Here is a 56643-nt window from a genome sequence, read left to right as displayed (position 1 = left end):
TCCCTCAACCCCTTGCTTGATGGATAGAGATACACCTCATCCAGACCCGCAACCGGTTGAAGAAGCCGCTCCTATAGAAGTTGCACAGGCGCAACCAGCCGGTATTTCAGATCAGGCGGTAACGGCGACACCGCTTGCAGTGGCACCGGTAGGATCCAACAGCCTACCAGTGCAAACCGCAGCGTATAATGTTCCTTCAGAACAAAGACGATATGCGCGTTCCAGCCCGGCGCATGTTCTCGCGCTGCTTTCATCATCTTTGTCAGCAAGATCATCAGGAGCGGTACAGGTAGGGGCTTTTGCATCTTATGCCGAGGCACAGCATACGCTGGAATCTGTAAATCGTCTGCTAACAGCACATGCCTTATCTGTGCGTCCTACTGTTACGCAGGCTTCTGTAGCTGGTCGGTCTTATTATCGGGCGCAGTTTATTACGGCTCAGAATACTGGCCCGGCTGATGTTTGTCAGGTGCTGCGGGCACGCGCGCTCCCCTGTATTCAGGTGCGTGGAGGATAAGAGGAGAAAGTCTTTTCCCTTTTGAGCCAATTACCTGTAAAGCCTCTGCGTCTTCCAGAAAAACAAAGTGGAACAATAAATGGAAAACGCAGCAATGCCTGAGAAGGGAGCAGAAAGTACTGTCCCCATAAAGGTTGTGGTTGTTGGTGTTCTGGCTGCAACGGCTGGACTCATGTCCGGGTTGGATATTGGCGTTATTTCCGGGGCGCTGGATTTTCTGGCGCGGGATTTCAACGCATCTACTCTGGCGCAGGAATGGATTGTCAGCGCCATGATGGCAGGGGCGGCCGTTGGGGCTGTAGGTGCTGGGTGGATTACCCGGCATACCGGACGCAAATGGTCTTTGGTTTTTGGGGGCGGCGTTTTTATTGCCGGCTCCTTACTGTGTGCTCTAGCATGGTCTGTGTCTGTGCTTATAGCCGGGCGCGTGCTGATGGGGCTGGCCATTGGTGTGGCTGCTTTTGCCGCTCCCCTGTATCTTTCTGAGGTATCAGATCAATCCAGCCGCGGCGCCATGATTTCCACCTATCAGCTTATGATTACGATAGGTATTTTTCTAGCGTTTTTAAGCGATACGTTTTTTAGCTACCACGGGCAGTGGCGCTGGATGTTCGGCATTATTGCCGTTCCCGGGATTGTTTACGTTATTGGGGTTTTGTTTCTACCCTATAGCCCGCGCTGGCTCATGATGCGTGGCCGGAGGGCCGAGGCGCTGGAAGTGCTGACAAGCCTGCGTGCAACCCCGCAGGAAGCCCGGGCCGAAATAAAGGCTATTCATAACCAGTTACAGGCCCGGCAGAATGGCTGGAGCTTATTGCGCGCAAACGGCAATTTCCGCCGTTCGGTTGGCTTGGGCATGTTGTTGCAAGTTATGCAACAGTTCGCGGGCATTAATGTGGTGATGTATTACGCCCCGCGTATTTTCCAGCTGGCAGGTTTTGTAGGCACTGCACAGATGTGGTGCACTGCCATGATCGGGCTGGTAAATGTGATGGCAACATTCCTGGCCATCAGCTTGGTGGATAAATGGGGGCGCAGGCCGGTTCTGTATTGTGGCTTTGCCATTATGGTGCTGAGCATGGCGAGCCTATCCTTGCTGCTCCATGGCAGCATGGTGGATCAGGCATCCCGCATGGCATGCGTCTTTATGGTTATGGTTTTTATTGTAGCTCATGCCATGTCTGCCGGGCCGATTGTGTGGGTTCTGTGTTCGGAAATTCAGCCAATGCAGGGCAGGGATCTGGGCATTATGCTTTCCACCCTTACAAACTGGATTGCCAACATGATTGTTGGTGCTTCTTTTTTAAGTGTGCTGGCATGGTTAGGGGGTTCTGCTACCTTTGGAATGATTGCCGCATTGAATGCCTGCTTTTTAGGGCTGACATATTTGTTTGTGCCAGAAACCAAAGGCATCAGTTTGGAGCAGATTGAGCGGAATCTGATGTCTGGCAAAAAACTACGGGATATCGGAATTTCTTGAGCAAAGGCATAGGAACGGGCGCAGATTGACTGCGCCCATTCAGAATACAAAAAACACAAATTTATATGCAAAATCATGCATATAAAGTATTTTAAATTTTCTTGGGAAAATGTGGTGCACCCGAAGAGACTCGAACTCCTAACCCCCAGATTCGTAGTCTGGTGCTCTATCCAGTTGAGCTACGGGTGCGCCGTGAGCAGGTGTTTAGCCGAGCACGGTGGGGTCGGCAACCCCTAAAATGCAAAAAAGTGAAATTTTTTTGTCAGTCATTGCCCAGGAAGTTTTTCCAACTGCGGTTTTCTGGGCGATGGAGCGTAACATGCGCCCGACATTCGGGGGTTCCGTATACACCTTCAAACGTGTCACCTGCCGGATGGGCTTCAAATACCATGGGAAGCGGCTGGTTTTTGGCGTCCTTTAAAACGAGCTGAGCATGATAATGCTGCTTACTCTTATCAGGCGTGCCGCGCAGAATAAGCGTGCCCATTTCAGGCACAAAGATCATGCGTTTGGGTTCAATCTGCATGAGTGATGTGCCGTTAACGGGGCAATTTTCACCTTTGTCTTGCACAAGGGTGCCAATCCATTCGCCATACGGGTCATCTGCAGCAGATGCTGGTTGCGTGGCGGCGTGGGCGGATGTGCAAAAAAAGCCAAGGCCGCCTAACGCCAGTGCGCCATATTTCAGCCAACAGGAAAAACGTGTGTGCTTCATGCAAAAACTCCTGATTTCGTTGGCAATCTGTACCTTGTGTATGGCACAGGCAAGGCAGGTATCAGGCGGAATAGGTGTGCACCTTTCTGGTTTTTAGGGTGACGCCATGACAGCATGGCTTTATATCCGCCTGTAAGAGAGCCCGTGCAGTCTTATATGTGGCTGCACATCCTTAGGAAAAGCCAGTTCTGGCACTGAAATCAGAAAGACCTGCAGTTCATGTCTGTTGATGCCACCCCGCCTGTTTCGCCTTCCAAGCTGGATGAATCCTTGCACCATGACCGTATTCTGATTCTGGATTTCGGAAGTCAGGTTACGCAGCTTATTGCCCGCCGTGTGCGCGAAAGTGGTGTGTATTGTGAAATCTGGCCGTTTACGGCAGATTCTGAACGAATTCGTCAGTTTTCACCCCGTGGTATTATTCTTTCTGGTGGCCCTGCCAGCGTAAACAACCCGGATGCCCCGCGCGTGCCGGATGTGGTGTTTGAAATGGCCGTGCCTGTGCTGGGTATCTGCTATGGTCAGCAGGCCATGTGCAAGCAGTTGGGCGGGCAGGTTGAAAGCGGGGATCACCGTGAATTTGGCCGCGCTTTTGTTGATATTGTAGAAGATTGCGCGCTGTTCCGTGGTGCATGGGCACGTGGTGGCCGTGAACAGGTATGGATGAGCCACGGTGACCGCGTAGTGGAGCTTCCCCCCGGTTTCCGTACCGTTGCCGTGAGTGAAGGTGCACCGTTTGCTGTTATCGCAGATGAAGGCCGCCGCCTGTATGGTGTGCAGTTCCACCCGGAAGTGGTGCACACGCCGCATGGGGCCGCACTGCTTAAGAACTTTACCCATAATGTTGCAGGCTGCTCCGGCACATGGACGATGGCTGGTTTCCGTGAAATGGAAATTGCCCGGATTCGTGAACAGGTGGGTGATGGCAAGGTTATCTGCGGCCTGTCCGGTGGTGTAGATTCTTCCGTGGCTGCGGTTCTGATTCATGAAGCCATTGGCGATCAGCTTACCTGTATTTTTGTTGATCACGGTATGCTGCGTGCTGGTGAAGCCGATGATGTGATCAAAACATTCCGCGGCCAGTTTAACATCCAGCTCGTGCATCGCGATGCTTCAGACATCTTCCTGAAAGAATTGGAAGGGGTCACAGATCCGGAAATCAAGCGGAAAACTATTGGCCGTTTGTTTGTGGAAGTGTTTGAAGAAGAAGCCACAAAACTGGGTGGGGCGCAGTTCCTTGCGCAGGGCACGCTTTATCCAGATGTGATCGAGAGTGTCAGCTTTACGGGCGGCCCTTCCGTTACTATCAAGTCTCACCACAATGTGGGTGGCTTGCCGGACCGGATGAACATGAAGCTGGTCGAACCGCTGCGCGAGCTCTTTAAGGATGAAGTCCGCGATCTGGGGCGTGAGCTGGGGATTCCCGAAATTATTGTTGGGCGTCATCCGTTCCCGGGTCCGGGGCTGGCTATTCGTATCCCGGGCAACATCACGCGGGAAAAACTGGATCTGCTTCGTAAGGTGGATTCCGTGTTCCTGGAAGAAATTCGGGCTGCCGGGCTGTATGATGCCATCTGGCAGGCCTTTGCCGTGTTGCTGCCAGTGCGCACCGTTGGTGTGATGGGTGATGGCCGCACGTATGATCAGGCCTGCGCCCTGCGTGCTGTCACCAGCACAGATGGCATGACAGCCGATGTTTACCCGTTTGACATGGGCTTCCTGACCCGTGTTGCTGGGCGTATCGTGAACGAAGTGCGTGGGATTAACCGCGTAACGTATGACATCACGTCCAAGCCACCGGGCACGATTGAGTGGGAATAAGTTTCCCGTCATAAAAAAGGCCGGGTGGCTGTAAAGCCCCCGGCCTTTTTTATTGGCTTCTTGCCAAAGGTCTTACTTGTTCAGCCAAGGTGCGATTGGCAGATTTTTTGCCCGCAGGAATTCAGGGTTGAACAGTTTGGATTCATAACGGGCACCGCCATCGCAAAGAATGGTAACAATCCGATGCCCCGGGCCGAGTTTGCGCGCAGTACGGATTGCAGAAGCCACGTTGATGCCAGAAGATCCACCGACGGAAAGGCCTTCTTCACCTAGCAGGCTATAAATAATTTCTAGCGCTTCTGGGTCTGGAATCCGCTCAGCGTCATCAATAGGTGCGCCTTCCAGGTTGCCTGTTACGCGGGACTGGCCAATGCCTTCTGTAATGGAAGATCCAGAAACAGACAGATCATTGTTTTTTACCCAGCCATATAGTCCAGAGCCTTCTGGGTCTGCCAGCACAATACGTGGGGCTGTTACGCCATCGCGCTTGGCTGCATCATGCAGCCCCAAGGCTACGCCCGCTAACGTGCCGCCTGTGCCGCAGGCGCAGGTAAAGGCATCTACCTTACCGCCCATTTGCTGCCAGATTTCTGGTGCGGTGGTGGCACGGTGGCCTTCACGGTTGGCAACATTGTCAAACTGGTTGGCCCATACCCATCCGTTTTCTTCGGAAAGACGGCGTGAAACGTGCACGTAATTGCCCGGATCACGGTAAGGCTTGGCTGGCACAAGGCGAAGGTCTGCCCCAATCATGCGCAGGAAGCCGATTTTTTCCTGGCTCTGGGTTTCGGGCATGACAATAACGCATTTATACCCACGCGCATTGGCAACCAGTGTAAGCCCAATGCCGGTGTTGCCGGCCGTGCCTTCAACAATGGTGCCGCCGGGCTTAAGCACGCCACGGCGTTCTGCATCTTCAATAATAGCCAGTGCCGCACGATCCTTGACGGAACCGCCCGGATTCATAAACTCGGCCTTGCCGTAAATATCGCACCCTGTGGCTTCAGACGCTTTGCGCAGGCGTACCAGAGGGGTTCCGCCCACCGCGCCCGGCATGTCGGCAGAAAGCGTGGTCCAGCCGGGATGAGGGGTGGAAACGGCGTTTTCAGTCATTTGGTTACACCTTATGCTGTCACGTTATAATGCGTTGGTCAGACTACCATGCTCCATCCGAAAATTCTGCCCCAAGGGCAAACAGATAAAACATGGCAGCTTATGCGGCTTCTTTACTGGCCTGCTGTGGGTTCTTGTTCTGCATCGTACAGTACTTCCAGAATTGCCGCCCACGGATAGCGTGAATCATAGCTTTGGCCATCGGGCGAGGCGAGGCGCCCCTGCGTGTCTGTTGGCACGTGTGTCAGAGCAACGGCATCATCAATATTGCCGCCGATAATGCTGATTTGTCGGCCAAAAGGCTGTCCATTCTGGCCAACAGCAACAACAAAGCCACAATGCGCAGGAAACCCATAAGAGGTGGGTAGGCTGGAGAATCGGATCGTGTCTTTGCTACGGCCACGTGCAACACAGATCAGGTCACCCGGTTTGGGGGTGTAGTTTGCCGGATCCTGCGCCCGCAGAATGGGAGACTGCCCAGAAGCGGCAGCGTTGATGTAAGTGGAATGATTGGGAGAATAGGGGAAGCGGCTGTTAGCCCCAGCTACGCGCATAACGTAGGAAATAAAGGCAGCAGACCACGCATAAGATCCATCATGCACAAAGTCGGTTAGCCGCCCGTTGGCATCGTGTTTGCCGGTCCATGATGTTTCGGTCATGTCCGGGTCCATACCAATCCACCAGTATTCTCCTACACGTTCCCACAGGCCGGGGGCGCGTTCTGGCTTAACAGAGGCAACTTCTGGTTCGGGGCGCTGCTCCGGGTCATCATCATTCACCGGGCTTCCAAACAGGCGCCATTCACGCATGGCAATGCCCACAACATCCTGCCGGTTAAAAGGCTCAAAATTGCGGGTGGCAAAATCTGGCACATGGCCACCATAGCCGTAGCCACCACTGGCTGTGTTCCACGTATTCGTGCTGGAAGCACTAGGGGTGGGGCGCGCACCTGGCTGTGGTTGCTGTGTGGCGCACGCTGCCAGACACAAAGGGGCCAGCAGGGCAACGGTAAGCTTGCGTGACAATCTCGTCTCCATACCAGAACAACTCTCCGGCAGATCCGGAGCGCGAGACAACCATTGGTCGGAAGTCTGAATGCTATAGCAATAAGCGCCTGTTGTTCTGGGTGGAAGAGGGTTTGTGTTTTTGTGCTGCGTCTGTTTCTTTTTTGTGTCTGTATTATCAGGCGTCAGGAACGGTCACATCTGCCGTGCGGGCATTCACGCACTGGATGGCATCTGCCGGTTTAAGGGCCACCACCAAGCCTCTGCCGCCGCCGTTAATATAAAGTGTATCCAGTTTGAGAACGCTTTCGTCTAACACCACCGGCACTTGCGTGCGAGCGCCAAAGGGGCTGATACCTCCCACCTTAAAACCGGTCAGGGCTTCAGCTTTTTCTGCTCCCAGCATACGTGCATTGCGTCCACCAAACAGGGCTGCAACTTTTTTCAGGTCCATTTTTTTATGAACAGGAATGGCTACACAAACAATCTGCTTTTTATCAATTTCAACCATCAGGGTTTTGAAAACCTTATTTTGGTCGATACCAATACCAGCAGCAGCATGTAAGCCAATTTTGCCGGGATCAGACACATAGTCATAATCCTGCAGGGTAAAGGCAATACCATGGGCAGTCAGAAACTGCGTTGTTGGTGTTTCAATGGTTTCTGACATGGTAGCCCTTTCTGGAAAATCCATGAAGCATGGGGCCTTTTGCAAGGCGTGTACATGGTTTCGCTTATTCAATAGTTACTCTTAGCGTCAAGACATGAAGGCTGCATACCGCCATGCAGCATGGCGGTATGCAGAAAGGCCTTTATGTATGGTTGGGAAAAAGGCTGAGGAGGCCGCTTTCTGTGGCTGGGCAGCAGCCTTTTTCTGTAATCAACCCCGTTACGAGTCTGGACGGTGTCACATCAAAAGCTGGGTTAGCTGCTGGGCTATGATCCGGAGTAATTTGCACGGAGCCTATTTTTCCGTCTGACATACGCCCCTGAACATGTGTGACTTCGGATGCTGCGCGTTCTTCAATAGGAATATCACGGATACCATCTGCAATGCGCCAATCTATGGTTGTAGAAGGCAATGCAACCCAGAATGGTATTTTATTGTCCTGTGCAGCTAAAGCTTTCAGATAAGTGCCAATTTTGTTTGCCACGTCTCCGTTGCGTGTGACGCGATCTGTGCCAACAATAACAATATCAACTTGGCCATGCTGCATCATATGGCCACCTGCATTGTCTGTAATAACAGTATGAGGAACGCCGTGACTGCCCAGCTCCCATGCAGTAAGGGCGGCTCCTTGGTTGCGTGGGCGTGTTTCATCCACCCATACATGTACGTTCAGGCCCAGATCATGCGCCATGTAGATAGGGGCCAATGCTGTGCCCCAATCTACCGTGGCAATCCATCCGGCGTTGCAGTGGGTTAGAATATTCAGGCGCTGGCCTTGTTCTTTTTTGGCAGCGAGGTCCTGCAAAAGTTTAAGGCCATGCTTGCCAATAGCTTCATTTTGGGCGGCGTCTTCATCGCAGATATGCAGGGCTTCTGCATAAGCAGCGGATACCCGATTTTCTGGCGGAATGGGCCGGAGGGTATTTAGCATTCTTTCAAGCGCCCAACGCAAATTTATAGCGGTGGGGCGGGTTGCAGCAAGCATTGCTGCGTTTTGTTCAAGGCTGGTATCACTGTTGTCTGTGCGTAATGCTAGTGCCAGACCATAGGCAGCAACAGCCCCAATAAGCGGAGCGCCGCGTACCTGCATGCTGGTAATGGCATGAGCGACATCTTGAACAGTTGTAAGCCGCAGGATGTCCAATGAAAAAGGAAGGCGTGTCTGATCGAAAATATGAATAGACCATTGGTCTTTTTCATCAATCCATACACTGCGGAAAGAGGTACCATTGATTTTCATGAAGCATGTTCCGTGAGAAGGAGAGGTCTGCATTGAGGATATAAGGATGATTGCCTGTTTTGAGCAATATGCCACAAGCACATGAAATTTTTGAGAACGTATTTAGAACATTTTTAAGGTAAATAGATCAGAAGAATGAAATATATCTTTAAATGCGGAAGTATTTTTTTGCATTTTCTATAGCATTTGTTATGTAGAATGAAAATCTAAGGCTATACCTGTTCTTGTAGGTATATGCTTCAGTTGAAGAAGTTTTGAAGTTTAAAAATTTTGTTTCTATATCTCCTTATTTTTAAAGGGGGTTGAGAAGGAGTTAAAATGAGTGAGACAAGAACCCGCCGAAAACCTGCTGCGGGTAAAACGGTTTCTAAGCGCAAGGTTGCTGCTGTAGCCCCCAAAAAGCGTGCATCTCGCGCAAAAGTTGTCGAAGTAGAAGAGCTTTTTGATTTTGAAGCAGAGCCAGAGACCCCTAAGCCGCGTCGGGCTTATGTGCGTAAGGCAGCTCCTCGTAAACCGGCTGAAGAAAAAACCGTAGCACCTAAAACAACAGCACGTAAAAAAACAGTAGCCGCCAAGGCCGAGACCAAAGCTGCTCCCAAGGTAACGCGGCGTGCTAAAGCTAAAGCAGAAGATGTTGTAGAAAAGCCAGTGCGCGCAACCAAAGCAACACGTGCAGCCAAAGCCCCGGTTGTTGCAACAGCACGTAAAACTGCAAAACCAGCCAAAGTTGAAGCAGCAAAACCGGTACGTGCCACACGTGCAACAAAGGCAACCACTGCCAGCAAGGTTGCAAAGCCAGCAGCACCGGCAACCCGTAAGCGGACTGTGCGTGCCGTAGAACCAGCGGCTAAAAAGAAACTTTCAGCTGTGGAAAAGCTGCGTATTGTGCAGGAAGAGCGCCGCCGTAAGCGGTATGAACGTTTGGCAGCCGCTGCAGAAGCTGAAAAAACTGCTGCAAAGGCACCAGCAGCACGGAAAACAAAGGCTAAAACAACCCGCCGCACCCGCGCATCCTAAATATAACGGTATTTTATCTGGTTTAGATATTTATCAGTAAAATAATGCTGTTTTAAAACGAGCCCATTCCGGTAACACGGGATGGGCTTTTTTAATTAAATATCTTAGTTGCTATTGTGTTTTTCGGGATTTCTTGAATTTTCTGACAGATAAATTCTGTTAGCAGAGTATTCTTGATTTGTATGTAAAGAGATTCAGGTTGCCCATGCAGATAGTGTGCGAAAATAGAGCTGTCTTTTTAGGTCATCGTGCAATTAAAGTTGCCGCTTAACAGATAGCAGTTACTTGCAAATTCTGCCGTATGATCGGGGTCAGGCTCAAGTGCATCTTCTACCATTGCACGGCGTAACCGTAGGATAACGGCTTTTTCGGAAGCATTGCCCTGAATGTATTCTGATATTTTTGCTAGCCAGGCACTAATGCCATTCTGCTCTGTCAGCATAAGGGGATGATGTTTATTGAGGGGAAGCCCTTTTTGTAACAACGCAGAAGCCACGGGGGCATCGGTAATATGATACAAAAAATTGCCTTCCTTCCCAGTATGTGTGGCCGCCAAGGAAGGTATGCGTGTCAAACGGATTTCCTCTGGCAAAAAGTGTGTCCGTAACGGAGGAAGAAGCGGAAGCGAGAATAAGTCCGTTTGTATGTCTTCTGCACAGGTTGGGCGCTTCTGTGAGGCATGATGTTGTTTTAAATGGGGTGTGCATCGTCTTTTTTGCGCTAGGGGAAGTGACAATCCGGGAAGCGCATTTTGTAAAGAAGAAAGATGACGATTACCCATCATACACCTTGGTGCGGAAGCTCTTTTGTGGGGTGTTTGGATGCACAATCTGCACATAGCCCTTCTACCTCAACCGAAGTGCTCTGAATTACAAAATTCTCATTTTTGCAAATGTGTTTCAGGGTTTCCAGAACGGTTGTATCGGCTATTTCCGTTACGGTTTTGCAGTCACGGCAGATCAGAAACTGTGCAGTATGTAGGCATGCTTCTGAATGTTCATGCGTATGGGAGCAGTGGCGCAGATTGGTGCAGGGAATAAAAGCGGACAGACGTTCAATACGGTGGATCAGGCCATGTTCAAGCAGAAAATCCAGTGCCCGATATACTGTAGGGGGAGCAGGGCGCCGTTCTGCTGTTTTAAGTTCTTCCAGCAGATCATATGCTCCAACCGGACGTGCATGCATAAGAATAAGCCCAAGCACGTCACGGCGTTGGGCCGTCATTCGTGCGCCTTGTTGGGTGCATAGTGCAGTCGCCTTATCCAGCTGGTGCTCAATATGCGCGGGAAAGGTATGGGTCGGTGTTGCTGTGGAAGAAGACGTAGGGTAGGGCATGTTCATCATCCGTTCTCTGTATTTCTTAGCGTAACTGATCTGAGAGGTGAAGGCCAAATTTGCGCGTGTGAGATGGTGACGTGCAGCTGAGAAAATGTAATAGTATTACATTGCATTCAGGCATGGCAGGATAATGGGTATGGAATTGAGAAAAACAAAAGGCACTTCACGCCGGATGTTGTTTGGTATGGTGGCTGTGCTTGGTGTTGCAACCATGGACACGGGTTCTGCGGCTGCGCGCCCTTTGTCTGTTGTGGCGGCAGAAAACACATGGGGGGATCTGGCTGCGCAGATTGCTGAGCCAGACATGCACGTTACATCCATACTTGTATCACCAGCGGTGGATCCGCATTTATATGCTCCTACACCGGATGATGCGCGTCGTGTCGCAGATGCCACGTTGGTTGTGGGCAATGGTGCGGGATACGATGCATGGATGGACCATTTGGTGCAGGCTTCTGCTTTGCCACAGGCGCGGTATGTGCGTGCAGATACATGGTCAGGCTGGCACGAAGGCGGGAATGCCCATTTATGGTATGACCTCAACGCGGTAGCAGATTTTGCGCAAAGGTTTGAAAAAGCGTGTGAACAGGCAGATCCGGCACATGCATCAGCATATGCTGCACGGGGTCAGAAGTTGCAGGCTGATATTGCTAGAGTGCAGGCGCAGGCCGCAGCATTGCGCCCACATGTGCAAGGTATGGCTGTGGCAGCAACAGAACCATTGTTTACGCCTTTGGCCAACTATCTTGGTTTGGACATGAAGGAAAATGCTTTCCAGATTGCTATCATGAATGATGTTGAGCCACCACCTGTTGCGGTTGCCACGTTTGAACAGGATCTTAAGCAAAAAAAGTTGCGGCTACTTGCCTATAATGTGCAGGTAGAAGAACCAGCCAGCAAACACCTGCTTGATCTGGCACATAACGCAGGTATACCCATTCTGCCATTGGCGGAAATTATGCCGCAGAATACACATTGGCAGATATGGATCGGCTCAACTCTTACGCAAGTGGCGCACCTACTAGGTGTAGCGCAATAATGCCATCTTCTGCTGTGCAAGTGGCTGGCGTAACTCTGTTGCGCCAGAAAAAAGCAGTTCTGGATAATATCAGTTTTACAGTTCCCGCAGGCAGTTTTGTGGCTGTTCTGGGTGGAAACGGGGCTGGAAAAACAACCCTGTTTAGAACTCTTTTGGGGCTGGAAAAGCCCTCGGCTGGCCAGATATGGATAGAAGGCCAGCCAGTGCAAAAGGGCCGCATGCCCATAGGGTATATGCCGCAGGTACGCGCTATGGTGGCCGCACAAATTAGCGGTTGGAGCACCGTTGCCGCAGCACAGCAGGGCTGGAAATGGGGCCTGCCATTTTACGGCAAACAGGCTAGAGCGGATATTGATGCAGCTTTGGCCGCAGTAGATGCGCAGGCGCTGGCGCAGCGGCCGGTCGGCTCCCTTTCAGGGGGAGAAAGGCAGCGGCTGATGCTGGCGCAGGCATTGTTGGATAACCCGCATATTTTGCTGCTTGATGAGCCTTTGGTCAGCCTGGATCCCGCCCGTATGCGTGAAACAGCAGAGCGCATTCATACCTTGGCACGCGATAGGAATATGACGGTGCTGATGTCTACCCATGATATCAATCCGCTTATGGGGTTGATGGACCATGTTCTTTACATGGCACATGGCAAGGCGGTGCTGGGGCGCGTGGAAGATGTGATGACAACCCAAACGCTCAGCGCACTTTACGGGGCACCGGTTGAGGTGATTAAGGCGGGAAACAGATTGTTTGTTGTGGCAGAAGGCGGTGGGGCATCACTCCAGTCCTGTATGTGCATGGGACATGGTGCTTGATGCTTGAGTATGAATTTATGCGCACTGCCTTTCTGGCAGCGTTTTTAGCGGCTTTGGTGTGTGGGCCCGTGGGTTGGTTTCTTGTTCTGCGTGGTCAGAGCTTTGCGAGCCATGCGCTTTCACATGTGGGATTTGCAGGAGCCGCTGCAGCTCTTCTTTTGGGGCAGCCCGCTTTGCTTGGGCTTGGGCTTGGCGCTGTTGGCGGTGGTGTTGCCATAGGGCTGGCGGGAGACAGGCTTGTAGGCCGGGATGTAACAATCGGGTTGGTACTTTCTGTTGCCATGGGTTTTGGGGCATTGTGCCTGCATTTTTTAACCCACTCTGCCAGTTCGGCTACCGCGCTGCTTTTTGGGGATATTCTGGGTATTGGGTCTTCTATGCTGGGTTGGCTGGGTGCTCTTTCTGTAACCTGTTTGATGGCATTGGCGTTTGTGGCCAGACCGCTTCTTTTTGCATCATTGCAGCCAGAGCAGGCAGAGGCACGGGGCGTGAATATGCGTCTACTTGATATTCTTTTTCTCATGATTGTTGCTGTAGCCACAGCGCAATGCGCCCAGATTACGGGTGTCTTGCTGGTGTTTACGCTTATGATCGCGCCTGCGGCAGCAAGTTTGCGGATGGGCTTTTCGCCCTTGTTGGGAATGGGCGTTGCAACATTACTTGCGTTGCTGGAGGCTTGGCTGGGTTTGGTGTTGGCGTGGTACACCAATTGCCCTACAGCATTTTGGATTGCTGCCTTGGGGGGCAGTGTGTTTATAGCCGCGAGCCTGTTTTGCCGTGTGCGAGGAAGTTAAAAAATTGCGGTTCAGTCCTTTACTGAGGCAAGGACCAATCCAACCAAGACCATAAAGCTACGGCTATTAAAAGCGCAACGTGTATGATGATAAGCCCTCTCATCGTAAGAAAAGGGACGTAATCATCATCCCCTTTTACCGGGTAATCATCATGATGGTTCTGCGACATGATTCAGCGCCTTGGTGTTATGGTTAAAGCCCTTAGGGCTTTAACGGGGGTGTATGGGGCAGAGCGTGGTACATTCTGTTGAAATAAACAAGCCCATGTGCCGTTGCATGCGTGCGTAACGCCTGCACAATACCAAACATCACGCTGTGCGTGCCCACTTCTACAATCTGGCTGATCTTGCAGTCAAACGAGGCCACAGCCTCTTCCAGCACAGGTGCGCCAGTTGCCAAGGTTGTCCAGTGCCCGGTGGCAAACCGTTCCTGCATGGAGTTGGGGCTGGCAAAATGGTTAGAAAGATGCTGCTGGCTAGATGCCAGTACGTTTACGCATAATGCGCTACCTTCATGAAAAGCTTGTCGTGCACGGCTTCCACGGTTCAGGCAGACCAGCAGCGTAGGCGGGGTATCTGTTACGGAACACACAGCGGATGCGGTAAAACCAACGGGGTTTTCCAGCGTTCCTGTTGTAACAATGTTCACAGCTGCGCCAAGTCGGGCCATGGCATCGCGGTAGGCGCTGGTCTCCGGAGCCAACATCTGCTCTCCTTTAATCAATCAAAAATGGTCTGTGCGTGTTTGTGCATGAAATAAAGAGGAAAGCAATGACAGAGCAAACTCTTTCCACCGTATCTGGCGTAAGAATGCAGCAAGAAGGGCATTTGGGGCGTATTATTTTAGACCGTCCCAAACGGTTGAATGCTGTGGATATTAGTATGGCCAGTGGCATAAAGGCCGCTTTACAGACATGGCGGAATGATCCGTCTATTCACACTATTCTTCTGGAAAGCAGCAGCACTCGTGCCTTTTGCGCCGGGGGAGATCTACGCGCCATTCATGATTGCCTAAAAGCTCAAGGGGCATTGGCAGCATATGAACTTATGAAGCGCGTATATGATGTTATGCTGCTGTTGGCAGATTACAAAAAACCCATTGTTTCCTTTTTAGATGGCGTAGCTATGGGCGGCGGTATCGGCTTGGGTGGTCATGTACGATATCGAGTAGTTACGGAAACATCTGTGCTGGCTATGCCTGAAACTGCTATTGGTCTGGCCCCGGACGCTGGGGGAAGCTGGCTGTTAGCCCGCGCTCCTGGTTTTTCTGGCTTACGGCGTGCCGTTACTGGTGGGCGCATGAACGGGGCAGAGGCTGTGGCCATGGGGTTTGCAGATGTTTTGGTTCCATCGGCTTCTCTTGCAGATTTAAGAGAGACGTTGAGTATTGAAAGTGCAGAACATGTATTTGCACGCCTCCATTCCCAGCCCGAAAGCCTGGACGTGCAAAATCTGGATTCCTGTTACGATGCGCCAGATATCTTGCAGGTTATTGAAAAGCTGAAAGCGGAAGGATCAGAAGATGCGCAAGAGGATCTTGAAGCGTTATCACGTGCCTGTCCGTTTTCTGTGCAGGTAGCATGGTCTGGATGGCACCGGGCGCGTGCAGCTTCCTCCTTACATGAGGCTTTTACACTTGAGGAAAACATGGTGCGCCATATGGTAGCCCGGCCCGATTTTGCAGAAGGTATTCGAGCCCGTTTGATTGATAAAGATAATAGTCCTGCGTGGGTGCCTCCTGCTTTGGCGGAAGTGAATGAGCAGGAAGTTCAAAATTGTTTTGATAAGTAATTAAACATGTCGCCCCGGAGCATTTTGTGCTGCGGGGCATGATGTGCGTTGGGTAGTTAAGCGGCTGCGGTTCGGAAAGATACGGAGGTTGGAGCAGGTTTGCCAATTGGCAGCACTGCATATCCATAGGCTTCTTCCAGAATTTCAGCTGCAGCCAGATAGATGGCGGAAGAACCGCAGAACAACCCTTCATAGCCAGCGAACTGGGTAACAACCGGCATAGCCAGCATATCACCTGTAGCAAGCAGGCCGAAAAGAATAGTCAGGCTCAGGAAGATAACCTGATGTGCCCGCGTAGCACGTAGTGTGGCAATAAACATAATAAATGTGAACAATCCCCACGCAAGCAGGTAGCTTCCTACAAGGTTGGGGCTGCTAGCATCTACAATACCAGTATGCGGCAATCCAATAAGTGCCACGAATGAAAGCCAGAAAGCACCGTAAGCGGTAAAAGCTGTCATGCCAAAGGTGTTGCCATTACCATATTCCAGCATTCCTGCCAGAATTTGGGCTACACCTCCAAATGTTAGCCCCATGGCCAGAATGGCAGACCCCATAGGCACCAGGTCTGCATTATGTAAATTGAGAAGAACGGTTGTGAGCCCAAACCCCATTAAGCCTAACGGGGCTGGGTTGGCTCTGCGGTATGTCACCGGAGGCGATGTTTCGGAGTATGCCATGCCAGATACTTCTTTTTATGAGTGATGACTTAAACACTAAGCATCTGGATGGGGAGAAGTTCTCTATAAATAGAAAAATTCTGATAAAATTAAATTCATCATCGTGGCTTTTATTTTAGGAAACTTTCTTCTTTATTTTATCCTGCAGAACCCGCACTGACCAACGTAGAAACCGGCGCAGTTGCACCTACCTCATCTACAGAGCGATGGATGGGGCCGTATTTATCATAAAACCCTGGAATAGCCCGGATAATGCCCGCGGCTTGCATCAGGCAGGAGATGGTTCTGCCCCGCATAAGGTTGGCCCCTTCCTGATCTGTGGTGGTGGCATGAATAACTGCTGCAGCCTGTTCCAAAGCCTCCGCAGTAGATAACGGTGCATGACGCAACATAGAGAAGGCTTTTAAGGCACTTTCAAGAGCAGTGCGGGCCTGCGCATTGAGTTGAACGTGTTCTGCATTCCAGCGTAAGCGTAAGATAAGCCGTCCCAGAGAAAGTGTTGCAAAAGCTGCATCGGTATATCCCTGCCGGTCTATGCCGGAAGGAATAAAGGAAAGGCGCATCATCAACCGTGTGATCTTTTGAAGCTGGAGGCCTTCCCACGCAATCCATTGCACTGGCTTGCGGCTATGGGAAAGAGCCAGTTGTTGCAAACTGCGCGTAAGGGAAGAAACCAGCCGTGCAGCATCTAACCGATGATCTGGTGGTAAAATAACCCGGAAAACCAGTACTAACAGCACGCAGGCCGCCACCATAGTCAGCCAATTATTGGTGAGTGCCAGGTCATTATAAATAATGGGGTTGTTGATAGAGAGCAGCATGGTGAAAAACACCGCATACCCAAATGCGCCAATGCTGTAGCGTGGGTGAAACTGCAGCCATACACCGGGTAGCAGAAACAGGCAGAGAGTCAGCCATAAAAGCGGGTAGCCATCTATGCGGGGCAAGAAAAGGGAATGGCATAAAAACCCCATAGGCACTGCCAACATAGTGCCTGTTGCCATCATGGGGCTAGCTTTGCCGGCGGAGGGAGCTGTTGAAAGCAGGCTTGAAGCTGCCACCACATACAGGATCAGCATAGGGCCTGCGCTCCAATGGAACACATACCATAACATGCCAGCCAGAAGCGCAATAAACATGCCACGCACGCCATTGCGCAAGGCAACGGGCCATTCCAGATACTGGCGCGTGTAGGAGGATTCACGATCGCGGCGCAGGCTTGTCAGATCGTATAGGGCCAGATCTATTTGTACCAGAATATCACGCGTATTATCCAGCGTTGCCAGCAAGCTGGGTGCCGGGTTGTTGCGTGAAAGTTGCTCCAGGTTTTTCAGGCAGTCATGCAGGCAGGCAGATACTGGTGTGGGGTTTTCTAACCAGCCAGGTTGCTCTGTAAGATGCAGAATTTGCTCTAAGGCTTCGGCAACATATTGATGCACAGGGCGTGATTGTGCATCCACTAAAGAGAGATTTAACCAATAAGGATGATAACTGACAATTAGCCCGGTTAAACGATTAAGTGTCAGACGCAGGTTAGAAATACGGGCCTGCATATCGGGGTCATCTGCGGCGGCAAATTCTATGGCAGGAGTTAAGCCTGCCATGCCAGCCAGAAGGCGGCTGCGGCTATCATAAAGGGGCTGTGGCAAACTACGGAATGCTGTGCCCGTGGTTGTGGTATCTGTTATTTCGGAAGGGTTGTTTTCTTCTGCGGCATGTTCTTCCGGTGCAGAAGAAAGGCCTTCCTGCGCATGAAAGTTTTTTGCGTGGAGAATGGTATCACGAAAAGCATTCCCCAGTTTTTCCAAAACGGCGCTGGGCTTGCGTGGGCTTGTTACCATAAACACACAGGCCGTTACTACCACGCCTGTTACCACGGCAGACAGGCGCCCCATTGCAGACAGGAAAATATTGTCTGGGTCTGCAAAAGCGGGTGCAGCAATAATAACAATTGTATAACCGGTCAGCACAGCAGCATAGGCACGAAAGAAGCGCAGAAACGTGGCAACCATGCAGGCTATGCCTACAAAAACAGAAAGAGCCGCAAAATACAGAACGGGAGACTGCACAAATACAGCCATAATGCCAATGCTGATAACGGCCCCAATAACTGTGCCAATAACACGCCAGACACTTTTGGAAACCATGGCCCCTACAGTTGGGTTTGCCACAATAAGAACAGTTGTGGCTGCACTGAGGGGAGAGTGGAGCTGGAACATAAACGCCAGAAAAACGGCGATACCAATACATAAGAACACGCGGGCAGAATAGCCTGCGGTGGCCTTAAAGGTATTCCATTGGGCTTCATCAGAAAAAAAGCCCGGTAAGCAGCGAGACAGCACAGCGCTAAAGGAAAAGAGCGTATGACTGCTTTGCTCAGATCTAGCGCTCATGATGTGTTTCCAGCATGCAGGAAAGATCATGAATTAAGCTACGCACCTGATCTTCATTAAGGTTCTGGCGAACGTTCTGTTCAAGTTGTGCTGCAATGGTATGGAACAGCGCACATCTTTCCTGCCCAGCAGAAGTGAGCACAAGTTTTTTGGCACGTCGGTCCCGCGTATCCTGCAGGCGTGTGATCAGCTTTTGTTTTTCTAATAAATCAAGAATACGCACCAGTGCAGAGCAATCCACATTCATGGCGGCGGCAAGGTCACTTTGTGTGGCCCCGTCGGGCATCATCATCAAATAAGCCATGGGGCGCATGCTGGCCAATGTCATGCCATGCGGGCGTAAGGCCCGGTCCAGTTGCGTGCGCCAGACTGTGGCTAACCGCATGATGCGGAAAGTAAGTGCCATGTCTGAAAAACGCGTTTCATCCAGCGTGGGCAGAACGCGTGGGGAGATCATGGAATCCTCATTAGTTAGCGAAAGAATATTTGACATATAAAGTATATTCATACGAATATAACATAGCTGTTTTGCGCGTCAATAATGGAAATAGGGCTGCAAAGCACAGGAACATTAGTGTGAAGCCTCAATCCTGTTTCAGATCAGCAGGCTTTAAAGTTGCAGGACTAAAACTGCGGGTTGAAAGCAAAGGCAGCTTATGCGCATTGTGCGCGGGCTAATGGTGTCCTTTACGGGATGAAAAGGGAAGAACGGTGCAAGGCCGTCGCTGCCCCCGCAACTGTAAGTTACCCATGGTGTTCCGTATGGGCTTTAGGGCCCAATATGCCACTGGCCTTCGTGCAGGCTGGGAAGGTAGGGAGCGCTGATTTATGTTCTGGCCTGTAAGGTGGAGCATATACGGGTACAAGCCAGGAAACCTGCCATTGGTGCCTGTATGCGTAAGCGCGCAGGTAGGCCTTATTTATTAAGTTCTGGCGTTGCTGCTGGCGGGGTGCCCGGCAGGCATAGATGTGCCGTTAAGGTATATTTCCTCTGCTATCTCTGAGGTAGGGGCGCCGGGTTACTGCACCCCTTCAAGTAGCTGTTCTTTTAGAATGGCAGTTCTTTCAGGGATACAGCATGGCCGAAGCATCCGATTCTTCTCAAAAATCACCTCAGAATCGTCCTGTTTTGCATGTGTGCGTTACGTGTCGGCGTGGTGGACCTGCTATGGATCAGCCGCCGGGTGCTCAGTTGTATGCACGCTTGCAGGCTTTGGTGCAGGAAGCAGAAGTTAATGGGCAGGAAGCTCCGGTTCTGTTGCGTCAGGTTCAGTGTCTGGCCGCCTGTGATCGCGGATGCACGGCAGCCATTGCCATGCCAGAGCGTTGGACATGGTTATTAGGGCATCTGGGTGCCGAAAAAGCAGAAGATCTTCTGGCGTATGCCCAGCTCTATGCAAAGTCCGCGCGGGGAACAGTTATGCCTTCGCGCCGTCCGGCATCTCTTTCCAATATGGTGCTGGGGCGTGTTCCCGCACAACTTTATGATGAACAGGAGCCTTCATGACAATCGCATCTCGCGTGCCTGTAACCATTATCACTGGTTTTTTAGGGGCAGGTAAAACAACCCTTTTGCGCAATCTTCTTCAACGTGCAGCAGGGCACCGCATTGCCGTAGTGGTGAACGAATTTGGTTCTCTCGGCATTGATGGAGAAATCCTGCGCGGGTGTGGCGTGGAAGGCTGCAAGGAAGATGATATTGTCGAACTGACCAATGGCTGCCTGTGCTGCACGGTAGCAGATGATTTTCTGCCAACTATGGAAGCCCTGTTAGATCGGGCCGACCCGCCTGAGCATGTGGTTATTGAAACATCCGGTTTGGCGTTACCCAAGCCATTGCTCAAGGCTTTTGGCTGGCCAACGGTGCGTAACCGCATGACTGTGGATGGCGTGATAACCGTAGTGGATGCACCTGCAGTATCCACTGGCCGTTTTGCAGATGACCCGGAAGCTATTGCCCAGCAACGTGCGGCAGATCCTTCTCTGGATCATGACAATCCATTGGCGGAGGTTTTTGAAGATCAGATCAACGCCGCAGATCTTGTGGTGTTGAACAAGACAGATCTGCTGGATGCAGATGCACTCGCACGCGTTGAAGATGAAATCCGCCGTACAGCACCGCGGCCTGTGCAGATTGTACGTGCCACGGAAGGCAAGGTGGACCCCGCCATATTGCTTGGTATTGGCGCTGCGGCAGAAGCAGACCTGGCTGCTCGTCCTTCTCATCATGATGCAGAAGATGGCGAACACGAACATGATGACTTCGAAAGCTTTGTGGTGCGTGTGCCCGAGCAGCAGAGTGTGGAACAGTTTTTAACGCTCTTGCAGGATACAGCACGCCGTTATGATGTGCTGCGCATGAAAGGTTTTGCCGCAGTGGCAGGTAAGGCCATGCGTTTGGCTGTGCAGGGTGTAGGAACGCGTTTTCGGCACGAATTTGACCGTCCTCTTTCTGCCAACGATGGGCGGGAAGGCCGCATTGTCGTGATCGGGCAAAAAGGACTGGAGGCTTCGGCCATAGCCAAGGCTCTTGGCGGCACATTGGTAACGGCCTGATTAGGGGCGGAGTAAGCTTATGCATCTTTTGGTGCGGGAAAACCGGACGCTTGATGAACAGGAAGTAGCAGAGGATCTCAATCTTCCATCTGCCGATCTTGTTGTTCTTTCTTTTACGGAAAGCGATCTTCTGGCCCTGCGCCATGCAGAAGCCTTGCTGCGCGCTCAAACTGAAGGAAGCGTATTGCTTCCTACCTTGCAGGTTATAAACCTTGCACGGTTACGCCACCCTATGTCGATTGATCTGTATATTGAGACCACATTGCAAAAAGCACGCTGCGTTGTAGTGCGGCTATTGGGTGGTTTGGATTACTGGCGTTATGGAGCAGAAGAACTAGCGGCATGGAGCCGTGAAACAGGCGTGCCGCTGGTTTTGTTGCCTGGCGATACGTTACAAAGCCATAGCTCTGATGTGCAGCAACAAGCAGCACATACTGGGGATGATGTGCGGCTAGCAGAACTTTCCACTGTTTCCGCAGAACATTATGCCCGGTTAAACGGTTTTTTTCAGCAAGGTGGGCCGGATAACATTTGCGCTGCATTGGCGCTCATGTCTGTACTTGCGGGCATGCAGGAAGATAAGGGAACGCGCCCTAAAGCATTGCCAGCATGGGGTGTATATCGTTCTTATTCTCCTGCTGCCGCCTTAGCCCAAATACAGATAAAGGCAGTGATACTCCTTTATCGTGCGCATTTGCTGGTAGGAGATGTGGCTGGGCCAGAATGTTTGGCACAAGAATTGGTGCAACGTGGCTGTGCCGTAGATATTGTGTACGTTACATCTTTAAAAGATCCATCTGTTTCTAAAGATATAAGCCTTTATCTGCAATCTGCAAAACCTGATGTGGTTCTAGATGCTACGTGCTTTTCTGCACGAAGCCAGAATGGTTTTTCACCATTGGATGTGGCTAATGCACCCATTCTGCAACTTTTGCAGCCGGGATGCACACAGGCTTTGTGGGCAGAAAGCCCACGCGGTCTGGCGCGGGCAGATATGGCCATGCAAGTGGTGTTGCCAGAACTTGATGGCACAATTGCAACTTTTCCAATTTCTTTCAGAAAGGATGCTCAGCCCGGACAGCCTGCGTTTAGAGAACCCTATAAACCGGGCATAAAACTGGTGGCGGGCCGTGCAATCGCATGGGCCAAATTGCGGAAAATTCCGCAAGAAAACAAAAAAATATCTATTGTTCTGTCTGATTATCCGGGAGCAGGACTAGAAAAATCTGGAGCGCATATAGCGCATGCTGTGGGGTTGGATGGTTTTGCATCCACATCTTCCATTCTCACCCTCTTGCAGAATGCAGGCTATAATACAGGTGCAGAAGATATTCCTGATGCCAAGGCTCTTGCTGCAACACTTGTTGGGGGCAGTTTAAAGCCTGTTCTTGATATAAAGCTATATCATCAGCTTTTAACAAATTTAGATCCGGTTTTTGTACAATCTGTTTTTGCAGCGTGGGGTGAACCCGAACAAGATGCCACTGTAAAAGATGGCATTTTTTGTCTGCGTTACATCCAGTTGGGCAATATTTCTCTGGCTGTACAACCAGACAGAGGGGCCGTGGCTGACCGTAAAGCCTTGTATCATGATCCGGATACACCGCCATGCCATGCGTATGTTGCGTTTTACCTGTGGTTGCAGCATGTGAAAAAGCTGGATGCCATGGTGCATTTAGGCACGCATGGCACGTTGGAATGGCTGCCCGGTAAGACTGTGGCGTTATCTCCATCTTGCGGGCCAGCTGTGCTGATGGGTGATTTACCAGTTATTTACCCGTTTATTGTCAATAATCCGGGCGAAGCCGCGGCAGCACGGCGGCGTTTGGGTGCTGTTATTATCGGCCATATGACACCACCTGTTATGCAGGCTGAACTTTCGGCAGAGGCGCAGGAACTCGAACGCCTGATTGATGAATATGCTGAAGCAGATGGTCTGGACCCTCGCCGGGGTGCTTTGCTACGTGCTGATATTCTGGATAAAGCCGTAAGCACAGGGATGTTGGCCGAAAGTGGCGTGCGTCCCGGAGAACTGGATGAGGCAGAAGCACTCGCACGGCTTGATGCATATTTGTGCGATGTAAAAGATCTGCAAATTCGTGATGGTCTACATGTTTTTGGTAAACCAGCCACACATTCCAAAAAACTGGTGCAGATTATTGCGCAGGCATGTGGGCGTCAGGAAGATGCAGCATTTGTTGCTGATATAGCCCGTAAAATCATGCAAAGCGGGCAAGCGGAGGCTCAGGCGCTCCTAGCTGCATTGAACGGGCGTTTTGTAACACCTGGTCCAGCAGGTGCACCAACCCGCGGGCGAGTGGATGTACTGCCAACTGGGCGCAATCTGTTTACGGTGGACCCACGTGCATTGCCCACACCTTCTGCCATGGTGCTGGCTGAGAAGATGGAAAAACTGTTGCTGACAAGGCATCTGCAGGAACAGGGTGAACATCTGACACATATCGTCATGGATATGTGGGGTTCTGCCAGTTTACGTACGGGCGGCGAGGATATGGCGCTTGCCTTGCGCCTTATGGGGGTAGAAGTGCAGCGCACAGCAGGCACTGGGCATGTTTGTGGGTTTGAGATTATTCCCTTGCCATTGCTAGACAGGCCAAGAGTGGATGTAACTCTGCGCGTATCTGGTCTGTTTCGTGATGCTTTTGTAGACCAGATTGCCCTGTTTGATCAAGCCGTAACTGCTGTAGCGGAACGGAACGAACCGATTGAATGGAACCCTCTAGCAGCTTCTGTCAAAGGGCTGGAAGGAGAAGCCCGAAAGCGTGCAACAGCTCGTATTTTTGGGGCTGCGGCTGGTAATTACGGCACAGGTGTTGAGGAACGCCTGAATACAGGGGCTTGGGATAACAAGCAGGAGCTCGGAACAGCTTGGCTGGAAGGTTCATCCTGGACATATGGTGGCGGGAGAGATGGCCAGCAGGATATGCAGGCACTTTCCAATTTGGTTGGTCAGGCAGAAGCTGTGCTGCATGTGCAGGACAATGCAGAAACCGATATTTTAGAAAGTTCGGATATCGCTGCGCATGAAGGTGGCCTTTCCGCTGCTGCGGCTACGCTAGGTGCAACGCCAACTGTATTGCATGGTGATACATCTCGGCCTGATATGCCACGCTTGCGTACAGCAGAGCAGGAAGTGGCGCGTATTGTGCGCGGACGGTTGGCTAATCCACAATGGATCAAAGGGATGCAGCAGCATGGATACGCGGGGGCCGCAGAAATGGCGCGCGGGCTGGATGCGTTGCACGGATTTGCGGCCACGTTACCCCAACGCTTTGATAGACAATTTGATCTGGTTTTTGACCAAACCTTGGGTAATGCCGTGTGTGATGAATTCTTGAAACAGGAAAACCCGGCAGCACGGGAAGCAATGCGCATGCGTTTTGCCGATGCATGGCGGAGAGGCTTGTGGCATCCACGGGGAAATAGCGTAGCCTGTGTTTTGGATGAGGAAAACAAGGCATGAAAGCGCCTCGTGTTATTATGGTTGCGGCCCCTCGCTCTGGGGGGGGCAAAACAACGGTTACACTCGCATTGCTGGCTGCGTTCCAGCGCCGTGGGTTACGGGTTGGGGCCGTTAAAACTGGCCCCGATTATATAGATCCCGCTTTTCATGCAGCTATCACCCATCGGCCACCTCTTAACTTAGATAGCTGGTGCATGCCCGCAGATTTGCTGGCTGGGATTATGGATGCCGCTGCCAAAGATGTAGATGTGGTTGTGGTGGAATCTGCAATGGGGTTGTTTGATGGATTAATGGCCCCAGAGGGTGCACGCGGTGCGCCTTCTGATATTGCAGCTTTATTTGGTATTCCGGTTTTGCTGGTGCTGGATGTTTCTGGGCAGGGGCAATCTGTCGGGCCAATTGCACAGGGTTTTGCTCGGTGGTCGGATGCTGTGCAGGTGCATGGTGTTGTACTAAACCGCGTTGCATCTGAACGGCATGAGCGCTTGGCACGTTCTGCTGTGGATATGGCAGACCTGCCTGTTTGTGGTGCCCTCATGCGCCAAAAGGGTGAGGTATTGCCAGAACGGCACTTGGGGCTGGTGCAGGCACGTGAACACGGTAATCTGGCTGGGTGGTTATCTGACCTTGTAGATAAGGCAGAACGTGAACTGGATTTGGATGCCATTTTAGAAGCGGCAGCGCCTTTGGCTGAGCGGAAAGTGGATCCGGTATCTATGGCAAAGGCGTGTATTCCTCCTCCGGGTCAACGTATTGCCGTGGCGGATGATGCCGCTTTTTCGTTTTTATATGGGCATCTTTCTTTATTCTGGCGGCAAGCGGGGGCGGAATTGGTTCCATTTTCTCCCTTGGCCAATCAGGCGCCAGATGCTTCTTGCGATGCCTGTTGGTTACCCGGCGGGTATCCGGAACTTTACGCAGGCCAGATTGCGCAAGCAGACCGTTTTAAAAAAGGCCTGCAGGATTTCGCGCTAAACCACCCAGTGCATGGAGAATGCGGGGGCTACATGGTTTTGGGGCGTGCGTTAGAAGATGCGCAGGGGCAGACACATTCCATGGCAGGCTTGTTGGGGCACGTTACGTCCTTCGCGCGTCGAAAGCTGCATCTGGGCTACCGTGAAGCCACATTACTGGCAGACAATGTGCTGGGCTGTGCAGGTACGCGCTTGCGCGGGCACGAATTTCATTATGCCACAGTCACGGGAACTGGTGATGATGCACCACTGGCTGATCTGGCAGCGGGGGATGGTGCACCGCTTGGGACATGTGGTGGCCAGCGTGGGTTGGTATCTGGTTCATTTTTTCATGTTCTGGCACGGTGTTCCAATCAGAATATTTTGAACTCTTCCTCTTTATGAAAAGAGCATATGCAAAAACGAACGCGGAAACTTGTGTGATAACAAGGTATGCACAAAGTGTTCTGCCGTCCTGATAAAGCCGGGGCAGGCGGTGAGAAGGAGATATTGAAATGCGATCTTTTCCCGTGTTGCTGGTAAGGCATGCTCCTGTTCAGGTTGCGCAGGGCATTTGTTACGGCAGGCAGGATGTTGCCCTTAGCCCAGGGTGGGAGAGTATTGTTTCTGGGCTTTCCGTCCTTGCAAAAGGGGCAGTCTGCCAAGTGTTATATAGCTCTCCCGCGCAAAGATGCTGGCAGATGGCGCAACGTTTGGCGCAAAGCGCGGGTATGGAACTGCGTGTGGATCACCGGTTGGCAGAATTGAATTTTGGTAAGTGGGAAGGGGTGCGCTGGCAGGATATAGACCGCACATTGCTGGATGAATGGGCCCAAAATCCAGCAGGTTTTGCTCCGCCAGAAGGTGAAAGTGGGCAAGATCTGTATCAGAGAATTCAGAGCTTCTGGCATGAAGTGCGGCAGCGCGAAGAAAATGTGTGTGTCTTGTCGCATGGCGGACCACTAAGGCTGCTGAGCGCTTTTGCCGGTGGGTACCAACCACAGCTTCTTGCGCCTTCCATGCCACAGGGTTTTGCACGCCTGTTTATGGTGGGAGAAAAGAACGAATGCGTTTCAACAGAAACAGATTTTTCAAAGCATCATAAAAAGGAAGAACCGTGTCAGGTATGATAGATTCGCAAAAGCCAGCATCAGCACAGGATGCAGAGCATCATCGTACCAAAATGCAAAAACGCAAAGCTGTGCAAGATAAAGAAGTTGCCAGCAAAACAGTGGAAAAGGGCCTGTTGATTGTAAATACAGGTGCCGGAAAAGGAAAATCTACCGCAGCGTTTGGTCTGGCTTTGCGAATGCTCGGGTATGGGCGGCGTGTTGTTGTAATCCAGTTTATCAAGGGGGCTTGGCATACGGGGGAGCGCAGGGCGCTAGAGCGCTTTGAAGATCTGGTGGAATGGCACGCTCTGGGTGAAGGTTTTACGTGGGAAACGCAGGATAAAGCGCGAGATATTGCTGCGTGCCAGCGTGCATGGCGCGTTGCACAGCAAGCACTGGCAAACCCGGATATTGGGCTGGTTATTCTGGATGAGCTAAACATTGCACTAAGGTATGATTACCTGCCTATGGAACAGGTTCTGGCCGATATTGCTGCTCGCCCAGAAAGCCAGCATGTTGCGGTAACAGGGCGCAATGCCAAGGAAGCCATGCTGGAAGCAGCAGATTTGGTAACAGAAATGACATTGGTGAAACATCATTTCAAAGCAGGTGTCAAAGCGCAGGAAGGTATAGAGTTTTGAGTGCCCGCGTTCTGATGGTGCAGGGTACAGGGTCCAGCGTAGGAAAATCAACACTTGTTGCAGGTCTTGCGCGGGCTTTTACGCGGCGTGGGTTACGGGTTTTGCCATTTAAGCCTCAGAATATGTCCAATAATGCTGCCGTAACATGGGATGGTGGTGAAATTGGCCGTGCTCAGGCTTTGCAGGCGCGTGCCTGTGGTGTGCCTGCTAGCGTGGATATGAACCCTGTCTTGCTCAAACCACAAGGAGAAACAGGTGCACAGCTTGTTGTGCAAGGTCGCATTGAAGAAACAGTGCAAGCGCGAGATTATCAGGGCCGAAAAGCACTTTTAATGCCGTCTGTTTTGCAAAGCTTTTCCAAACTTGCCGCACAGGCAGACTTGGTTTTGGTAGAAGGTGCGGGATCTGCTTCGGAAGTCAATTTACGAGCACATGATATTGCCAATATGGGGTTTGCAGAAGCTGTAAACGCTCCGGTTGTGCTTGTGGGAGATATAGATAGAGGTGGAGTTATTGCCAGCCTTGTGGGCACACAGGTTGTTGTAAGCGAGAAAGATGCCCAGCGTATTAAAGGTTTTATTGTAAACCGTATGCGGGGTGATCCAACGCTGTTTACTGATGGCATGCAGTTTGTTGCAGAACGTACAGGTTGGCAACCGTTAGGGCTTGTGCCGGATTTGCCAGAGGTGAGAAGCCTGCCAGCAGAAGATACAGCTGATCTGGATGAAAAACTTACGTATGCAGTAAAGCATTCAAAAGCAAAATTAGATCAGAATACTCCGTTGCGTATTGTGGTGCCTCTTTTGCCGATGATCGCGAATTTTGATGATCTGGACCCCCTTTATGCAGAACCCGGTGTGCATCTTATGCTGGTTAAGCGTGGTCAGCCTTTGCCAGAATGTGATCTGATTATATTGCCCGGATCAAAAGCAACGTTATCTGATCTTGCTTGTTTGAAAGAGCAGGAATGGGACAAACAGATTGCAGAACATGTTGCCAATGGTGGCTATGTGATGGGTATTTGTGGTGGCTACCAGATGCTGGGGGCTACTGTGGCAGATCCTTATGGAACAGAAGGTGCAGCAGGACAGACCGTAGGGTTAGGGCTGTTAAAAATTGATACAGTTTTAAGCCGGAATAAAAGCCTGGAGCACAAAGAAGGAAAACTGGCGGCAGAAGGCAGTAAGGTCGCTGGATACGAAATGCATGTGGGGCAGACCATAGGATCAGATTGTCAAAACCCATTGATTTATCTGGATAATACCCCTGAAGGTGCCGTTTCTGCAAATGGGCGTGTATGGGGCACCTATTTGCACGGAATTTTTAACCACCGGGCTGCGCGCATGGCGTTGCTTGCACGTGTAGGTGGAACTGCATTTCAGCCAGATGGCGTATGGGATACAGCCGGAGCAGAGTTACCTGTGTGCCATGATCAGAGCGTAGAATACGCACTGGATACGCTGGCTAACCATCTGGAACAGCATATTGATTTAGATGCTTTGTTGCAGTTGGCTGCTGTGCCAGCGGGTATTTAAAGCAGCGTATACTTTAACGTTGAATCCAGCGCCTTCTGGCAGGATTACGCTTTTCCCACCCACGGCGTTCAAGCTCTGGCGTGTTGGCTTGCTGTTCAGGAAAGCCAACACATAAATAGGCCAGAAACTGCCAGTTGGGTTCTACACTTAAAGCGGCGTGTGCTTCCTGTGGGTTAAGGATGGAAACCCATCCCACCCCAACGCCCCGTGCCGTGGCTGCCAGCCAAAAAGTGTGAATGGCCATAACAGCAGACCATGTTGTGGTTTGTGGCATGGTAGCTCGGCCAAGCCCGCGCCCCTGTTGGGGGTTGGTTTCACAAAATACGGCAATATGGTGGGGGGCATCATCCAGCCCGGCAAGTTTTAGGCGTGCATAACGCTGCGCGTCTTTTCCTTCTCGTCCTTCTAGTTCCTGCGTATTGCTGCGCATAAAGTTCTGGCGGATGGCATCACGGCGGTTCGCATCATTTACCAGCACAAAGCGCCAAGGTTCGCTCAATCCGACTGAAGGGGCCAAGCAAGCCGTTTCCAGCAGTTCATCCAACACAGATGTTGGCACCGGTGTTGTACGAAAATGTCGCACATCCCGCCGCCATATCAACAGTTGCTCTAATTGGTTCTGAAAAGAAGGTGAGAAAAAAGGTGCTGTCATGCCTTTATCATGCAGCCAATAGCGGCCAGCAGCAACCCACCTATCAGAATACCACAGGCCCTGCGGTAAAGGGTTAGGCCGCGATCCAGATCATGCAGGGTGGCAGTTGTGGTGCCTTCTCCAATCCACCCATCATCAACCACAGTTCCTGCATAATTACGGGGGCCACCAAACTTTACGCCAAGAGCGGTGGCCAGAGCTGTTTCTGGCCACCCCGCATTGGGGGAACGGTGACGTTTGGCATCTCGCCAGATGGTAGACCAAATCATGCGCCACAGTGAGGGAGGGGTAGATAGCAGAATACACACAGCGGCCAGGCGGGAAGCCGGCAGGTTAATCAGGTCATCCATTTTAGCAGCCGCCATGCCGAATGCTGCATAACGCGGGTTAAGATGACCGATCATGCTGTCTGCCGTGTTGACGGCTTTATAAAAGACAGTTCCGGGCAAACCGAGTAATGCCGTCCAGAATAAAGGGGCAACAATGCCATCGGAGAAGTTTTCTGCCAGACTTTCCAAGGCTGCACGTACAATGCCGGTTTCATCCAGCACAGATGTATCTCGCCCCACAATTTGGCTTACAGCTTTGCGTCCACCTTCTAATCCAGACTGTTGAAGCGCTGTGGCTACGGCTTTGACATGCACCCATAAGGACTTCTGCGCCACCAACGTACAGGCGGCTACAGCCTGCATACAAAGCATGATGGCCGGAGGCAGAAACACAGAACCAATATGGAGTATAAATACCGTAAGCCCGACCGGAATACCGATAAGCAGCAACAGCGTGAAAAAACCGGATATCCGGCGTGCGGTATCTGACCATTCAGGCCGGTTGAACGTCTGCTCCAGCCTGTTTATCAAGAAGCCAATCCACACAACAGGGTGGCTTATTGCAGCAAACAGCGGTGCAGGATATCCGCATAAGGCTTCCAGCCCCGCAGCCATAGCGGCAACGGGTAGGGTTATAGAAAAAGGATAAAGCAGCATGGCAGATGCAGGCGTGCGGGAAAAGCGGCAAGAAGGCAAGGGGTATCCGCTGCAACAGGCACCTGCAGTTTCTGTGTTGCCTTCAAAAACCTCATCAACACCACACTACATTCCGGCACATGGCGGACAGGTGCAAAAAATTATGCAGATGTTTGCAGATGCACCGCAACCGTTTGTAGACCTTTCTACAGGTATCAGTCCCTTTGCTTATCCAGCAAAATTGCCTGATTTATCTGCTTTGCACACATTGCCCGAAGAAGCAGAAGAAGCGGCGTTACAGCATGCCGCTGCTGTGGCATATGGAATTTCTGATGCCAGCATGGTGGTTGCAGGCGGAGGAAGCCAGAGCCTGATTGCTTTGTTGCCAAGGGTGTTAAAGGCCGAACGGGCGTGCATACTGGGGCCAACGTATTCCGGGCATGTGCAGGCATGGAAACAGAATGGCATTTCAGTTTCAGAAGTATCTACTTTTGCTGATCTACAATTGGCAGCACAGCAAAAAAATACGGTCTGCATTGTGTGTAACCCCAATAATCCTGATGGGCGTTTAATATACGCTTCGCATCTGCTTGATCTGGCCAATACCTGTCAGGCTGCGGGAAGCTGGTTGGTGGTGGATGAGGCCTTTGCAGATATAACTGGCCAGAGTGTTGCACCTGCCTTGCCACATCCTGCTTTGCTTGTTTTACGTTCTTTTGGCAAAACATATGGATTACCCGGAATAAGGCTGGGGTTTTTGTTGGCTCAACCTAGTATGGCCGCATATGCGCGGGACCTGTTGGGCTCATGGCCCGTCAGCACCATTGGGTTGTCAGTTGGATGCCAAGCCTTGCTGGATAGGGAATGGTTAAGGCAGGCTTCAACCAAACTGTGTGCTGCAAATTCTCGTTTAAAAAAATTGCTGACTAAATCAGGATTAAACCACAAAGGCCAAGCTGTTTTGTTTGAGCTGGTGGAATGCGAACGGGCCGCAGATTTATGGCAGCATCTTTGCCGGCAAGGTATTGTAACCCGGATTTTTCCGTACAATGCTCATTGGCTGCGTATGGGCTTGCCTGCCTCCGAACAGCAATGGCACAGGTTGGAAGAAGCTTTGCTGGATTGGTGTGCACTTTAATAAAAAAGTGCTGATAATACCGTCATAATTACACATTCTGTAATAACGGCACAGGCTCCTAGAATATCACCTGTATAGCCACCAAGTTTACGTTTTGCGTATTGGGCTATTATTAAGGCAATAGCCAAAGCTAGCAAAAGAGGAAGCGCTATAAGTGTTAGTAAACATGCCGTTGTAAGTGGTGCGGGTATTAAAAATACTGTCAGCAAAGTGCCAAGACAGATTGCGCCTATTAAAGCGATTGTTAAATTTTGCTGTGGCAAAGGGTAAAGCGATCGCGCCAGACCATCAGGCCGGGCTGGTGGAACTGTTTTTGTAACAACCAAAAATGCGCCACGTGACAAGCATCCTGCAAGCCCACATATCAGGCAAGCCAACGCGATGGAATGTATGGATAAAAGCACGCCCGCGCGTATCAAAATTGCCGAACACAAAGCCAGTACACCGTAACTGCCAATGCGGCTGTCACGCATGATCTCCAGCTTGCGTTCAGGGGTGATGCCACCAGAACTATCGGCGGTATCGGCCAATCCATCTTCATGTAGGCCGCCTGTTACAAGAATTTGTGCCGCTAAAGCTATGCCTGCTGCTGCAAGGGGTGGAATATGGCTAAACTGTAATGTTGCGGACAGTCCCCCGGTAAATACTCCAATGCCAGCGCCAATAAGTGGCCAGCACCAGATGGATTGTGCCAGGGGCCAGGAAGCGGAACTATTTTTGTAAGCAGCAGGTAACAGCCAGCTCACAGGTATGCGGGTAAGAAGCCCAACCCCACAGGCCAGATGCAGCCGTAATCTATCTAATATGGAGAGGGAGCCAGAAGAGCTCATACTTTCTGGCTTACAGCGGCTTCTGCAAAAGTAGCCATACCTATGTGACAGGCAAGTGCAGCGCGTAAGATAGCAACTGCAAGGGCGGCACCAGAGCCTTCACCTAACCTGAGCCCTAACCCTAACAGAGGTTCCAGACCAAGATAGGAAGCAAGGCGATGCGTTTGCCCTGTTGTGGTAGCGCAATGTGACAGGCAGGTATGGGCCAACCCATCGGGGTGTAACCGTGCAAGAGGTGCAGCGGCTGCCGTACAAACAAAGCCATCTAGCAGCACAGGTACATTCTTGTGTCTGGCAGCTAATGTGGCGCCCAATGTGGCTGCCAGTTCGTATCCGCCAACACAACGAGCAGCTTCCAAGGGGTCAGAACATACTTGCTGATGCAGGGTAAGTGCTTCGTCAATAACAGTTGCCTTACGCTTTAATCCTGCATCATCTGCACCAGTTCCGCGCCCAGCCCAGATATTACCGCTTTCCTTAAACAAGGCTGCGGCTAAAGCTGCGGCGGCTGTGGTGTTCCCAATACCCATTTCACCCAGGCACAGTAGATCGCAGTCAGATGAAACGGCATTGTAGCCAAGCGTGACAGCTTGCAAAAAATCTTGCTCTGTCATGGCAAGCGCATGTGTAAAATCTGCCGTTGGTTGCAGATCATGCACAGGAATAACGTGTAAGGATGCGTCAACCGTTCTGGCTATCTGGTTGATGGCAGCCCCTCCGTTACGAAAATTGCTGACCATTTGTGCCGTAACGTCAGAAGGCCATGGGGAGATACCCTGCTGTGTTACCCCGTGGTTTCCGGCAAAAACCAAAACCTGCACATTTTCCAGCTTTGGTGTGGCACGTTGTTGCCAACCGCCGAGCCAGCTTGTGAGTTCTTCAAGCCGGCCAAGGCTACCTTCTGGCTTGGTAAGTTGCTGCTCACGCTGTGCAATGGCGTTTTGGGCAGCCTTGTCTGCTTGCGGCAAATTACTACACAGGCTTCTCAGTTCCCGCATGGAACCAAGGCAGAGTAGCGCGTTAGAAAAAGAAGGAGATGATGGCATGTTGTTGATTTTGTGCTGTTATAAGGATGTAAGCAAACAAAAATAGTGAGGCGCATATACCATGAGTGTCCTATCTCTCAATCCAACAGAAACAGGGGCGCAGGGTACTGTTCTTATTTTGGGGGGCGCACGTTCAGGAAAGAGTGGTCTGGCCGAAGCAATGCTGACAGCCCTGCCATCGCCCTGGATCTATCTGGCCACTGGTCGGGCATTTGATGCAGAAATGCAGGAACGGATTGAACACCACAAGGCCAGTCGAACAGAACAGGGGTGGCAAACGGTTGAAGAGCCATTTGACATTGCATGGGTGTTAAAAACCTATGCGCATCTGCCTGTGTTGGTAGATTGCCTGACCTTGTGGGTGACCAATATGTTGCTGGATGACCAAAACATTGAGGAAGCAACATACCGCCTGTTGGAAGTGTTGCCAGAGCGCTTGGCCCCCACCATTCTTGTGGGCAATGAAGTAGGGCTGGGGATTGTGCCAGAAAATGCTTTGGCCCGCCGCTTTAGGGATGAAGCCGGGCGCCTGCACCAGCGAATAGCGGCGCAGGCAGGGCAGGTTGTTTTTGTGGCAGCAGGGCTGCCATTAGTGCTTAAGGGGAAAGCCTTATAGCTATCAGCCCTATATCAACTTTCGGATTCTGAGTGATCATGCAGCACACGTGGGAAGGCAACGGGGCTGCATAGCCCTAATGCAGTGGCCATTATAACAATACCAACGGCCATGGGCGGCAGGACGGAAAGCCCAGCGGTATTTAAAATCATACCCCCTGCGGCAGACCCAAACAGTATACCCACATTGCTGCTGGCGTTTACGGCTGCACCGGCAATATCAGCCGTGGTGGCACGGCTGCGAATAGCCCCAGACATAATAACCGGAATAAGTGCGGCATACCCAGCACACCACAGGCCAACAGCAGCAACTGCGCTCCACCCACTGAGGAGGGAACCGCAGAGTGAACCCATACCGCATGCGGTAATCAGGCCAGCTACCAGCAACCCGAGTGCTGGCTTGGAATCCACCATCTGCCCTGCAGCCCATAATCCAAGAATACTCACGCCACCTGTAATCAACAGGGCGATACTCAGCGCGCTTTCCGGCAGCCCATGAGACATCAGCAATGGTGAAACATAGGTGTAGAGAAGGTTATGCCCCAGAAAGAACAATGTGTTTACGGCAATCACCACCGCAAATACGCGCGCAACACCGGGTGTGCGGAATGAAGGTAGATGCACGGAACTGGAAGATGCTTCCACCTTGGGCAGAAAAAATGCGATGCATACGGTCAGAATAGCGGCCAGCCCAGTTACCACCATCATGGAAACGCGCCAGCCTGCCAGTTGTCCAATGGCAGCAGTGCCGGGCACCCCCAGAACAGATCCCAAAGATGTACCGCCAAATACAAAGGAAATGGCGCGTCCTGTCATACGAGGGGGCACCAGATGCGCGGCATAGGCAGAAACAATGGACATCATGAGCGCGTGGGCAGCCCCGCCCACGGCACGGCCTAAGCACAAAATGGCAAAGGTGGGGGCCAAAGCGGCAATGAGGTTAGAGGCGATATAGCCTATCAGAGCCCACAGCATGAGTGTCTTGCGGTTGATTTTAGCTGTAAGAATGGTGAGCGGCACCGCCGCCAGCGCCACAACCAGCGCATATGCACTGACTGCCAGACCAGCCTTACCTTCCGTAATGTGGAAGGAGTTTGCCATATCTATCAGCAACCCTACGGGGGCAACTTCGCTGGTAATGGCCGTAAAAGTGGCAGCAAACAAGGCGCACAGCCCGATGATTGTCTGACCGGACAGGGTTTTGAAAAGCATGGGCTTTCTACTGATACAACTGAGGGTTTGAAGGATAATAGCCCTGCCGGATGGAACTGAACCGGGCAGGAAGCCATTATGCGCTGGGGTGTATAGACCTCTTTTTTCTTGCATGGCAGTACATAAAATGGTGTCAGCAAAAAAAATCCGGACAAAGGCTCCATGGTGGATGTCTGCCCGTTCTGCTTGAGAGATGTAGATGTCAGAAAAAGAAATACGCACGCAGCTATTGGTGGCCGGGAAATGGCAAGATGCGGCAGATGGTCGTACCATTCCAGTAACCAATCCGGCTACGGGTCAGGTTATTGGGCAGGTGGCTCATGCTTCCAAGGCTGATCTGGAAAAAGTGGTTGCGGGTGCGCAGGCAGGTTACCAGGCATGGCGTAACCTTACGGCGTGGGATCGCTTTGTGATTATGCGCAAGGCGGCAGATCTTCTGCGTGAACGGGCAGAGCAGATCGGCCGTATTATGAGTGAGGAGCAGGGTAAACCCCTTGCTCAGGCAATTATTGAAATTCAGGGCGCTGCCGGTGTTATTGAATATTTTGGTGAAGAAGGCCGCCGCCTGAACGATGAGCTCGTGCCACCGCGTGCGCCTTATGTAGAACAGCGCGTGTTGCACCGCCCTGTAGGTGTTGTGGCTGCCTTTACGCCGTGGAACTTCCCCATCAACCAGATTGCTCGCAAGCTGGGTGCCGCTTTGGGCGCAGGGTGTGGGGTTATCGTAAAGGCTCCGGAAGATACGCCTGCTTCTCCGGCAGAGCTGATCCGGTGTTTCTGTGATGCCGGCATTCCGGCGGGTGCAGTTTCTCTGGTGTATGGTGTGCCGGCAGAAATTTCTGAGTATCTGATCGCTCATCCAGTTGTGCGTAAAATTTCCTTCACGGGTTCTACGCCTGTAGGCAAGCATCTGGCAGCGTTGGCTGGTGCGCAGATGAAGCCAGTAACCATGGAGCTCGGTGGCCACGGTCCGGTTATTGTGTGCCCAGATGCAGATCTGGATGCCGCTGCCGAACGTCTGGCAGCAGCTAAGTTCCGTAATGCCGGGCAGGTGTGCATTGCTCCCACACGTTTCCTTTTACACAAGGAAATTGCAGCGCCATTTATTGAAAAATTCAAAGCCCAGATGAGTGCGCTCAAGATCGGCAATGGTCTGGATGAAGGCGTTACCATGGGGCCATTGGTGAATGAGCGCCGCGTAAAAGCCTTGACCGAACTGGTGGATGATGCCCGTCAGAAAGGTGCGGAACTGTGGCAGCCTGATATTTCCATGCCGAATGATGGGTGCTTCTTCCCACCCACATTGGTGCTGAAGCCAACGCTGGAAATGCGGGTGATGCAGGAAGAACCTTTTGGCCCGATTGCCATTATGGATGAGTATTCTGATCTGGCTGACGCGGTAACGGAAGCCAACCGTCTGCCATATGGCTTGGCAGCTTATGTTTACACACGTTGTGAACGTACGGAACGCTTGCTGGGTGAAAAGCTGGAAGCCGGCATGGTTGCTGTTAATCACCACGGTATTGGCGTGCCGGAAGTGCCCTTTGGTGGCATGAAAGATTCCGGTTATGGCACGGAAGGTGGGCCAGAAGCCCTAAAGGCACATACCATTACACGTCTGGTATCTGCTTTTCACGAAAAGCCTTCTTTCTAAGGTTTCAGTCTTCGTTCTGAAGATCATGTAAAAAAGGGCGGAGGGGTTTAAATCCCTCCGCCCTTTTTGTTGTGTGGTTCAACCACCTTGTATGTGGGTGGCTGTTATTTGTCCTTATGGAACTGCGCAACCTGATCTGCTGTTACGTGTGGGTCTCCACTACCAAAGGTTGCCATCACATAATTCACGATCTTGGAAATTTCAGCATCGCTTAAACGCTGCACGTCTGAATGCCCGCTAAAGTCCGGCATGGATACATCGCCTGCTTCGGTTTTACGCTGTACCCCGTGCAGAATGGTCATGATAAGGTTGTCTGGCCGTGCGCTACCCACAGTGGAGTTGTGGAACAATGAAGGCGCGTATTGATCCTTTGTGCCCATACCAGTCTGGCCATGGCAGGCTGCGCAGTTGGCATCATACGCATGTTGCCCGTCCATCTCGGTCAGATCATCAATTCGGGTAGGGGCGCTTTGGCGGATGTCCTGCGCTTCGATGGCTTTGCCAAAGCTATCTCGTGCCTGATGTTCCATATCATCATCCATAGCTGGCACTTGATGAATATAAGTGGCTATGGCGTGCAGGTCCTGATCTGTCAGGTGGCTGGTGCTATGTTCCACGGCTTCTGCCATAGGGCCTGCTGCCTGCGCGTGGCCATTGGCGTGGCCGGTTTTCAGGTAGGCAACAATATCGTCTTCGCTCCAGTTGCCGATACCGCCGGTTTTGCTGGAGGTGATGTTGGGAGCGTACCATCCATCCAGCGAAGTGCCAGCCAGATACCTGTCCTGCTTTTCACTTAGCATGAAGTTACGGGGTGTATGGCAGGTGCCGCAATGTTCCAGCGCATTGGTAAGATACTTACCCCGGCGTAGCGGATCATATGTGCTGGAATCCCCGCTTTCTGGTTCTTCCTTGGTGGTTACAAAGTTCCATGCCGCCATTGCGCTACGCATATTTGCAGGGAACACCAGTGTTGTTTCTGCTGGGGCGCTGGCTACCGGTTTTACGCTGTGCATGAACCACACATAAAGTGCATGCACATCCTGGTCCGTCATACCTGCGTAAGAAACATAAGGCATAACAGGGTACAGGTAAGCCCCGTCTTTGCGCACACCGTGGCGGACAGCCTGCTCAAAGTCCTGCTCTGTGTATTTGCCAATACCGTGGTCTGGGTCTGGCGTAATGTTGGTGGAAATCACATCACCCATAGGTGTTGCAATTTTCAGGCCACCAGCAAAAGGCTGCGAACCGGGTTTGGTGTGGCAGGCAATACAATCTGACGCAGTGGCAATATAGGCACCACGATCCAACACTGCCTGATCTAGAGCTGCATCTTCTGCATGCACAGGTGTCTGGCTCAGGGCACAGACACCAATTACCGTGCTTGCTGAAAGAAGGACGCGCAAGGTTTTGGAAAAATCAGGCATGAGCAAGTTCTTTTTTCAGCGTATCGGCAACACGTAGCGCCAAGGCGGCTACAGTCAGGGTGATGTTGCCGGTGCCAACGGTTGAGAAAACCGAGGAACTGGCAATAAACAGGTTGTCATGGTCATGCGTCCGGCAATGGCCATCCACTACGGAATCCTTGGGGTCTGTGCCCATAATGGTGCTGCCTGCGGGATGATCCTGCGGGAAGTAGCCTGGGGTCCACTGTTCATCTGTGCCGTGCATCAGCTTGATAAGGTCACGGAAAACATAGCGTGTATGTTCACAACTGCGCACGGTGTATTCGGGCAGTTTGTAGTACACTTCCGGGTGCGGGATCCCCAGAATATCCTTATGATCCTTGCTGAGTGTAAGGCGGTTATTGGGGTCTGGCAGGGCTTCGTTATGGCTGAACAGGCGCACCGTGTGCGAAGCCAGATAGCGGATCTGTTCTTCCAGTTCCCGGCCAACGTAACCTTTGGAAATTGCCAACTGCGTGGCCAGATCCACCTGGTTATCATCCACCATGTGCACAAGGTAGGCACCACGATCCGTACGCCAGTTTCCATCACGGAAATTGTCAATCACGTTCGTTTCCAGCGGTCCACGGCCCGGCCACAGAGCTTGGTCACCACTAATGAAGGTTACCTGCACACCTGTATGGTCCATCATGTTGCGGCCAACATGGCCGGAACTGTTGGCAACGCCATCGGGACTTTGTTCATCGGCAGAAAGCAGCAGCAGTTTGGCTGTTTCAATGCAGTGCGCGGCAATAACAAAATATTTGCCCGTAACGCGGTGAGACCCTTTGTCCGGGTCAAAGTATTGCACGGCGGTTACGCGCTTGTTCGCGCTGTCTCGCTCAATCTTATACACCACAGCATTGGGGATAAATTTAGCCCCGGCGGCTTCTGCATGGTAAACGGAGTAACTGCCGTTATACATGGCCCCAATAGGGCAGATTGGCATGCAGTTATTATGCCCTTCACATGTTGGGCGGCTATCATACGGGCGCGTGTTGCGCGCCTGTGGTTCGTGCACCACGCGCCACGGTGTTTTTTCCTGAATCAGCTTGCGGAACTGCTGCGCAGCGTAGGAAATGGGCAGTGCATCCATAGGATAAGGCTGCTTGCGGGGGGAGCCAAGGTCTTCCACCGCAGGATCTGGCCCGCAAACCCCCATCATGACTTCTGCCTGATAGTAAAAGGGTTCCAGATCATCATATGTCAAAGCCCAATCGCGGCCCTGACCGTAACGTGTTTTCAGTTCAAAGTCTGATGGCAGGTAGCGCCAGGCACAACCAGCCCAGTGCCATGTAGTGCCACCCATCATGCGCAGGTAAACCTGCTGATAGGCTTCGGCATTCGGGCCGGTGGTGTGCAGGTAATCGTTCGGGGTTTGCTGATCAGGCGGATGCCGTGCCCAAGGGACAGCCGGAAATGGCCCCTGATAGGAAGGCTTGTTTTCTAGATTGCGGAAGTTTTCTACAAAATGCTGGCGGTCAACGCGCGGGCCAGCTTCTAGCACAATGACGGAAATACCGGCACGCGCCAGCTCATTAGCAATAGAACTACCTGCAACGCCTGATCCTACGATCACAACGTCGGCTGAAAGATTTTCTTCGGAGGGCATAAGGCGGGGTATCCCGTAAGATCAGGTCGGTTCGATAACAAGGGCGGAAGCAGAAAGTGCAGGGTGCCCTTTGGGGCGTGCAACTTCTGGTGGCTTGCTTGTCCAGTAGAATGGGCCGCCCGTTGCGTAGGTTTTGGGGTAAACGGCATCTTTGGTGATGTCGAACATCAGGGCAGAGCGGTAAACAACCACCTTGCCATCCGCAATGCCTCGGTACCAGCCGGTTAGAATTTCGTGGATGACATCTTTAAGCTTTGGATCAGATTTCTCTGCTGCATGCGCAAAGGCTGATGCTGTTGTAAATTTTTCCCGCTCCAGCAAGGCATGCAGAGCATTGAGTTTGTCTTTTCGATCTGCATTGGCATGCACGATGTTGGCATACAGGGCCGCGCCAATCTGGGGGTTCAGCGTATCTCTATCTGTCAGGCGCTGGGATACCTGCATAAAACCGGACAGGTCTTCATTGTTTGGGGTGGCAGGAGCGGTATCCGCTGCAAGGACTGCCCCCGTTGTGCTTGCAACAGAAAGACCAATGCCGCCTAAAAGCACATCTCGCCGGGACATGCGTAAAAGCTTGTTCAGGCGCATGGCGTTAGGGGATGCACACCATTCCGCTACAGGCTGCCCCTTGTGCGTTTGTCTCATTCTTCGGGTTCTCCCTACAAAGCCGGGCTCCGCCCTGTTGGAATGAAACATTGCGGAGAAATATTGAATTCCAAATTCTGAATGGTTTTATAGAGAAGACCTGAGCTTGCAACCTGTTATAACGGCATAATACCTATTTCATGGCCTGTTGAGGCAGGTATGCTCAGGGGTTAATGCGGCAGTTATTACCTATATGGCCATGAAATGGTTGCCACGTATCTGTTCTGCCAAAAAGTTCCAAACCTAAAAAACCATGCAGTTTCAGGGAGCCGTCTTCCGCCACCCATATAATGGCATCGTAAGTATTTTTGCTTTGAGGGTCAAAAATATGGCCTTTCCAATGGTCATGCCGGTCTTCCATGGGGTGGAAGCCTTTGAGCATTTGAAGGTTACATTCTGTTTTTCTGCGGCCAGAAGCCTCTTCATCCTGTGTTAGGTTTAACCCGACAAGATTCCCGCACATCTTATCGTCACATGTATGGATATCGAACACGCCTTTGCCGTCTTCTGTAATCCATTGTCCTGTTATAGTTGGTATGGAGGCGCTTTGTGCATAAGCATGAGAAGGTATGCTGCCCCATGCAAAAAGCAGTGCTGTTATAAATGAGCTAAAGGCATGTTTGTACATTTTACTGCCTTGTCCTGCCGCTACCGGTTCATCCCGCCCGGTGTTATGTGCCTGATGGAGGCAGGTCTCCTGGCTTGGGGATATGATGTTATCAGACCTTTTGCCTTCCCAGCCGTATGACCGGCCAGTGGCTAGCCGTAACCGGCAGCAGGCCTAACCTCCCCTTACAGTTGCGGGAGCAGCTGCCGACTATAAGTTTCTGCTTCAATATGAGGCAGAAACCCGTGCACGGCATTCCCTTTCAAGCTGCTTGCGCAGCACCATCCATCTGTTCAAGCGTTTATTCTAGCAATAAGAGGGCTTGGTGCCAGTATGGGAAAAGCAGAGCAGGTGAGATGTTTTTGCGCCTCAATTTGCCTTACAGGGCAGCAATAACTTTAAGCCCAGCCAGAATCGCATTGGGAATAACCGAGGTTTCTCCGGGGCGCATCATATATTCAAACTCCGGTGTCACAACCAGGCCCGGTGTGACGGGAATGCCGTAATATGCTTCCAGAATCGCGGAATGCGTTTGTGGCCCATTGATATAAGGACCAAGCGGAACGCCAGCGGCTTCCTGCATGCGTTGCCCGTAGGACAAACGGGGGCTGAGCTGGTAATAGGAATACATTACGCCCAGACGATCCAATGGCCGGTGAGGGATAATGCCCAGAAGGGAAGCTCCAGCATAAAATTCGTTTGAGAATGTAGAGTTACTTGGCGTGTTATGAATGAACCCGGCCAATACATATCCACCAGCCATTTGGTGTTCGCCATGGCTGCGATACACCATCTGATCTGCCTCTATATAAAATGTATCACGCGGTTTGAGCTTATGTGGATGCACAGACCCCGCAAAAGCGGCGGGAATGGTGCCAACCATGTCAGGGTAAGGTGAAGTATCGTGGCCAAAGCCGATTTTGTAATGACCGGGAAGCTTGCGCCTGCCAAAAAATGGTTCCCACGTTAATTCAATAGGCGTTTGGATGCCCGTATAAGGCTCATCGCCCCATGCCCAACCTGTGTTATCGCGTGCTTTAGGGCCGATGCGATAAATACCAGTGCGCAGGATAAGATCATGCGTTGGCCGAAAGCGTACTGTGCCACCCCATGATGTTTTGGGGTAAACGCTCCAACCCGCCGGTTCTCTTATAGCCATAGGCGCAGAACACATGGTCATGAACGTACACAGCAAAATAGAAGTAGAATATGTGTGCGTAAGTGAAATGCGCCCTACATTGATATTGATGCGGTTATTGAGGAAAGATTTTTCCAGATACAGATCTGCCAGACGAGCCGCTGCCGGACCATGGATGCTCCATACTTCTGTGAGAAGTACATTTCTTTCCCCAACATGATCCCAACCAACCTGCCGGCCTTCACGGTTCATCACAATGCCATGCAGGTACCAGCCCTGTAGCGGATTCCAACCGGTTAACTTGCCCAGATCAAACAGCATGCTGGCACGTATTTCGTGCGTGTAATCCATACCTTTTGAAAGGCCGCCGGCAAGATTGGCCATGCCTTCACCTTTATAGGTTAACTCAAAGGTAAAGCCGTGCTCACTTAACCTGTCACGCCAGGGTTTAAGGCCGGGAGCTAGATTGCCAAAAGCCTGTTCAGCAACAAAATAGCCAGCGCTGATATCCTGCCTACGTAACGCTGTATTATTGTGGTTTAGCAGGTAGGAAAGACTTTCTGTATCAAACAAAGCTTCCAGACGTTCTTCTGCTATTGGACGCTTGTGTTTTTTCGGTGTTTCAGCGTTGATAATAGGTTTTGAAGACAGTTCGGGTTTCTCAAGAGATTTGGCGGGTTCATTCTGCTGGGCGTATGCAGTGGAAGCTTTAAGAGCAATATCCAATGTGAAAAGAACTGTTCCGGCGTAGAGTAAACGGGCAATGGATAAAAAATCCTGCCGATAGCATGATCTTTTTTGTTCTGAATTTGAAATGATATCAGTTAAGGGCATCGCCCGATCCTCATGGCGCAAGAATGGCCATTGCCTGCGGTTAGCATGAAGCAACGGCGTATTTCTGAAGCAAGGGGAAAGAAATACAGAGATTAAAGTGAAAGGTGGCTGGCAACTTTCTCTTTAAAAAACAGGTTTTGTAATTTCTGCAAACATTTTCTCGTTTCCGCGTTTGTTTTTGTTTTTATTATTACGAATTATGGAAATTAAATTACGAATAGAAAGATTCAAGGATTTTTTTCTGTTATAACGAATATTCAAGAAAAAGTTTACGAAGTTACAATGTTACAACAAGTTTTGTGTCAAAACACGTATGCAAGAAATCCGTAAGAAGCTAGGAGAACTTCCTACGGAAAATAATAATCAGGCCGAAGGTGTTTTTGTAATCTGTGGTTGCGCGTGCAGGGCATCATGAAGTTGCGTGTCATCCAGCGCATTCTCCCAGCGCGAGACAACAATAGCAGCAACAGCGTTTCCAACCAGATTGGTGAGGGAACGACATTCAGACATAAAACGGTCAATACCCAGAATCAGGGCCATGCCCCCAACAGGTACACTGGGCACAACAGAAAGTGTTGCAGCCAGAGTAATAAAGCCCGCTCCCGTCACACCAGCAGCACCTTTAGAACTCACCATAGCCACCAGAAGCAGGGCAAGCTGTTCCTGAAAGCTAAGGTGCACATCAGTTGCCTGTGCAATAAACAGTGCGGCAAGTGTCATGTAAATATTGGTGCCATCCAGATTAAAGGAATAGCCCATGGGTACAACCAGCCCTACAATCCCTTGGGAACAGCCTGCCCGTTCCAATTTGGCAATCAGACCGGGCAGGGCAGATTCGGAAGAACTGGTGCCCAATACAATCAGCAGCTCTTCTTTTAAAAAGACCAATAGCCGCAGAATGCTAAAGCCAGCCAATCTCGCCACAATACCCAGAACAACGCCTACAAACAGAATGGCAGTGAGGTAAAATGTCAGTACCAAGGCAAGAAGGTGTAGAATGGAATGCAGGCCAAACTTACCAACGGTAAAGGCCATGGCACCAAAAGCCCCAATAGGGGCCAGATACATCACCAAACGCACAACCCCAAAAACAAGTTCTGTCAGGCTGTAAAACAGGTTGAGAACGGTTTCACCCGCTTTGCCCATTTTGGCCAGACTTATGCCAAACAAGATGGCAACCAGCAGAACCTGTAAAATTTCACCAGATGTAAACGCACCAGCGGTTGTGGAGGGAATGATTTGTAGCAAAAAATCTGAAAAGGAATGATGTTGCGCAGCAGCATTTACAAACTGTGTAACAGAACTTGTATCAAGGCTTTCTGGCCGAATGTGTAGGCCAGCACCGGGTTGCAGAACGTTGGCCACAAGCATGCCAATAGCCAGCGCCAAAGTGGAAAAGCACAAAAAATATAGCATGGCTTTACCTGCTACGCGGCCTGTTTGCTTAAGGTCCGCCATGCCAGCAATGCCTGTGCACACAGTTAGAAAAATAACAGGTGCAATGACCATTTTGATAAGTTTAACAAACCCATCTCCCAGCGGTTTAAGTGCCGTAGCAACAGAGGGAAACATTGCACCTACGGCAATGCCTGCACCCACAGCCACCAGAACCTGAAGGTAAAGGAAGCGTTGGTGTGAACTGGAAAGGGGAGCAGATGATGGAAGCACGCCTAAAACTTTCTGTTCTTGTTTTTGTGCCTGTGGTGCATTCTGATGAAATATATAGTGTTATATCAAGAATATACGCGCAGACTCACGTAAGGTAACGCGTGTTTATATCGTTTGGGAAGAGAGGGTATATCTCTTTTTCTTGAGTTTTCCGGGGTCAAGCAGTGTGTAAGGTGAATATTCAGCGCGAAGACTCTAGATTACAGCGATATAATTACATGAATGTAATGAAGTGGGGTTTGACCATATTTTTATTTTGAATGCTAGCAATTCAGGGTGGGTAAGCTTGCTTCTTTGTTCACATGAAAGCGGCGCTGGTTAAACGGGCGCGGCTTTCGTGGAAGAAGGGCAGTTATGATTGTATCTTTTCAGGCGGTAAAGAACTGGCTTAAGCCAATGTTGCGTAAGGCACGCCGATAGGCAATGGAGCTGCGGTCTGCCACCACATGCACTTCCAGGGAAGGGTCAAGCGGCAGGTTTTCAGGCTTTTGGGCTTCTACCAAGGCACGGTCTTCTTCAAAGACTTTCTGGTTGAAATCATAAACATCCTGCAAAGGCAGATCGGTATCAAAGTTGCGGCACATGGGTGCAAACATGCGTGTTTTTTTTGCGGAAACAGGAGAAGCTGCATTCATGATGACCAGCCTCCCGTTGTCGGGGAAATGAATTTCCAGTGTGGCAGTAAAGGGAACATGCACCCGAAAATGGCGCAGCCATTCAAAATCCGGCCGCCCGCGTTCTGATTGCCCAATAGGGTAATTGCCTACATTGCTGCGGTATTCTGCCTCAAACCCATAGGGTGTCATTTTGGGCATATAAGCTGGCACAACAGGGTTGTCTGGGTCTGCAAAAGTTTCTGTATGCACAAATGCAAAATGGGCAACATCTATAAAGCCCTCAACCTGCCTGCCAGCAAAACCGGCAATGTCTATCCATGGGCAGTTGATCTGTTGAAAGCCAGCTTCATCCCAATGTGGCATGGAAGGAATGGAGATATCTTCATTGTCCTGTGGGCGTAGGCACGTCCAGATCAAGCCATATCTTTCTACCACAGGATAAGTGCGCAGATTCAGTCGGGAAGGAATGGCGCTATCCGGGTGGGCGGGAATACGTACACACTGGCCTTGATGGCCAAACTGGAAACCGTGATAGGCGCAGGCAACTGTCTGGCCGTTACCCTTGCCCATGCTGAGTGGCACGCCACGGTGCGGGCACAGATCATCTGCCACAACAATTTCTTCACCTGCCCGATAAATAACCAATGGTGCATCAAGTAACGTAACGCCTAAAGGTTTGTCTTCCAGCTCACGCACAAGGGCAATGGGATGCCAGTATGAGGCGAGAATAAGCCAGTCATCAGCGTCAAAACTGAGCTCGCGGGGCAATCTGCTCTCGGTGGGGCGGGCACAGGTTGGGGGCGTCACAGCTTCATCTCCTAAATGGGAAAGGTTTCCCGTTCCTTTAGGAGGTAGTGTTTCATCAAGCGTATATTATCGGATATATCTATTTCATGCAGTATGCATTCTCAAATTGAGAACAGGCAAATGAACCCATTTTCGCGCTTTCTGATCTATTTTTTGGCTGTGGCACGGCATGGCTCCATCCGCAAAGCGTCGGAAGACCTGCATATTGCGGCTTCGGCAATTGATAGACACATTCTTCTGGGTGAGCAGGCGCTTGAGACACCACTATTTGAGCGTCTTTCTTCCGGCATGCGTTTAACTGCGGTGGGCGAGTTATTTTATGCACATGCCAACAGGTGGGCGAAGGATTTTGAAAGCCTGAACCGTCAGATTGATGATCTAAAAGGTATGCGCCGTGGACGCATAGATATTTTGGCGCCAGAGGCTTTGGCGCGTGTATTTTTACCCAGCATTGCTGCGCGCCTTAAAGAACAATATCCCGGAATTGTTTTGAATATGCATATCCACGATAATGCAGAGCTGGGAGAACGTCTTTTTGCGGGAGAGGGAGATCTGGCATTTCTGTTAGACCCTGCAGATTTGCGAGATTTGCAAGTGCGTTCAATGCTTTCTTTCCCGCTAGGAGTAGTGAGCCTTCCGAAGCATCCAGTTACGCAGCATTCTTCTGCTCGGTTTTCGGTATGTGCTGAATATCCTGTTATTGTGCCAGAAAAGCCATTGGCACTTGCATCTGTTTTTGCAAAACTGGAAGCGGATACTCTGGTAAATCCAAATGTGATTTCTGGAGCCAATAATGTGCAGATGATAAAGTCATTGGTGAAGGCTGGTTTGGGTATTACCATTCTCAGTTATCTGGACGTGATGGATGAGGTTCAGAATGGAGACATGGCTTTTACCCCTTTGGCAGGAGCGCATATTCCTCCTTTCCGACTGGCGCTTGCGCATGATCGTGCGCGGCCTTTATCTGCTGTGGCACGGCGCGTTGCAGATAACGTAGAGGCAGAATGGGCGCTCTTGCGTCAAAAAATGGTATGAAGGAAAAATATTTCCTTATGCTCTGTGAAAATATTATTGGCCTAGGCAGGATTTCTAATCCTGTGCGTGTTCCATATAAAATTCGATGGGCACGGTGAGTGTAATAGAATCACCTGCCACACTATCGGGTGGGCTAGGCAATGGCTCAGCACGCCGCACCAGTGCCAAAGCTTCACTATCCAACAATGAATGGCCTGAGCTTTTTTCAATATGGGCAGAAAGCACACGCCCTTTCCGGTCCATGGTAAAATGCAGATTTGGCGTACCTTCCTGATGAGCAGACATGGCTTCTGCCGGGTAACGTTTATATTTCTCTAAACGAGCAAGCAAAGCTCCCTGCCATGTGTTGGGGCTTTGGGAAGCATGAGAGGAAGATGACCCTTCAATAGGTGCGGCTTGTGTTTGAGCCGGTGGTGCTTTGGATGTGGGAGGAGCCGTTGTTTTTTCTGCCGGTGGTGTTTTGTCAGGAACTGGTTTTTTAAGATTTACTGTAGGTTTATTCTTTTTCACAATTTTATGTAGTTTTTCAGGTTGGGGAACAGGAATAGGTGGATGCGGAACTGGCGCAGGAGGGGCTTCCAGTTTGGCGGGATCAACGGGAGAAGGATCTGATTCTGAAATTGTTTGCTGAGGGCCGGGAGGTGCATCTGTAGGTGGAGAAGGAGTGGCAACAGGTTCTGGTGCCATATCAATGGCAATGGCTGCTGGTGGAGGCTCCGGTATGGCGGGAGCTGTATGCGGCATGTGCAGGAAAGATAAAGTAGCCGCACCCGTTGTGGCTACGACAATTAAAAAAGATATGCCCCAACGGAAGGTATCTTCTTGCCGGGCTTTCCGTATTTGTTGAATTTTCCAATCAGAAAAAGCTGTTGAATGCACTTTTCCTGCTATATTTTTATATGTTGTTGCGCTCATGGCTCGGTCTTTGCCGCTGGAGCAGAGCCCTCTTCTTGTCCTTGCAAATTAACAAGAGCAACCTTGAGATAACCGGCAGAGCGAAGTTTATCCATCACCCCCATGAGTGTTCCGTAATCTACCGTTTTATCAGCACGCAGGAAAATACGTTCATCTTTGTTTCCCTTGGTTGCTGCTTCTAACGCTTGGGGTAGGTTTTCAGCCGATATACTGTCTTCACCAAGGGCTAGTGCGTGATCAGCTTTCACTGTTAGAAAAACAGGATTTTCTGGTCGTGGTGTTGGTTTTTCTGTTGATGAAGGCAGATCTACAGGCACGTTGACTGTGGTGAGGGGGGCCGTAACCATAAAGATTATCAAAAGCACCAACATAACATCAATGAATGGCGTTACGTTGATCTCACTTGCTTCGTGTGGATTTTCATCTGCATGCTGGATGCGGCGCATATGGCTTATTCCCCAGCCATTCGGTTGATATCAAAAGGGGTGATCTGAGCACTGGTTGCCAGTACATGCGCTCGGCCCAGATCACGAGAAACCAGTCGCATGACAAGGGATGTCAGATCCGCCACTTGTGCTCTGCAAGATGCAGATTGGCGTGCAAGATGATTATAGATGACCACCGCGGGAATGGCAGCTACAAGCCCGAGCGCGGTGGCTAACAGGGCTTCCGCAATGCCCGGAGCCACCACAGCAAGGCTGGTGGCTTTGCTGGCGGCAATACCTGTGAAGGATGTCATAATCCCCCACACAGTACCGAACAGCCCAATAAAAGGTGATGTTGCACCAATGGTGGCCAGCAGGCCTGTGCCGCGCATTAAGCGGCGCCCCTCTGCGGCTTCCAGACGTTCAAGGTGTAAAACAATACGTTCCTTAAGGCCTTCGTTGTCATTGGGAATATCGTGCGAAACAGCTTTTTCAGTTTCTGCTGCCATCACCAGTGTGTGGGCAATACTGTTTTGGCGTGTGCCTTTTTCACCCAAGGCTAATGTGCCAGCTTCTTCCAAAGTTTTTTCTGCTGTTCTCAGCTTTCTACGAACACTCAAAAACTCAACAGATTTGGCGATAAAGATGGTCCATGTCAGAAGCGAGGCCAATGCGAGAAGTGCCATGACGCATTGCACAACAGAACCCGCATTCAGGAACATTTCCCATGGAGAAAAAGAAAGAGGGATCTGAAGAGATGATTCTGATGAGGGCATAAGAAACCAAGTACTTTCGCAATACATATAATGAAGCGATACGCAGGAGAACCTGTAAGGAACAACCGATGGCGTAATTGGAAAACAGGTGCCTTATGCTTTCTCACGCGAGGCATATCTCAAGCAGCAGATAACAAAGCGTTCACCAATACGCAAGTGCGAATCACTATCATCTAAGCGTGAATGTCTTAATATTTTGCAAACACCCCGTATGGTCTGGTTGGTCAAAGATCGTTTGTAGATAGGAATGTCTTTCTAACATATTGAAAAATTAAAATTTATTTTATCGCATATAGTTTGTAGGTAATCTCTGGCCATCAACAACATGTTGCGGCAAAACCACACCTCATGCGATTTGATAATATATGATATTGATAATCATTTGCCTCATAAGATGAGAATGATTATCAGGTAGCCGTTTCGTCCCTATTATTTAGTTAAGGTGAACCAGAAACTGGGGTTCATCAGGAGTGCGGCAAATGAGTCGATCAGAGTTGTCTCACCCGAGTTCACAAGGCAAGGGCCTGCGTGTGGCTGTTGCCTTGGGGGTGTCTGTTGGGTTGGGTGTTACAGAAAGCAAAGCGCAGGCAGAAGATGCGGCGCAACCGCTTCAGCCTTCCTCTTCCGATACCTCTATTAAACTTTCCGCAGTAAGGGTGGGAGGACATGCTGAATCTAAAAATGAATCTTATGAGGCAGGGAATACAAACAGTAAAATACTGAACATTTCACGTATGCCCGCTTCCGTGCGTGATACTCCTCAAACCATTAACGTTGTGCCACAGGAACTCATGAAGCAACAGCGTGCTTTCACGCTGGATCAGGCGCTGAGCAATGTTCCGGGCATTACACTTTCAACGGGGGAAGGAGCTGGGGGTCTGAATGGTGACCAGTTTCGTATCCGCGGCTTGCAGGCCAGACAGGATATTTACACCGATGGGCTGCGTGATTTTGGCACATATACGCGAGATGTTTTCAATACGGAAAGCGTTGAAGTTATTAAAGGGCCATCAGGCGAATACTTTGGTGCAGGCAATGTTGGTGGGGTTATCAACCAAAGCCAAAAGCATGCACATGCAGGCAACAGCTACAGTTATGATCAGTCCTTTGGAAGTGGCCCGCTCTTCCGCGGTGTGGGTGATATCAATTATCAGATCAATGATGATATGGCCATTCGTGTCAACGGAATGTTCAATAAACAGGATGTTGTTGACCGTAATAATGTCACCTCAAATAGGTACGGTGCTGCTGTAGATTTTGGCGTTGGTTTGCGTAGCAAAACATCCTGGCATTTAACGTGGCAGTGGCTCAACAGTGATAGCAAGCCCGATTATGGTGTGAGTATGATCCAGGTGAATGGAATTTACCGCCCCATTACGGAATATGGTCTGTCTCGAAACACCAGCTATACACGTAATTTCGACTTCGATCGTTCCAACATTCATTCTTTGACATCCTCTCTTAAATCCGAGATTTCACGCTGGTTTACGCTCACGAATGATACGCGTTTAAGTATGTATAATCGTGATTATACAGCTACAACGCCTGCGGCATGTTCTGGTGCTTGTGCAACAGCTTTTCTGGCTGGTGGTAACTACGCATTACCTTATGGTGCCGGTGGTGGTGCTGCTTACCGTCAAGAAGGATGGGGTGTGCAAAACATCCTGATGGGACGATCACAATTTAAAACAGGATTTGTACATCACGATATTAAAGCTGGTGTAGATGTAAACTACGCAAGTGATTCCCGTTGGCCCGGTAGTTTTACCAACCGGGTGAATAACCAGACCATTCGTAATCCACAATATTCTTATTCTGGCACGTCAGTTAGTTTTCCATCTTCTGGTTACGGAAATGCAAATGCCAGAGATGTTGGATTGTTCTTTTCTGATCGTATACAGTTAACTAAGCAGCTTTCTCTTTTTGGAACTGGGCGTTGGGATTCCTTCAGCAGCACATATTATGCGCGCTCCAAGGCTGCGCAGGGCCGTGCAGAGCAGAAATCTGATCGCTGGAGTCCATCTGCCAGCATTATGTATTCTCCTTTGAAGAATGCTTCTTTCTACTTTACGTTTGCACGTTCCTATAAGCCAGTAGGAACTGATGTATCCTCTCTGGTTACAATCAAGCCACAAGCAGGTGATGTTGCGCAAAAAGGCGTGAATCTTTCACCGCAGCGGAGTGATTTGTTTGAGTTTGGCAGTAAGGCAGATTTTCTACACAAACGCTTGGGAACAACAGTTGCTTTCTTCCAGATCAGTGAAAATAATTCCCGTTACTATGATGTAAACGGTGATATGGAAACAGGGTTTGCAGATTCTGGAAGTGGCCGACGTATCCGTGGCGTAGAACTAAGCGCCAATGGTAAGCTTACACGGGATTGGCAGATTTTTGCATCCTATTCCTATATGGATGGGCGTGTAACCCATAGCAGCACCGGAGATAACGGGAAAACTGCTCCACAGGTGCCACATAATACAATGTCTGTCTGGAGCTCGTATGATCTTTCCAGGCAACTGCTGAACCCAGAATGGGGTACGCTAAAAATTGGTGGTGGCGTACAATACTCATCCGGATATTGGGCAGGCCCGGATACGGCTAATACGGCACGCATTCCCAATACGTTTCTGCTGAATGGCATGTTATCTTGGGATTACAAGCATTATCGTGTGTCGTTTAATGCCAACAATATCACCAATAAGCTGAATTATGCTTCTTCTTTCTCTGGTTCACGCGCTGTTCCTGCATCAGGTCGGTACTTTATCGGAAACATTGGCGTGACATTCTAATAATATATCAGAAGATATAAGAAAATCATGGTACATGCCTTGTTGTTATGGTGCGAATTATGAAGCCTGCTATAGGTGTTGGTAAGCTTGATGAAGATTCCCCGGAAGACAAGGCATGTCATTCTGTATCCACAGTGAATGTGCAGCTCATGCTCGGGCAGATTTATCTGAATAACGGTAAATTTTCAGATGCTTTTAGTATGTTTGAAGTTGCAGCACGCTCTGGAGATCCTCGTGCATTAAACATGCTTGGGCGTGCGTATGAGCGCGGCTGGGGCGTTGCGCGCAATGCATCTGTTGCAGCAATGTATTTTTCTCATGCTGCGAGCATGGGAGAGGGGTGTGCCATGTTTAATCTGGCAGATCTTTATTTGGTTGGGAAAGGCGTAAAAAAAGATCCGCAAAAGGCATATAATTTGTATGTTATGTCTGCGCAGCATGGTGTTTCTAAAGCATTTAATATGCTTGGTCTTATTATTGAGGATGGGCTTATTCCTGAAATTGACCAGAGAAAATCCATTGCTTTTTTTAGAGCTGCCATAAATTCTGGAGATTGCTGGGGATATCTCAATATGGCCCGTTACCACCTGTTGTACGGAGAAAAAGAAGCGGCTTTAAAGTGCTTCGAAGGAGCGCTTGATCTTGGGTTTAGGGATGTTTTTTTGGCCATAGAACAATTTCTCTGTGGAGTGACAGACGCACGCTTTTGCAAAATCGTAGAAAGAGCAAAAGAACGCTTTTTTCATTCTTGTGAGAATGTTTAGGATAAACACTACGTTTTATTAATATTTCTGTTTGAACAGGGTATGTTTTCAATGAATATCGTTATAAAGAAATACTCCACTCCGTTGATCACCGGTTTGTTTATTGTTTCAGCTGTTTCTGGAACAGCCCTATTTTTCCATTGGATGCCAGGCATGTTCCATTCCATGCATACATGGCTTAGCATGGTATTATTGCTGCCCTTTTTTATGCATATGTGGCGTAACTGGTCTCAGTTCCTGCTCTACTTTCGTAATAAAACCATGATAGTTGCGTGTACGGCATCTTTAGTAGCGGCTGGGGCCTTTATGCTAACAACTGGCCATAAGGGAGGTAACCCGGCTGCTCGGGTTTTTCCGGTTTTAACGCATGCTCCGCTTACAGATTTGGCACCTTTACTGCACGTCTCGCCAGATGAGTTAGGCGCACGCTTAACGCAGGATGGTTATACCGTGCATTCTACATCAGAAACATTGGAGCAAATTGCTTCACGATCAAGCCAGTCTGCTTCAGATGAGCTACTGAAAATTTTGCCTCAGCATTCTGGCAATGATCACAAACATTCTCACGCAAAACCTAGCTGAACGGTAAGAACAGTTATGCTTGTTCATATTCCTAATGTGCTAACTGCCGAAGAAATTTCCTATTGCCGTAAAACACTGGAAAAATCGCAATGGGTTGACGGTAAGGTTACAGCAGGGGATCAATCTGCAAAAGCAAAGTTTAATCTTCAGATCCCCCAGGAAAGTGCAGAAAGCCAAGAGTTGGGAGAGATTATTCTGCAAGCGTTGGGGCGCAATCCGACGTTTAACAGCGCAGCGCTGCCGTTACGCGTTTTTCCACCATTGTTTAACCGGTATGATGCGGGAATGTGTTTTCATGCCCATGTGGATAATGCCATTCGTCATTTGCCGGGAACAGGTTTTCGTATTCGTACAGATGTTTCCTCCACATTATTTTTAAGTGATCTGGAAGAGTATGACGGTGGCGAACTTGTTATACAGGATACATATGGCAATCAAAAAGTCCGCTGCCCCGCAGGGGATATGGTTATCTATCCCTCTACCAGTTTGCATAGTGTGGCAAAGGTAACACGTGGTAGCCGTTGGGCTTCTTTTTTCTGGTCTCAATCCATGGTAGCGGACGATACACAGCGCACGCTTTTATACCAATTTGACCAATCAATTATGGATATCAGGAAGCAGCTATCGGATGATCACGCCGCTGTTCTTGGTTTGACGGCTACATATCATAATTTGTTACGGCAGTGGGCTGTGCTTTAGATTCTTGAATTAACAGCATAATATGGGATTTCATTATATTATTTGAATGTAGATCTATAATATTTCAAAGCCGGACGTAGTTATGAAATTCCATATGCGCCTGCGTGGGTGCTCACTGATACAGACCGTGCAGGGAGCCAGAACCCATGCCGATTGTGGGATCAAACCGTGCATCGGAACCATACATGGCTTCGAGCACAAAGCCGATGCCATACCCACTGCCTACGGACGTTACCGGATGGGACAGGGAACCAATGATCTGGTTCAGCGTGACCGTATTGGCGCGATCTGAATAATACTGCGCAAAGTTGCGGCCAGAGCGTGTCCAGGGGTTGCCTGAAATCCCCGCTTCAATGGAGACATGCCCTTCCAGCCCTTCCCAATATGGGGGAATGGCCGGGTTTGACATGGAACAGATTGCCCGCCTTGGGCTTCATGGCCTCTTCCTCTTCAGGTCTGCTTCGGAATATTATTAGCCAAATGTCGTTTGCGGATATTGTGTTGCGAACTGTTTAATACGACACAAAAGTGCTTCGGCAGAATTTGCACGGCCAGATGCTGCTGACAGAGAGGTTACGTGTTTCTTATTTTGAAATCTGACGACTGGCCAGAATAAGACACGGTAAAAACACTTTCTGTTCAATCAGTTATACGTGATGCCCGTATCTGCATAATCCGATCTATCGTGAGGAGAAACAACGCGGAGAAATCTTCATGATTCAAAATTCTGTTGCCCCAGAATTCAGGGAAGCTCTGAAAGTCCTGCCATCCTTTGATGGTCTTTCAGATCAAAACCTTGCAGCAACCCGTAAGGCGTTTATCGCGGCTATTCGCAATGTGCCGGTTACCGAATATCCAGATGTCACTCTCGAAGAGTGCCATGTGCCCGGGCCTTCTGGCGCTCCGGATGTTCCGGTCGTGATTTACCGGCCCAAAGATAAACATCCGCATGCACCAGCACTGGTTTACATTCATAGCGGCGGCATTGTCAGCGGTACGCCAGAAGTGGATGATGCGAGATGCCGACAGCTTGTGAACGAACTGGGCTTGGTGATCTTTTCAGTTGATTACCGCCTGGCGCCCGAGGCTCCATACCCAGCGGCGATAGAGGATTGTTATGCTGTTCTGAAGTGGGTTCATGAGCAATCCGCTCATTTGGGAATTGATCGTGATCGTCTTGTCATTGGTGGGGATAGTGCTGGAGGTGGTTTAACTGCCTGTCTTGCCTTGCTGGCACGAGACAGAGCAGAAGTGAAAGTTCTTTTCCAGTTGCTCATCTACCCCATGTTGGATGATCGAACGGGCACCACTGTCATGCCGTCTTCGGAACTGGGGCAGTATATATGGACCCGTTCCGCCAATCACTACGCATGGAATGCTTATCTGGGCAAAGCGCCTGGAAGCGCAGACGTTTCTGAATATGCAGCGGCGTTTCGCGCGAAAGATCTGGCAGGGCTGCCGCCAGCTTATATCGGGGTTGGGTCGCTAGACTTGTTTCTGGATGAGGATCTCGAATATGCACGGCGCTTGATGGCAGCAGGTGTGCCAACAGAAGTCTGTGTCGTTCCCGGTGCTTATCACGTGTTTGATGTATTCATTCCTGATGCACCATTGAGCATACAGTTCAGACACTCCTATTTTGCTGCTCTAAAACGCGTACTTTTCGTTTAGAAGCGTCATTTTTCTGTTTTATAAAACCTAGGGCACATCATGATCTTCTGATCTATCAGACTTAATACGGGCATGCATGTGTTCAATGTGCTCAAAGTCAAAACTATCGGATGGAAGACATCACCGAATGAGGTGATCATGATGGATGCTTCCGTTATTATTTTCCGCAGTGAGTTCCGTTAGGTGTAGCAATGCCTGCAGCAGAACGATCCCGTGCGTGACCGTACCTCGGATCGTCGAGGAGCCGTTCTTGCTCTCGGCATTTGTGACGCAAGCTCGATAGAGGAATCGAGCCTGTAAAGAACGGAGTGCCTGTATTTTTGAAAGGAAAGGCAGATTTCTGAACCTGCTTATCTTAAGCCACCCGAAACGAAACCTGAAGGTTTTTAGTTTTGAGCAAAAGTGGCGTCCCGTACGGGATTCGAACCCGTGTTGCCGCCGTGAAAGGGCGGTGTCCTAGGCCTCTAGACGAACGGGACAAGAGGCTGATGCGGCTTCCTACGAGAAAAACATCTTGAGCACAAGAAGATTCTTTAAGGTGCATATGCGTTTGCTAGGAAAATGCAGGCAAATGCTCAATTTGTGGCGGAATACGGACAGATGCATGGATAGGAGTAACGGAAAAAGACTGTTTCCAGAAGTAATCACGATGGCCAGGAATGATGAAGCAACGGTAATGCTGGTGCATGGGGTCAACAACAAACTGCGGAGAACATAAATTTCTCAAATGTTTTTTGGGCGTAAGCTAGCCTTTGTTACAGCGTGTCGTCAGTTAAGCAGGATGATGATTGAGGCGAACTGCACGGC

The 56643-nt window shown here is 50.4% G+C and carries 51 protein-coding genes, 2 tRNA genes, 1 pseudogene and 2 riboswitches (1 of these 56 only partly in view); of the genes and pseudogenes, 24 read left to right on the top strand and 30 right to left on the bottom strand.

All coding sequences use genetic code 11. From position 1 onward, the window contains the following. A protein-coding gene (locus APA10_RS02360) for a lytic transglycosylase domain-containing protein (RefSeq protein ID WP_174714359.1) crosses the window boundary here: on the top strand, nucleotides 1-517 show its end. 827 nt of this gene lie to the left of the window's left edge; only the last 517 of its 1344 coding nucleotides appear in the window; the start codon falls outside the window, past its left edge; it ends in the stop codon at nucleotides 515-517. A gap of 79 nt (nucleotides 518-596) precedes the next feature. After that, nucleotides 597-1997 (top strand): sugar porter family MFS transporter, encoded by a 1401-nt coding sequence (locus APA10_RS02355; protein ID WP_003629276.1) that lies wholly within the window; start codon nucleotides 597-599, stop codon nucleotides 1995-1997. Between the two features lie 112 nt (nucleotides 1998-2109). Here APA10_RS02355 and APA10_RS02350 read toward each other — a convergent pair. Together APA10_RS02350 and APA10_RS02345 are read right to left on the bottom strand one after the other, a co-directional pair. Further along, nucleotides 2110-2186 (bottom strand) — tRNA-Arg (locus APA10_RS02350). A gap of 73 nt (nucleotides 2187-2259) precedes the next feature. After that, entirely contained in the window at nucleotides 2260-2712 is a 453-nt protein-coding gene (locus APA10_RS02345; protein ID WP_003629274.1) for a hypothetical protein, read from the bottom strand. Nucleotides 2713-2931: 219 nt separating this feature from the next. On the opposite strand from APA10_RS02345, the gene guaA reads away from it, so the two are divergent. After that, on the top strand, nucleotides 2932-4533 hold the full coding sequence (guaA, locus tag APA10_RS02340; protein WP_003629273.1) for a glutamine-hydrolyzing GMP synthase: 1602 nt from the start codon (nucleotides 2932-2934) through the stop codon (nucleotides 4531-4533). Nucleotides 4534-4605: 72 nt separating this feature from the next. Here guaA and APA10_RS02335 read toward each other — a convergent pair whose 3' ends face one another. The 4 genes from APA10_RS02335 to mtnA form a co-directional block, all read right to left on the bottom strand. Further along, nucleotides 4606-5646 carry a cysteine synthase A gene (locus APA10_RS02335; protein WP_003629272.1) on the bottom strand — a complete coding sequence of 347 codons (1041 nt, stop codon included), beginning with the start codon at nucleotides 5644-5646 and terminating at the stop codon, nucleotides 4606-4608. A 113-nt stretch (nucleotides 5647-5759) separates the two neighbouring features. After that, nucleotides 5760-6683, bottom strand: coding sequence for a DUF2272 domain-containing protein (locus tag APA10_RS02330; protein ID WP_035365775.1), 924 nt, complete (start codon nucleotides 6681-6683; stop codon nucleotides 5760-5762). A 145-nt stretch (nucleotides 6684-6828) separates the two neighbouring features. Then, on the bottom strand, nucleotides 6829-7344 hold the full coding sequence (gene ybaK, locus APA10_RS02325) for a Cys-tRNA(Pro) deacylase (protein WP_003623605.1): 516 nt from the start codon (nucleotides 7342-7344) through the stop codon (nucleotides 6829-6831). A 118-nt stretch (nucleotides 7345-7462) separates the two neighbouring features. Continuing rightward, a complete protein-coding gene (gene mtnA, locus APA10_RS02320; RefSeq protein WP_003629270.1) occupies nucleotides 7463-8593 on the bottom strand; it encodes an S-methyl-5-thioribose-1-phosphate isomerase in 1131 nt (376 codons plus the stop codon). Nucleotides 8594-8878: 285 nt separating this feature from the next. Between mtnA and APA10_RS02315 the strand changes: the two genes are divergently transcribed. Then, a complete protein-coding gene (locus tag APA10_RS02315) occupies nucleotides 8879-9577 on the top strand; it encodes a hypothetical protein (protein ID WP_003629269.1) in 699 nt (232 codons plus the stop codon). Nucleotides 9578-9815: 238 nt separating this feature from the next. Here APA10_RS02315 and APA10_RS15315 read toward each other — a convergent pair whose 3' ends face one another. Then, nucleotides 9816-10151 carry a hypothetical protein gene (locus APA10_RS15315; protein ID WP_231862502.1) on the bottom strand — a complete coding sequence of 112 codons (336 nt, stop codon included), beginning with the start codon at nucleotides 10149-10151 and terminating at the stop codon, nucleotides 9816-9818. A gap of 206 nt (nucleotides 10152-10357) precedes the next feature. Then, nucleotides 10358-10921 (bottom strand): Fur family transcriptional regulator, encoded by a 564-nt coding sequence (locus APA10_RS02305; RefSeq protein ID WP_003629268.1) that lies wholly within the window; start codon nucleotides 10919-10921, stop codon nucleotides 10358-10360. Between the two features lie 124 nt (nucleotides 10922-11045). Here APA10_RS02305 and APA10_RS02300 point away from each other — a divergent pair, with 124 nt between their 5' ends. The 3 genes from APA10_RS02300 to APA10_RS02290 are packed head-to-tail and all read left to right on the top strand — an operon-like array spanning nucleotide 11046 to nucleotide 13554. Further along, nucleotides 11046-11954: a metal ABC transporter solute-binding protein, Zn/Mn family gene (locus tag APA10_RS02300; RefSeq protein ID WP_035365773.1), complete on the top strand. Its 909-nt coding sequence runs from the start codon at nucleotides 11046-11048 to the stop codon at nucleotides 11952-11954. Continuing rightward, nucleotides 11954-12760 carry a metal ABC transporter ATP-binding protein gene (locus APA10_RS02295; protein WP_003629265.1) on the top strand — a complete coding sequence of 269 codons (807 nt, stop codon included), beginning with the start codon at nucleotides 11954-11956 and terminating at the stop codon, nucleotides 12758-12760. The genes APA10_RS02300 and APA10_RS02295 overlap by 1 nt, the downstream gene beginning before the upstream one ends. Beyond that, nucleotides 12760-13554 carry a metal ABC transporter permease gene (locus APA10_RS02290; protein ID WP_035365772.1) on the top strand — a complete coding sequence of 265 codons (795 nt, stop codon included), beginning with the start codon at nucleotides 12760-12762 and terminating at the stop codon, nucleotides 13552-13554. The genes APA10_RS02295 and APA10_RS02290 overlap by 1 nt, the downstream gene beginning before the upstream one ends. Nucleotides 13555-13573: 19 nt before the next feature. On the opposite strand, the gene APA10_RS15085 is transcribed toward APA10_RS02290, so the two are convergent. Next, nucleotides 13574-13723, bottom strand: a complete 150-nt coding sequence (locus APA10_RS15085) for a hypothetical protein (RefSeq protein ID WP_170164630.1) — start codon at nucleotides 13721-13723, stop codon at nucleotides 13574-13576. Nucleotides 13724-13755: 32 nt separating this feature from the next. After that, complete coding sequence (locus tag APA10_RS02285) at nucleotides 13756-14259, bottom strand: flavin reductase (protein WP_003629263.1); 504 nt, start codon at nucleotides 14257-14259, stop codon at nucleotides 13756-13758. A 65-nt stretch (nucleotides 14260-14324) separates the two neighbouring features. Between APA10_RS02285 and APA10_RS02280 the strand changes: the two genes are divergently transcribed. Then, on the top strand, nucleotides 14325-15344 hold the full coding sequence (locus APA10_RS02280) for an enoyl-CoA hydratase/isomerase family protein (protein ID WP_003629262.1): 1020 nt from the start codon (nucleotides 14325-14327) through the stop codon (nucleotides 15342-15344). 56 nt (nucleotides 15345-15400) lie between these two features. Here APA10_RS02280 and APA10_RS02275 read toward each other — a convergent pair whose 3' ends face one another. The 3 genes from APA10_RS02275 to APA10_RS02265 form a co-directional block, all read right to left on the bottom strand. Then, nucleotides 15401-16024, bottom strand: coding sequence for an acetate uptake transporter (locus tag APA10_RS02275; RefSeq protein ID WP_035365771.1), 624 nt, complete (start codon nucleotides 16022-16024; stop codon nucleotides 15401-15403). 137 nt (nucleotides 16025-16161) lie between these two features. Next, a complete protein-coding gene (locus tag APA10_RS02270; protein WP_050923463.1) occupies nucleotides 16162-18417 on the bottom strand; it encodes an FUSC family protein in 2256 nt (751 codons plus the stop codon). Continuing rightward, on the bottom strand, nucleotides 18407-18925 hold the full coding sequence (locus tag APA10_RS02265) for a MarR family winged helix-turn-helix transcriptional regulator (RefSeq protein ID WP_035365770.1): 519 nt from the start codon (nucleotides 18923-18925) through the stop codon (nucleotides 18407-18409). The genes APA10_RS02270 and APA10_RS02265 overlap by 11 nt, the downstream gene beginning before the upstream one ends. A gap of 153 nt (nucleotides 18926-19078) precedes the next feature. Continuing rightward, nucleotides 19079-19315, top strand: a riboswitch (cobalamin riboswitch). A 180-nt stretch (nucleotides 19316-19495) separates the two neighbouring features. Between APA10_RS02265 and APA10_RS02260 the strand changes: the two genes are divergently transcribed. From APA10_RS02260 to APA10_RS02230, 7 genes are all read left to right on the top strand, one after another. Then, the gene (locus tag APA10_RS02260; protein WP_003623631.1) at nucleotides 19496-19924 is read left to right on the top strand and encodes a DUF1636 family protein; all 429 of its coding nucleotides are present in this window, start codon (nucleotides 19496-19498) and stop codon (nucleotides 19922-19924) included. Continuing rightward, on the top strand, nucleotides 19921-20973 hold the full coding sequence (cobW, locus tag APA10_RS02255) for a cobalamin biosynthesis protein CobW (RefSeq protein ID WP_003629256.1): 1053 nt from the start codon (nucleotides 19921-19923) through the stop codon (nucleotides 20971-20973). The genes APA10_RS02260 and cobW overlap by 4 nt, the downstream gene beginning before the upstream one ends. Before the next feature lie 19 nt (nucleotides 20974-20992). Continuing rightward, nucleotides 20993-24457, top strand: a complete 3465-nt coding sequence (gene cobN / locus APA10_RS02250; protein ID WP_003629255.1) for a cobaltochelatase subunit CobN — start codon at nucleotides 20993-20995, stop codon at nucleotides 24455-24457. Beyond that, nucleotides 24454-25815: a cobyrinate a,c-diamide synthase gene (locus APA10_RS02245; RefSeq protein ID WP_003629254.1), complete on the top strand. Its 1362-nt coding sequence runs from the start codon at nucleotides 24454-24456 to the stop codon at nucleotides 25813-25815. Before cobN ends, APA10_RS02245 begins: the two co-directional genes overlap by 4 nt. Nucleotides 25816-25925: 110 nt before the next feature. After that, complete coding sequence (locus APA10_RS02240) at nucleotides 25926-26540, top strand: histidine phosphatase family protein (RefSeq protein WP_035365769.1); 615 nt, start codon at nucleotides 25926-25928, stop codon at nucleotides 26538-26540. After that, on the top strand, nucleotides 26537-27163 hold the full coding sequence (cobO, locus tag APA10_RS02235; protein ID WP_003629252.1) for a cob(I)yrinic acid a,c-diamide adenosyltransferase: 627 nt from the start codon (nucleotides 26537-26539) through the stop codon (nucleotides 27161-27163). The genes APA10_RS02240 and cobO overlap by 4 nt, the downstream gene beginning before the upstream one ends. Nucleotides 27164-27177: 14 nt before the next feature. After that, nucleotides 27178-28698 (top strand): cobyric acid synthase, encoded by a 1521-nt coding sequence (locus APA10_RS02230; protein ID WP_003629251.1) that lies wholly within the window; start codon nucleotides 27178-27180, stop codon nucleotides 28696-28698. Between the two features lie 13 nt (nucleotides 28699-28711). Here the strand turns inward: APA10_RS02230 and bluB are convergent, their stop codons facing one another. Next, on the bottom strand, nucleotides 28712-29350 hold the full coding sequence (bluB, locus tag APA10_RS02225) for a 5,6-dimethylbenzimidazole synthase (RefSeq protein ID WP_003623638.1): 639 nt from the start codon (nucleotides 29348-29350) through the stop codon (nucleotides 28712-28714). After that, nucleotides 29347-30336, bottom strand: coding sequence for an adenosylcobinamide-phosphate synthase CbiB (gene cbiB, locus APA10_RS02220; RefSeq protein ID WP_003629250.1), 990 nt, complete (start codon nucleotides 30334-30336; stop codon nucleotides 29347-29349). Before cbiB ends, bluB begins: the two co-directional genes overlap by 4 nt. On the opposite strand from cbiB, the gene cobD reads away from it, so the two are divergent. After that, on the top strand, nucleotides 30335-31453 hold the full coding sequence (gene cobD / locus APA10_RS02215) for a threonine-phosphate decarboxylase CobD (protein WP_003629249.1): 1119 nt from the start codon (nucleotides 30335-30337) through the stop codon (nucleotides 31451-31453). The two genes, cbiB and cobD, sit on opposite strands and share 2 nt — an antisense overlap. On the opposite strand, the gene APA10_RS02210 is transcribed toward cobD, so the two are convergent. Both APA10_RS02210 and cobT read right to left on the bottom strand, forming a co-directional pair. Further along, nucleotides 31450-32283 carry an adenosylcobinamide-GDP ribazoletransferase gene (locus APA10_RS02210; protein WP_003629248.1) on the bottom strand — a complete coding sequence of 278 codons (834 nt, stop codon included), beginning with the start codon at nucleotides 32281-32283 and terminating at the stop codon, nucleotides 31450-31452. The two genes, cobD and APA10_RS02210, sit on opposite strands and share 4 nt — an antisense overlap. Then, on the bottom strand, nucleotides 32280-33329 hold the full coding sequence (gene cobT / locus APA10_RS02205) for a nicotinate-nucleotide--dimethylbenzimidazole phosphoribosyltransferase (protein ID WP_003629247.1): 1050 nt from the start codon (nucleotides 33327-33329) through the stop codon (nucleotides 32280-32282). Before cobT ends, APA10_RS02210 begins: the two co-directional genes overlap by 4 nt. Before the next feature lie 61 nt (nucleotides 33330-33390). Between cobT and cobU the strand changes: the two genes are divergently transcribed. After that, a complete protein-coding gene (gene cobU, locus APA10_RS02200) occupies nucleotides 33391-33945 on the top strand; it encodes a bifunctional adenosylcobinamide kinase/adenosylcobinamide-phosphate guanylyltransferase (protein ID WP_003629246.1) in 555 nt (184 codons plus the stop codon). 14 nt (nucleotides 33946-33959) lie between these two features. Here the strand turns inward: cobU and APA10_RS02195 are convergent, their stop codons facing one another. Next, a complete protein-coding gene (locus APA10_RS02195; RefSeq protein WP_173402430.1) occupies nucleotides 33960-35270 on the bottom strand; it encodes an MFS transporter in 1311 nt (436 codons plus the stop codon). Nucleotides 35271-35355: 85 nt separating this feature from the next. On the opposite strand from APA10_RS02195, the gene APA10_RS02190 reads away from it, so the two are divergent. Further along, the gene (locus tag APA10_RS02190; protein WP_003629245.1) at nucleotides 35356-36810 is read left to right on the top strand and encodes an NAD-dependent succinate-semialdehyde dehydrogenase; all 1455 of its coding nucleotides are present in this window, start codon (nucleotides 35356-35358) and stop codon (nucleotides 36808-36810) included. Between the two features lie 104 nt (nucleotides 36811-36914). On the opposite strand, the gene APA10_RS02185 is transcribed toward APA10_RS02190, so the two are convergent. The 7 genes from APA10_RS02185 to APA10_RS02155 form a co-directional block, all read right to left on the bottom strand. Continuing rightward, nucleotides 36915-38234, bottom strand: a complete 1320-nt coding sequence (locus tag APA10_RS02185) for a c-type cytochrome (protein WP_003629244.1) — start codon at nucleotides 38232-38234, stop codon at nucleotides 36915-36917. Then, complete coding sequence (locus tag APA10_RS02180; RefSeq protein WP_003629243.1) at nucleotides 38227-39864, bottom strand: GMC family oxidoreductase; 1638 nt, start codon at nucleotides 39862-39864, stop codon at nucleotides 38227-38229. Before APA10_RS02180 ends, APA10_RS02185 begins: the two co-directional genes overlap by 8 nt. A gap of 21 nt (nucleotides 39865-39885) precedes the next feature. After that, nucleotides 39886-40560, bottom strand: coding sequence for a sorbitol dehydrogenase family protein (locus APA10_RS02175; RefSeq protein WP_080587108.1), 675 nt, complete (start codon nucleotides 40558-40560; stop codon nucleotides 39886-39888). A gap of 112 nt (nucleotides 40561-40672) precedes the next feature. Next, complete coding sequence (locus tag APA10_RS02170; protein WP_003629241.1) at nucleotides 40673-41137, bottom strand: DUF2147 domain-containing protein; 465 nt, start codon at nucleotides 41135-41137, stop codon at nucleotides 40673-40675. Between the two features lie 42 nt (nucleotides 41138-41179). Next, a riboswitch (cobalamin riboswitch) is annotated at nucleotides 41180-41418 on the bottom strand. A gap of 77 nt (nucleotides 41419-41495) precedes the next feature. Then, the gene (locus APA10_RS02165; protein ID WP_003629240.1) at nucleotides 41496-43088 is read right to left on the bottom strand and encodes a carbohydrate porin; all 1593 of its coding nucleotides are present in this window, start codon (nucleotides 43086-43088) and stop codon (nucleotides 41496-41498) included. 363 nt (nucleotides 43089-43451) lie between these two features. Then, nucleotides 43452-44756 (bottom strand): dicarboxylate/amino acid:cation symporter, encoded by a 1305-nt coding sequence (locus tag APA10_RS02160; protein ID WP_003629238.1) that lies wholly within the window; start codon nucleotides 44754-44756, stop codon nucleotides 43452-43454. A 368-nt stretch (nucleotides 44757-45124) separates the two neighbouring features. Next, nucleotides 45125-46180: an aromatic ring-hydroxylating dioxygenase subunit alpha gene (locus APA10_RS02155; protein WP_035365767.1), complete on the bottom strand. Its 1056-nt coding sequence runs from the start codon at nucleotides 46178-46180 to the stop codon at nucleotides 45125-45127. Nucleotides 46181-46273: 93 nt separating this feature from the next. On the opposite strand from APA10_RS02155, the gene APA10_RS02150 reads away from it, so the two are divergent. Further along, entirely contained in the window at nucleotides 46274-47215 is a 942-nt protein-coding gene (locus APA10_RS02150) for a LysR family transcriptional regulator (protein WP_080587107.1), read from the top strand. A 54-nt stretch (nucleotides 47216-47269) separates the two neighbouring features. Here the strand turns inward: APA10_RS02150 and APA10_RS02145 are convergent, their stop codons facing one another. The 3 genes from APA10_RS02145 to exbB are packed head-to-tail and all read right to left on the bottom strand — an operon-like array spanning nucleotide 47270 to nucleotide 49358. Continuing rightward, nucleotides 47270-48130, bottom strand: coding sequence for an energy transducer TonB family protein (locus APA10_RS02145; protein ID WP_003629235.1), 861 nt, complete (start codon nucleotides 48128-48130; stop codon nucleotides 47270-47272). Continuing rightward, nucleotides 48127-48576, bottom strand: coding sequence for a TonB system transport protein ExbD (gene exbD, locus APA10_RS02140; RefSeq protein ID WP_003629234.1), 450 nt, complete (start codon nucleotides 48574-48576; stop codon nucleotides 48127-48129). Before exbD ends, APA10_RS02145 begins: the two co-directional genes overlap by 4 nt. Before the next feature lie 5 nt (nucleotides 48577-48581). Beyond that, nucleotides 48582-49358 carry a tonB-system energizer ExbB gene (exbB, locus tag APA10_RS02135; RefSeq protein WP_174714355.1) on the bottom strand — a complete coding sequence of 259 codons (777 nt, stop codon included), beginning with the start codon at nucleotides 49356-49358 and terminating at the stop codon, nucleotides 48582-48584. A gap of 452 nt (nucleotides 49359-49810) precedes the next feature. Here exbB and APA10_RS02130 point away from each other — a divergent pair, with 452 nt between their 5' ends. The 4 genes from APA10_RS02130 to APA10_RS02115 are packed head-to-tail and all read left to right on the top strand — an operon-like array spanning nucleotide 49811 to nucleotide 54165. Beyond that, a complete protein-coding gene (locus APA10_RS02130) occupies nucleotides 49811-52120 on the top strand; it encodes a TonB-dependent receptor (protein ID WP_035365765.1) in 2310 nt (769 codons plus the stop codon). A gap of 47 nt (nucleotides 52121-52167) precedes the next feature. After that, nucleotides 52168-52884, top strand: coding sequence for a tetratricopeptide repeat protein (locus tag APA10_RS02125; RefSeq protein WP_174714354.1), 717 nt, complete (start codon nucleotides 52168-52170; stop codon nucleotides 52882-52884). Between the two features lie 42 nt (nucleotides 52885-52926). After that, on the top strand, nucleotides 52927-53466 hold the full coding sequence (locus tag APA10_RS02120; RefSeq protein WP_035365764.1) for a hypothetical protein: 540 nt from the start codon (nucleotides 52927-52929) through the stop codon (nucleotides 53464-53466). 15 nt (nucleotides 53467-53481) lie between these two features. Next, complete coding sequence (locus APA10_RS02115) at nucleotides 53482-54165, top strand: Fe2+-dependent dioxygenase (RefSeq protein ID WP_003629229.1); 684 nt, start codon at nucleotides 53482-53484, stop codon at nucleotides 54163-54165. A 115-nt stretch (nucleotides 54166-54280) separates the two neighbouring features. Here APA10_RS02115 and APA10_RS02110 read toward each other — a convergent pair. After that, nucleotides 54281-54626, bottom strand: a pseudogene (locus APA10_RS02110) (outer membrane beta-barrel protein); the annotation flags it as partial. Between the two features lie 253 nt (nucleotides 54627-54879). On the opposite strand from APA10_RS02110, the gene APA10_RS02105 reads away from it, so the two are divergent. Further along, complete coding sequence (locus APA10_RS02105; protein ID WP_003631387.1) at nucleotides 54880-55836, top strand: alpha/beta hydrolase; 957 nt, start codon at nucleotides 54880-54882, stop codon at nucleotides 55834-55836. A 403-nt stretch (nucleotides 55837-56239) separates the two neighbouring features. Here the strand turns inward: APA10_RS02105 and APA10_RS02100 are convergent. After that, nucleotides 56240-56315: transfer RNA gene (locus tag APA10_RS02100), tRNA-Glu, on the bottom strand. Nucleotides 56316-56643: the final 328 nt, after the last annotated feature.

Source organism: Acetobacter pasteurianus subsp. pasteurianus LMG 1262 = NBRC 106471, assembly GCF_000285275.1.
Lineage (GTDB): Bacteria > Pseudomonadota > Alphaproteobacteria > Acetobacterales > Acetobacteraceae > Acetobacter > Acetobacter pasteurianus.
The sequence above is the reverse complement of the archived record's forward strand: the minus strand, read 5'-3'. Positions and strand labels throughout refer to the sequence as shown.

Excerpts from the sequence above, each read along its gene's own strand:
- APA10_RS02120 (WP_035365764.1), top strand. The coding sequence starts at position 52,927 with ATGTTTTCAATGAATATCGTTATAAAGAAATACTCCACTCCGTTGATC.
- APA10_RS02245 (WP_003629254.1), top strand. The coding sequence starts at position 24,454 with ATGAAAGCGCCTCGTGTTATTATGGTTGCGGCCCCTCGCTCTGGGGGG.
- APA10_RS02275 (WP_035365771.1), bottom strand. The coding sequence starts at position 16,024 with ATGGCATACTCCGAAACATCGCCTCCGGTGACATACCGCAGAGCCAAC.
- APA10_RS02175 (WP_080587108.1), bottom strand. The coding sequence starts at position 40,560 with ATGTTTCATTCCAACAGGGCGGAGCCCGGCTTTGTAGGGAGAACCCGA.
- APA10_RS02190 (WP_003629245.1), top strand. The coding sequence starts at position 35,356 with ATGTCAGAAAAAGAAATACGCACGCAGCTATTGGTGGCCGGGAAATGG.
- APA10_RS02330 (WP_035365775.1), bottom strand. The coding sequence starts at position 6,683 with ATGGAGACGAGATTGTCACGCAAGCTTACCGTTGCCCTGCTGGCCCCT.
- APA10_RS02280 (WP_003629262.1), top strand. The coding sequence starts at position 14,325 with ATGACAGAGCAAACTCTTTCCACCGTATCTGGCGTAAGAATGCAGCAA.
- ybaK (WP_003623605.1), bottom strand. The coding sequence starts at position 7,344 with ATGGATTTTCCAGAAAGGGCTACCATGTCAGAAACCATTGAAACACCA.
- APA10_RS02180 (WP_003629243.1), bottom strand. The coding sequence starts at position 39,864 with ATGCCCTCCGAAGAAAATCTTTCAGCCGACGTTGTGATCGTAGGATCA.
- APA10_RS02240 (WP_035365769.1), top strand. The coding sequence starts at position 25,926 with ATGCGATCTTTTCCCGTGTTGCTGGTAAGGCATGCTCCTGTTCAGGTT.
- APA10_RS02185 (WP_003629244.1), bottom strand. The coding sequence starts at position 38,234 with ATGCCTGATTTTTCCAAAACCTTGCGCGTCCTTCTTTCAGCAAGCACG.
- APA10_RS02210 (WP_003629248.1), bottom strand. The coding sequence starts at position 32,283 with ATGAGCTCTTCTGGCTCCCTCTCCATATTAGATAGATTACGGCTGCAT.
- cobT (WP_003629247.1), bottom strand. The coding sequence starts at position 33,329 with ATGCCATCATCTCCTTCTTTTTCTAACGCGCTACTCTGCCTTGGTTCC.
- APA10_RS02285 (WP_003629263.1), bottom strand. The coding sequence starts at position 14,259 with ATGTTGGCTCCGGAGACCAGCGCCTACCGCGATGCCATGGCCCGACTT.
- guaA (WP_003629273.1), top strand. The coding sequence starts at position 2,932 with ATGTCTGTTGATGCCACCCCGCCTGTTTCGCCTTCCAAGCTGGATGAA.
- APA10_RS02125 (WP_174714354.1), top strand. The coding sequence starts at position 52,168 with ATGGTGCGAATTATGAAGCCTGCTATAGGTGTTGGTAAGCTTGATGAA.
- APA10_RS02345 (WP_003629274.1), bottom strand. The coding sequence starts at position 2,712 with ATGAAGCACACACGTTTTTCCTGTTGGCTGAAATATGGCGCACTGGCG.
- exbD (WP_003629234.1), bottom strand. The coding sequence starts at position 48,576 with ATGCGCCGCATCCAGCATGCAGATGAAAATCCACACGAAGCAAGTGAG.
- APA10_RS02170 (WP_003629241.1), bottom strand. The coding sequence starts at position 41,137 with ATGTACAAACATGCCTTTAGCTCATTTATAACAGCACTGCTTTTTGCA.
- APA10_RS02315 (WP_003629269.1), top strand. The coding sequence starts at position 8,879 with ATGAGTGAGACAAGAACCCGCCGAAAACCTGCTGCGGGTAAAACGGTT.
- cbiB (WP_003629250.1), bottom strand. The coding sequence starts at position 30,336 with ATGCTGCTTTATCCTTTTTCTATAACCCTACCCGTTGCCGCTATGGCT.
- mtnA (WP_003629270.1), bottom strand. The coding sequence starts at position 8,593 with ATGCAGACCTCTCCTTCTCACGGAACATGCTTCATGAAAATCAATGGT.
- APA10_RS02305 (WP_003629268.1), bottom strand. The coding sequence starts at position 10,921 with ATGATGAACATGCCCTACCCTACGTCTTCTTCCACAGCAACACCGACC.
- bluB (WP_003623638.1), bottom strand. The coding sequence starts at position 29,350 with ATGACAGCACCTTTTTTCTCACCTTCTTTTCAGAACCAATTAGAGCAA.
- APA10_RS02260 (WP_003623631.1), top strand. The coding sequence starts at position 19,496 with ATGGCCGAAGCATCCGATTCTTCTCAAAAATCACCTCAGAATCGTCCT.
- APA10_RS02150 (WP_080587107.1), top strand. The coding sequence starts at position 46,274 with ATGCATTCTCAAATTGAGAACAGGCAAATGAACCCATTTTCGCGCTTT.
- APA10_RS02130 (WP_035365765.1), top strand. The coding sequence starts at position 49,811 with ATGAGTCGATCAGAGTTGTCTCACCCGAGTTCACAAGGCAAGGGCCTG.
- cobO (WP_003629252.1), top strand. The coding sequence starts at position 26,537 with ATGATAGATTCGCAAAAGCCAGCATCAGCACAGGATGCAGAGCATCAT.
- APA10_RS15085 (WP_170164630.1), bottom strand. The coding sequence starts at position 13,723 with ATGTCGCAGAACCATCATGATGATTACCCGGTAAAAGGGGATGATGAT.
- APA10_RS02335 (WP_003629272.1), bottom strand. The coding sequence starts at position 5,646 with ATGACTGAAAACGCCGTTTCCACCCCTCATCCCGGCTGGACCACGCTT.
- APA10_RS02295 (WP_003629265.1), top strand. The coding sequence starts at position 11,954 with ATGCCATCTTCTGCTGTGCAAGTGGCTGGCGTAACTCTGTTGCGCCAG.
- APA10_RS02145 (WP_003629235.1), bottom strand. The coding sequence starts at position 48,130 with ATGAGCGCAACAACATATAAAAATATAGCAGGAAAAGTGCATTCAACA.
- APA10_RS02355 (WP_003629276.1), top strand. The coding sequence starts at position 597 with ATGGAAAACGCAGCAATGCCTGAGAAGGGAGCAGAAAGTACTGTCCCC.
- APA10_RS02265 (WP_035365770.1), bottom strand. The coding sequence starts at position 18,925 with ATGAATATACTTTATATGTCAAATATTCTTTCGCTAACTAATGAGGAT.
- cobD (WP_003629249.1), top strand. The coding sequence starts at position 30,335 with ATGGCAGATGCAGGCGTGCGGGAAAAGCGGCAAGAAGGCAAGGGGTAT.
- cobW (WP_003629256.1), top strand. The coding sequence starts at position 19,921 with ATGACAATCGCATCTCGCGTGCCTGTAACCATTATCACTGGTTTTTTA.
- APA10_RS02270 (WP_050923463.1), bottom strand. The coding sequence starts at position 18,417 with ATGAGCGCTAGATCTGAGCAAAGCAGTCATACGCTCTTTTCCTTTAGC.
- APA10_RS02165 (WP_003629240.1), bottom strand. The coding sequence starts at position 43,088 with ATGCCCTTAACTGATATCATTTCAAATTCAGAACAAAAAAGATCATGC.
- APA10_RS02195 (WP_173402430.1), bottom strand. The coding sequence starts at position 35,270 with ATGCAAGAAAAAAGAGGTCTATACACCCCAGCGCATAATGGCTTCCTG.
- APA10_RS02105 (WP_003631387.1), top strand. The coding sequence starts at position 54,880 with ATGATTCAAAATTCTGTTGCCCCAGAATTCAGGGAAGCTCTGAAAGTC.
- exbB (WP_174714355.1), bottom strand. The coding sequence starts at position 49,358 with ATGTATTGCGAAAGTACTTGGTTTCTTATGCCCTCATCAGAATCATCT.
- APA10_RS02300 (WP_035365773.1), top strand. The coding sequence starts at position 11,046 with ATGGGTATGGAATTGAGAAAAACAAAAGGCACTTCACGCCGGATGTTG.
- APA10_RS02115 (WP_003629229.1), top strand. The coding sequence starts at position 53,482 with ATGCTTGTTCATATTCCTAATGTGCTAACTGCCGAAGAAATTTCCTAT.
- cobU (WP_003629246.1), top strand. The coding sequence starts at position 33,391 with ATGAGTGTCCTATCTCTCAATCCAACAGAAACAGGGGCGCAGGGTACT.
- cobN (WP_003629255.1), top strand. The coding sequence starts at position 20,993 with ATGCATCTTTTGGTGCGGGAAAACCGGACGCTTGATGAACAGGAAGTA.
- APA10_RS02290 (WP_035365772.1), top strand. The coding sequence starts at position 12,760 with ATGCTTGAGTATGAATTTATGCGCACTGCCTTTCTGGCAGCGTTTTTA.
- APA10_RS02230 (WP_003629251.1), top strand. The coding sequence starts at position 27,178 with ATGGTGCAGGGTACAGGGTCCAGCGTAGGAAAATCAACACTTGTTGCA.